The 57671-nt window shown below is 67.7% G+C and carries 47 protein-coding genes (1 of these 47 running past the window's edge); 31 read left to right on the top strand and 16 right to left on the bottom strand.

Features of this window, described 5'->3' with window-relative positions; genetic code table 11:
- From ACIA76_RS01020 to ACIA76_RS01010, 3 genes are all read right to left on the bottom strand, one after another.
- Window positions 1-303, bottom strand: partial view of a hypothetical protein gene (locus tag ACIA76_RS01020; RefSeq protein WP_397146978.1) — the 5' end (the start) only. Its footprint begins 660 nt before the window's first position; the window shows 303 of its 963 coding nt (coding positions 1-303); it begins with the start codon at window positions 301-303; its stop codon lies off the left edge, out of view.
- A 12-nt stretch (window positions 304-315) separates the two neighbouring features.
- Entirely contained in the window at window positions 316-780 is a 465-nt protein-coding gene (locus ACIA76_RS01015; protein WP_397146976.1) for a hypothetical protein, read from the bottom strand.
- A 142-nt stretch (window positions 781-922) separates the two neighbouring features.
- Window positions 923-1339, bottom strand: a complete 417-nt coding sequence (locus ACIA76_RS01010; protein ID WP_397146974.1) for an acyl-CoA thioesterase — start codon at window positions 1337-1339, stop codon at window positions 923-925.
- Between the two features lie 193 nt (window positions 1340-1532).
- On the opposite strand from ACIA76_RS01010, the gene ACIA76_RS01005 reads away from it, so the two are divergent.
- A complete protein-coding gene (locus ACIA76_RS01005) occupies window positions 1533-2324 on the top strand; it encodes a hypothetical protein (protein WP_397146972.1) in 792 nt (263 codons plus the stop codon).
- Here the strand turns inward: ACIA76_RS01005 and ACIA76_RS01000 are convergent, their stop codons facing one another.
- Entirely contained in the window at window positions 2325-2891 is a 567-nt protein-coding gene (locus ACIA76_RS01000; RefSeq protein ID WP_397146970.1) for a TetR/AcrR family transcriptional regulator, read from the bottom strand. It abuts the gene before it with no gap.
- A gap of 133 nt (window positions 2892-3024) precedes the next feature.
- A complete protein-coding gene (locus ACIA76_RS00995; protein ID WP_397146968.1) occupies window positions 3025-5823 on the bottom strand; it encodes an aconitate hydratase in 2799 nt (932 codons plus the stop codon).
- Window positions 5824-6156: 333 nt separating this feature from the next.
- On the opposite strand from ACIA76_RS00995, the gene ACIA76_RS00990 reads away from it, so the two are divergent.
- The 9 genes from ACIA76_RS00990 to ACIA76_RS00950 all read left to right on the top strand — a co-directional run bounded on the left by ACIA76_RS00990 (window position 6157) and on the right by ACIA76_RS00950 (window position 16277).
- Complete coding sequence (locus ACIA76_RS00990; RefSeq protein ID WP_397146966.1) at window positions 6157-6696, top strand: DUF6676 family protein; 540 nt, start codon at window positions 6157-6159, stop codon at window positions 6694-6696.
- A 327-nt stretch (window positions 6697-7023) separates the two neighbouring features.
- A complete protein-coding gene (locus ACIA76_RS00985) occupies window positions 7024-8445 on the top strand; it encodes an NlpC/P60 family protein (protein ID WP_397146964.1) in 1422 nt (473 codons plus the stop codon).
- A gap of 358 nt (window positions 8446-8803) precedes the next feature.
- The gene (locus ACIA76_RS00980) at window positions 8804-10051 is read left to right on the top strand and encodes a hypothetical protein (RefSeq protein WP_397146962.1); all 1248 of its coding nucleotides are present in this window, start codon (window positions 8804-8806) and stop codon (window positions 10049-10051) included.
- Window positions 10052-10302: 251 nt separating this feature from the next.
- Complete coding sequence (locus tag ACIA76_RS00975; RefSeq protein ID WP_397146960.1) at window positions 10303-11472, top strand: AAA family ATPase; 1170 nt, start codon at window positions 10303-10305, stop codon at window positions 11470-11472.
- A gap of 26 nt (window positions 11473-11498) precedes the next feature.
- Window positions 11499-12473, top strand: coding sequence for a DUF58 domain-containing protein (locus tag ACIA76_RS00970; RefSeq protein ID WP_397146958.1), 975 nt, complete (start codon window positions 11499-11501; stop codon window positions 12471-12473).
- The gene (locus ACIA76_RS00965) at window positions 12470-13471 is read left to right on the top strand and encodes a VWA domain-containing protein (protein WP_397146956.1); all 1002 of its coding nucleotides are present in this window, start codon (window positions 12470-12472) and stop codon (window positions 13469-13471) included. The genes ACIA76_RS00970 and ACIA76_RS00965 overlap by 4 nt, the downstream gene beginning before the upstream one ends.
- A 141-nt stretch (window positions 13472-13612) precedes the next feature.
- Complete coding sequence (gene fabG1 / locus ACIA76_RS00960) at window positions 13613-14329, top strand: 3-oxoacyl-ACP reductase FabG1 (protein WP_397146954.1); 717 nt, start codon at window positions 13613-13615, stop codon at window positions 14327-14329.
- A gap of 56 nt (window positions 14330-14385) precedes the next feature.
- Window positions 14386-15225, top strand: a complete 840-nt coding sequence (gene inhA, locus ACIA76_RS00955) for an NADH-dependent enoyl-ACP reductase InhA (RefSeq protein WP_397146952.1) — start codon at window positions 14386-14388, stop codon at window positions 15223-15225.
- On the top strand, window positions 15225-16277 hold the full coding sequence (locus tag ACIA76_RS00950; protein ID WP_397146950.1) for a ferrochelatase: 1053 nt from the start codon (window positions 15225-15227) through the stop codon (window positions 16275-16277). The genes inhA and ACIA76_RS00950 overlap by 1 nt, the downstream gene beginning before the upstream one ends.
- Before the next feature lie 5 nt (window positions 16278-16282).
- Here ACIA76_RS00950 and ACIA76_RS00945 read toward each other — a convergent pair whose 3' ends face one another.
- Window positions 16283-17287 (bottom strand): hypothetical protein, encoded by a 1005-nt coding sequence (locus tag ACIA76_RS00945; protein WP_397146948.1) that lies wholly within the window; start codon window positions 17285-17287, stop codon window positions 16283-16285.
- 156 nt (window positions 17288-17443) lie between these two features.
- On the opposite strand from ACIA76_RS00945, the gene ACIA76_RS00940 reads away from it, so the two are divergent.
- Both ACIA76_RS00940 and ACIA76_RS00935 read left to right on the top strand, forming a co-directional pair.
- Window positions 17444-18082 (top strand): DsbA family protein, encoded by a 639-nt coding sequence (locus ACIA76_RS00940; RefSeq protein ID WP_397146946.1) that lies wholly within the window; start codon window positions 17444-17446, stop codon window positions 18080-18082.
- Window positions 18083-18098: 16 nt separating this feature from the next.
- Window positions 18099-19694 (top strand): FMN-binding glutamate synthase family protein, encoded by a 1596-nt coding sequence (locus ACIA76_RS00935; RefSeq protein WP_397146944.1) that lies wholly within the window; start codon window positions 18099-18101, stop codon window positions 19692-19694.
- A 288-nt stretch (window positions 19695-19982) separates the two neighbouring features.
- On the opposite strand, the gene ACIA76_RS00930 is transcribed toward ACIA76_RS00935, so the two are convergent.
- From ACIA76_RS00930 to ACIA76_RS00910, 5 genes are all read right to left on the bottom strand, one after another.
- Window positions 19983-24161: a TIGR02680 family protein gene (locus ACIA76_RS00930; RefSeq protein WP_397146942.1), complete on the bottom strand. Its 4179-nt coding sequence runs from the start codon at window positions 24159-24161 to the stop codon at window positions 19983-19985.
- 3 nt (window positions 24162-24164) lie between these two features.
- Window positions 24165-25529, bottom strand: a complete 1365-nt coding sequence (locus ACIA76_RS00925; RefSeq protein ID WP_397146940.1) for a TIGR02678 family protein — start codon at window positions 25527-25529, stop codon at window positions 24165-24167.
- Window positions 25529-27031: a TIGR02677 family protein gene (locus ACIA76_RS00920; protein WP_397147927.1), complete on the bottom strand. Its 1503-nt coding sequence runs from the start codon at window positions 27029-27031 to the stop codon at window positions 25529-25531. The genes ACIA76_RS00925 and ACIA76_RS00920 overlap by 1 nt, the downstream gene beginning before the upstream one ends.
- 135 nt (window positions 27032-27166) lie before the next feature.
- A complete protein-coding gene (locus tag ACIA76_RS00915; protein WP_397146938.1) occupies window positions 27167-27931 on the bottom strand; it encodes a DUF2127 domain-containing protein in 765 nt (254 codons plus the stop codon).
- A 21-nt stretch (window positions 27932-27952) separates the two neighbouring features.
- Window positions 27953-29146, bottom strand: a complete 1194-nt coding sequence (locus ACIA76_RS00910; RefSeq protein WP_397146936.1) for an XRE family transcriptional regulator — start codon at window positions 29144-29146, stop codon at window positions 27953-27955.
- Between the two features lie 246 nt (window positions 29147-29392).
- On the opposite strand from ACIA76_RS00910, the gene ACIA76_RS00905 reads away from it, so the two are divergent.
- Window positions 29393-29722, top strand: a complete 330-nt coding sequence (locus ACIA76_RS00905) for a hypothetical protein (protein ID WP_397146934.1) — start codon at window positions 29393-29395, stop codon at window positions 29720-29722.
- A gap of 88 nt (window positions 29723-29810) precedes the next feature.
- On the opposite strand, the gene ACIA76_RS00900 is transcribed toward ACIA76_RS00905, so the two are convergent.
- The gene (locus ACIA76_RS00900; RefSeq protein ID WP_397146932.1) at window positions 29811-30698 is read right to left on the bottom strand and encodes a PAC2 family protein; all 888 of its coding nucleotides are present in this window, start codon (window positions 30696-30698) and stop codon (window positions 29811-29813) included.
- A 208-nt stretch (window positions 30699-30906) separates the two neighbouring features.
- Here ACIA76_RS00900 and metH point away from each other — a divergent pair, with 208 nt between their 5' ends.
- The 9 genes from metH to hisG all read left to right on the top strand — a co-directional run bounded on the left by metH (window position 30907) and on the right by hisG (window position 42824).
- Window positions 30907-34485 (top strand): methionine synthase, encoded by a 3579-nt coding sequence (gene metH / locus ACIA76_RS00895; RefSeq protein WP_397146930.1) that lies wholly within the window; start codon window positions 30907-30909, stop codon window positions 34483-34485.
- A 76-nt stretch (window positions 34486-34561) separates the two neighbouring features.
- Window positions 34562-36238 carry a serine/threonine-protein kinase gene (locus ACIA76_RS00890; RefSeq protein WP_397146928.1) on the top strand — a complete coding sequence of 559 codons (1677 nt, stop codon included), beginning with the start codon at window positions 34562-34564 and terminating at the stop codon, window positions 36236-36238.
- A gap of 64 nt (window positions 36239-36302) precedes the next feature.
- On the top strand, window positions 36303-36944 hold the full coding sequence (locus ACIA76_RS00885; RefSeq protein ID WP_397147925.1) for an HAD family hydrolase: 642 nt from the start codon (window positions 36303-36305) through the stop codon (window positions 36942-36944).
- Window positions 36945-37041: 97 nt separating this feature from the next.
- Window positions 37042-37857 carry a class I SAM-dependent methyltransferase gene (locus ACIA76_RS00880; RefSeq protein ID WP_397146926.1) on the top strand — a complete coding sequence of 272 codons (816 nt, stop codon included), beginning with the start codon at window positions 37042-37044 and terminating at the stop codon, window positions 37855-37857.
- A 207-nt stretch (window positions 37858-38064) separates the two neighbouring features.
- Entirely contained in the window at window positions 38065-38898 is an 834-nt protein-coding gene (locus ACIA76_RS00875; protein ID WP_397146924.1) for an arpA protein, read from the top strand.
- A gap of 13 nt (window positions 38899-38911) precedes the next feature.
- On the top strand, window positions 38912-39730 hold the full coding sequence (locus tag ACIA76_RS00870; protein ID WP_397146922.1) for a class I SAM-dependent methyltransferase: 819 nt from the start codon (window positions 38912-38914) through the stop codon (window positions 39728-39730).
- Complete coding sequence (locus tag ACIA76_RS00865) at window positions 39727-41544, top strand: choline/carnitine O-acyltransferase (RefSeq protein ID WP_397146920.1); 1818 nt, start codon at window positions 39727-39729, stop codon at window positions 41542-41544. The genes ACIA76_RS00870 and ACIA76_RS00865 overlap by 4 nt, the downstream gene beginning before the upstream one ends.
- A 107-nt stretch (window positions 41545-41651) precedes the next feature.
- Window positions 41652-41915: a phosphoribosyl-ATP diphosphatase gene (locus ACIA76_RS00860; RefSeq protein ID WP_397146918.1), complete on the top strand. Its 264-nt coding sequence runs from the start codon at window positions 41652-41654 to the stop codon at window positions 41913-41915.
- Window positions 41916-41972: 57 nt separating this feature from the next.
- Entirely contained in the window at window positions 41973-42824 is an 852-nt protein-coding gene (hisG, locus tag ACIA76_RS00855; RefSeq protein ID WP_397146916.1) for an ATP phosphoribosyltransferase, read from the top strand.
- A gap of 139 nt (window positions 42825-42963) precedes the next feature.
- Here hisG and ACIA76_RS00850 read toward each other — a convergent pair whose 3' ends face one another.
- Window positions 42964-43791 carry a RecB family exonuclease gene (locus ACIA76_RS00850; protein WP_397146914.1) on the bottom strand — a complete coding sequence of 276 codons (828 nt, stop codon included), beginning with the start codon at window positions 43789-43791 and terminating at the stop codon, window positions 42964-42966.
- A 261-nt stretch (window positions 43792-44052) separates the two neighbouring features.
- Between ACIA76_RS00850 and ACIA76_RS00845 the strand changes: the two genes are divergently transcribed.
- Complete coding sequence (locus ACIA76_RS00845) at window positions 44053-44883, top strand: tRNA (adenine-N1)-methyltransferase (protein WP_397146912.1); 831 nt, start codon at window positions 44053-44055, stop codon at window positions 44881-44883.
- 40 nt (window positions 44884-44923) lie between these two features.
- Here ACIA76_RS00845 and ACIA76_RS00840 read toward each other — a convergent pair whose 3' ends face one another.
- Window positions 44924-45310, bottom strand: a complete 387-nt coding sequence (locus ACIA76_RS00840; protein WP_397146910.1) for a hypothetical protein — start codon at window positions 45308-45310, stop codon at window positions 44924-44926.
- A 350-nt stretch (window positions 45311-45660) separates the two neighbouring features.
- Here ACIA76_RS00840 and arc point away from each other — a divergent pair, with 350 nt between their 5' ends.
- The 4 genes from arc to ACIA76_RS00820 all read left to right on the top strand — a co-directional run bounded on the left by arc (window position 45661) and on the right by ACIA76_RS00820 (window position 51059).
- The gene (gene arc / locus ACIA76_RS00835; RefSeq protein ID WP_397146908.1) at window positions 45661-47421 is read left to right on the top strand and encodes a proteasome ATPase; all 1761 of its coding nucleotides are present in this window, start codon (window positions 45661-45663) and stop codon (window positions 47419-47421) included.
- A gap of 206 nt (window positions 47422-47627) precedes the next feature.
- Window positions 47628-48779 carry a Fic family protein gene (locus ACIA76_RS00830; RefSeq protein ID WP_397147923.1) on the top strand — a complete coding sequence of 384 codons (1152 nt, stop codon included), beginning with the start codon at window positions 47628-47630 and terminating at the stop codon, window positions 48777-48779.
- Window positions 48780-48906: 127 nt separating this feature from the next.
- Complete coding sequence (locus tag ACIA76_RS00825; RefSeq protein WP_397146906.1) at window positions 48907-49539, top strand: TetR/AcrR family transcriptional regulator; 633 nt, start codon at window positions 48907-48909, stop codon at window positions 49537-49539.
- Window positions 49536-51059 (top strand): ArnT family glycosyltransferase, encoded by a 1524-nt coding sequence (locus tag ACIA76_RS00820; protein WP_397146904.1) that lies wholly within the window; start codon window positions 49536-49538, stop codon window positions 51057-51059. The genes ACIA76_RS00825 and ACIA76_RS00820 overlap by 4 nt, the downstream gene beginning before the upstream one ends.
- Before the next feature lie 266 nt (window positions 51060-51325).
- On the opposite strand, the gene ACIA76_RS00815 is transcribed toward ACIA76_RS00820, so the two are convergent.
- Window positions 51326-52051, bottom strand: a complete 726-nt coding sequence (locus tag ACIA76_RS00815) for a peptidylprolyl isomerase (protein ID WP_397146902.1) — start codon at window positions 52049-52051, stop codon at window positions 51326-51328.
- 241 nt (window positions 52052-52292) lie between these two features.
- Between ACIA76_RS00815 and ACIA76_RS00810 the strand changes: the two genes are divergently transcribed.
- Window positions 52293-52553: a hypothetical protein gene (locus ACIA76_RS00810; RefSeq protein ID WP_397146900.1), complete on the top strand. Its 261-nt coding sequence runs from the start codon at window positions 52293-52295 to the stop codon at window positions 52551-52553.
- A 30-nt stretch (window positions 52554-52583) separates the two neighbouring features.
- On the opposite strand, the gene ACIA76_RS00805 is transcribed toward ACIA76_RS00810, so the two are convergent.
- Window positions 52584-54017, bottom strand: a complete 1434-nt coding sequence (locus ACIA76_RS00805; RefSeq protein ID WP_397146898.1) for a PLP-dependent aminotransferase family protein — start codon at window positions 54015-54017, stop codon at window positions 52584-52586.
- Between the two features lie 194 nt (window positions 54018-54211).
- Between ACIA76_RS00805 and ACIA76_RS00800 the strand changes: the two genes are divergently transcribed.
- From ACIA76_RS00800 to ACIA76_RS00790, 3 genes are read left to right on the top strand one after another with little or no spacing between them, the layout of a single operon-like run.
- Complete coding sequence (locus ACIA76_RS00800; protein ID WP_397146896.1) at window positions 54212-55051, top strand: nitrilase-related carbon-nitrogen hydrolase; 840 nt, start codon at window positions 54212-54214, stop codon at window positions 55049-55051.
- Window positions 55048-56469 carry a dihydropyrimidinase gene (gene hydA / locus ACIA76_RS00795; RefSeq protein ID WP_397146894.1) on the top strand — a complete coding sequence of 474 codons (1422 nt, stop codon included), beginning with the start codon at window positions 55048-55050 and terminating at the stop codon, window positions 56467-56469. The genes ACIA76_RS00800 and hydA overlap by 4 nt, the downstream gene beginning before the upstream one ends.
- A gap of 25 nt (window positions 56470-56494) precedes the next feature.
- Window positions 56495-57532 carry a TIGR03842 family LLM class F420-dependent oxidoreductase gene (locus ACIA76_RS00790; RefSeq protein WP_397146892.1) on the top strand — a complete coding sequence of 346 codons (1038 nt, stop codon included), beginning with the start codon at window positions 56495-56497 and terminating at the stop codon, window positions 57530-57532.
- Window positions 57533-57671: the final 139 nt, after the last annotated feature.

Raw genomic sequence — 57671 nt, 5'->3', positions numbered from 1 at the left:
GCCATCGCATTCGGCCTGGCGGAAATCGTCGTCGGCGCTGGAGATTCCGTTCGCGACCAGGCTGCGGTGCGGGCGCCGCCACCAGACCGCGGTCACCGCGTCCAGGCCGGGGATATGCGAGAGCGTGCGCGCGGTGCCGATCCGGCCGAGGCGGAAACTGCCGCTCTCCCGCGGGAAGTCGCGCATATCGAGCCGAATCGGCGTGATGCCGTGCAGATTTCGCAGCGTCGCGGCCATCGCGTCGGCGTGTACGTCGTGGGTTTCGGTGACGATCAGCACCGAGCTCGCCGGGCTGCCCGCCATACCGTGCTGCCCTCAGTCCAGGCTGTCGCAGGCGGTGCCGTCGTCGCTGCGCGCGTCGGTCCTGGTCTGGCAGTAGGTGAAGGTCGCCCCGCCGACGCCGGGTGCGGCGGGCAGACGCAATTCGCGGGCCCAGTGCTCGGTGAGCCGGGCGAGCAACGCGTCGCCGCGGGCCGGAGAGGGCGCGTGGGTCAATGTCATCGGGCGTTCGGTCAGGTCGATGCGCAGCCGCCGGGTGAAATCGGCGGTCGCGCCCGGCCGGACACGCACCCGCACGCGGCGCTCGAAATGGCTTGGGCCGCCGCCGTATTCATCGACGGACAGGACATCGGCACGATCGAAGGTCCAGACGCCGTCGGTCACGCGCACACTGACCGACCGCTCCGATTGGGCCACCAGATCCCCGGAGATCGGTGGCATGACGGCGTGAAGGTCGGCATCGAACATGGGCTGGTCTCCGATCTGCTCGCGGTTTGCCACGGAGGCTGAGCGTGATCTGGATCATATCCCGCGCCGGGTGCTGATCGGTTCGCAACGAAAGATTTCAGGTGTGTGTGCGGACGGGGCGCGTGCGCGCGGAATCCGCTATCGCCGAAAGACGTTCGGTTGAGCGCTCAACCGTTCACAGGCCGAGCAGATCCGGTGCGTCGGTCAGTTCGCGGAACCGCTCGACCGGATTCGATACGAGTTTGCGCGTGGACAGGTCCATCAGTCCGGTCACCACCGTGATGTCGGCGGATACGGTGCCGTCGAGCTTGACGACCTGCTGGCGGAATCGGAAGATCTTGCCCGTACCCCACTCGAAGGCGCTGGTCACATTCACCTCATCGCCCAGATGCAGTTCCCGCAGGTACTTGATGGTGGATTCGAGGACCACCGGGCCCAGCCCGGTCACGCGCATCTTCTCCGCATCCACTCCGGCCGCCCGGAAGTGCTCCCAGCGCGCGTGCTCGGCGTACTGGTGATAGACGGCCTGATTCAGGTGGCCGTTGACGTCGATTTCGTATCCACGGACGGTGACGGGCACAGAGAAGGTCATACGTTCCAGAACCTCCAGTCGATCACCCGGTATTTCCGGATGGGCGGTGTCGTGTGTCACGACCTGCGATCACAAGGGTATTCATCGATTAGTGCACGCATTGCGCGCATACCTCCCCAATCCGGTGCTGCCCGGCGGCCCTCGGACCTACCGTGGCGAGACAAGGGTGTTTCATGCGGACGAGGAGTACACGATGATCGACGTCATCACGTTTCGTGGGACCAATGAGACGCGCAATCCGGATGGTTCCCCCGCGGGAATGCTGGCCGCCATCGCCGATCTGCTCGATCCCGGGAGTTTCCGCTGTTTCGAACCGGTGTGGCCGGCCTCGATCGGGCCCGACCCCGCCGTCTGGGGGCCGTCGCTGGACACGTCGGTCGCCGACGGCATCAGCGCCGGGGTGCAGGCGATGCAGGAATCGACGAATGTCTGTGGGGTGCTGAGCTATTCGCTGGGCGGTATCTGCGCGAGCCGGATCCTGGAGGGGGTGCAGTCCGGTCAGTACACCAATACCGACGGCAGTCCGCTGGAGATCGCCTTCGCGGTGCATATCGCCAATCCGCTTCGGCGGGCCGGTGATTCGGTCGACGATCTGTGCCCGCCGACGACGTTCGGACTGCACGGACAGCACGGCGACTGGCCCGCGCAGGTCGCCACCAGGGAGTACGCCAATCCGGACGACATCATCACCGCCTCCCTGGCGGATTCGCCGCTGCGGATCATCGATGTGGGCATCTCGCCGTTCTCGTTCGTCGAGGGTGCCCGCTTCGGGAATGTCAGCTACCTGATCTTCGGCGAACTGACGCGGTGGCTGGTGACCGATCCGGTGGCCAATCTCGAGCGCTATGTGCAGGCGGTCAACGGCGCTGTCGGCCTGCTCACGACCGGCGGCCCGCATGTGGCCTATGCGACGCAGACGATGCCCGGTACGAACGTCGTCTGGACCACCCACGCGGCCCAGTACATCAACAGCACCTTCGCGTAGTCAGGGCTTGCGGCGCACCGACGCCTCCACCAAATCCAGGATGGCTTCGAGGTTTTGGTTAGCGTGGCCGGAGGCGATGCGGGCGATGAGGCCGTCCAGGACGAGGTCCAGATAACCCAGCAGGACATCGGTGGGGACGTCGTCGCGCAGGGCGCCCGCGGCCTTGCGGCGTTCCAGTCGCGCCAGGGTGGCCGCGGTGAGTTCGGCGGAGCGCTGGGTCCAACCGGCGGCGAATTCGGGGTCGGTGCGCAGGCGTCTGGCGATCTCCAGGCGGGTGCCGAGCCAGTTGTACTGCGCCGGGTTGGCGAGCATTTCGCGCATCACCTGCACGATGCCCTGATTGGCCGCGACCTCGGCCATCCGCTCGGCATCCTCCTGCGCGAGCGAGAGGAACAGCGCGTCCTTATCGCGGAAGTGATGGAAGATCGCACCCCGGGACAGGCCGATGGCCTCCTCCAGACGACGTACCGTGGCACCCTCGTAGCCGTATTCGGCGAAGCAGCGTCGTGCCCCGTCCAGGATCTGGCTGCGCCGGGCGGCGAGATGGTCGTCACTGACCTTGGGCATGGGCTCCTCCAAACGGGGTGTGCGCGAAACCCCCGCTCCCTGCGCGGGGAGCGGGGGTCTTGCACGAGCGACGAGCGGAGATCCTGGTCCCCGACAGCGAATTCGGGGACCAGGACATGATGGCAACTTCCGATCAGCCCCGGATCATGTTGCGCAGGACGAACTGCAGGATGCCGCCGTTGCGGTAGTAGTCGGCCTCACCGGGGGTGTCGATGCGGACCACGGCGTCGAAGGTGATCTTGTCTCCGTTCTCCTTGGTGGCGGTCACCTTCAAGGTCTTCGGAGTCACCCCCTCGTTCAGCTTGGTGATGCCCTCGATGTCGAACACCTCGGTGCCGTTCAGCTTCAGCGACGCGGCCGATTCACCCGCCGGGAACTGCAGCGGGATCACGCCCATGCCGATCAGGTTGGAACGGTGGATGCGCTCGAACGATTCGGTGATCACCGCGCGCACGCCCAGCAGGCTGGTGCCCTTGGCCGCCCAGTCGCGCGAGGAACCCGAGCCGTACTCCTTGCCGCCCAGCACGACCAGCGGAGTGCCGGCCTTCTGGTAGTTCTGCGAGGCATCGTAGATGAACGCCTGCGGGGCGCCGTCCTGGGTGAAGTCGCGGGTGTAACCACCCGAGACGTCGTCGAGCAGCTGGTTGCGCAGCCGGATGTTGGCGAAGGTGCCGCGGATCATCACCTCGTGGTTACCGCGACGCGAGCCGTAGGAGTTGTAATCCTTGCGCTCCACGCCGTTGGCCTCGAGGTACTGCGCGGCCGGGGTGCCCGGCTTGATGTTGCCCGCGGGGGAGATGTGGTCGGTGGTGACCGAATCGCCCAGCAGCGCAAGCACTCGCGCGCCGGTGATGTCGGCCACCGGCTTCGGGCTCTGCGGCATGCCGTCGAAGTACGGAGGCTTGCGCACGTAGGTCGACTTCGGCGCCCATTCGAAGGTCTTACCCTCCGGGGTGGGCAGCGAGCGCCAGCGCTCGTCGCCCTTGAAGACGTCCTTGTAGTCCTCGAGGAACATATCGCGGGAGATGACCCGGTCGATGGTGTCCTGGATTTCCTGCGGCGCGGGCCAGATGTCGCGCAGGAACACGTCCTTGCCGTCGGTGTCGGTGCCCAGCGCGTCATGCTCGAAGTCGAAGTCCATCGTGCCCGCGAGCGCGTAGGCGATGACCAGCGGCGGGGAGGCCAGGTAGTTCATCTTCACGTCGGGGGAGATGCGGCCCTCGAAGTTACGGTTACCCGACAGCACCGCGGTGACGGTCAGGTCGTTGTCGTTGACCGCCTTGGAGATCTCCTCCGGCAGCGGGCCGGTATTACCGATACAGGTGGCACAGCCGAACGCGACCAGGTTGAAGCCCAGCTTGTCCAGATACGGCCACAGGCCGGCCTTTTCGTAATACCCGTTGACGACCTGCGAACCCGGCGCCATCGAGGTCTTGACCCACGGCTTGCGAGTCAGGCCCTTCTCCACGGCATTACGCGCCAGCAGCGCGGCGCCGATCATGACCGACGGGTTGGAGGTGTTGGTGCAGGAGGTGATCGAGGCGACCACCACGGCGCCGTGATCGAGGATGAAGTCGCCGTACTCCTCGGTCTGCACCTTGACCGGCTTGGACGGGCGGCCCACCGCGCCGTTGGCGGCGGTCGGCAGCACGGCGTCGTCGTCGGCGAAGGAGAGCGCGGCCGGATCGCTGGCCGGGAAGGACTCCTCGATCGCCTCGTCCAGATGCGAATGCGGCGCGGCCTCCGGATCGGAGGTGTAGTTGTGGATGTCCTTGCGGAAGGCGATCTTGCTCTCCGACAATAGGATCCGGTCCTGCGGGCGCTTCGGGCCGGCGATGGAGGGCACCACGGTGTTCAGGTCCAGCTCGAGGTACTCCGAGTAGGCGGCCTCGTTATCCGCGTCGTGCCACAGGCCCTGCTCCTTGGCGTAGGCCTCGACCAGCGCGACCTGCTCATCGGAGCGGCCGGTCAGCTTCAGGTAGTCGATCGTGACCGAGTCGATCGGGAAAATCGCGGCGGTGGAACCGAATTCGGGGCTCATATTGCCCAGGGTGGCGCGGTTGGCCAGCGGCACCTCGGCGACGCCCTTGCCGTAGAACTCGACGAACTTGCCGACCACACCGTGCTTGCGCAGCATATCGGTGACGGTGAGCACGACGTCGGTCGCGGTGACGCCCGGCTTGATCTCACCGGTCAGCTTGAAGCCGACCACGCGCGGGATCAGCATCGAGACCGGCTGGCCCAGCATGGCCGCCTCGGCCTCGATACCGCCGACGCCCCAACCCAATACGCCCAGGCCGTTGACCATGGTGGTGTGCGAGTCGGTGCCGACACAGGTGTCCGGATAGGCCTGGCCGTCGCGGATCATCACGACGCGGGCCAGATGCTCGATGTTGACCTGGTGCACGATGCCGGTGGACGGCGGGACGACCTTGAAGTCGTCGAAAGCCGTCTGGCCCCAACGCAGGAACTGGTAGCGCTCGCCGTTGCGCTGGTATTCGATGTCGACGTTGCGCTCGAAGGCGTCCGCGCGACCGAATACGTCGATGATGACCGAGTGGTCGATGACCATCTCGGCGGGGGCCAGCGGGTTCACCTTGTTCGGGTCGCCGCCCAGGGCCGCGACGGCCTCGCGCATGGTCGCCAGGTCCACGATGCAGGGCACGCCGGTGAAGTCCTGCATGATGACTCGCGCCGGGGTGAACTGGATCTCGGTGTCGGGCTGGGCGTTCGGATCCCAGCTCGCGATCGCGCGGATGTGATCGGCGGTGATGTTGACGCCGTCCTCGGTGCGAAGCAGATTCTCCGCGAGGACCTTCAGTGCGTAGGGCAGCTTCTCGGTGCCGGGCGCGGCAGACAGACGGAAGATCTCATACGACCGATCTCCGACCTGCAGGGTGCCCTTGGCGCCGAATGTATCGATGCTCGTCATACGTTCAGCTCCACTCGTCGTGTCTGATGGGGCCCGTACGGGGCCCTACGTGGTTTAAGCTCGCTGCCTCCCCCGGGCCCTGATGTCCAGGCCCCGAAGGAGGGGGTGGCTACCGGCGGGGCTGTGCCGGCGGCCGAGGTCGAGGGCGCAGTCTTGGGCTGTGCGCCTCGTACTTTCAACGGTAACAGTACGCTTGTCCTGTGAAACGCGGGGGGCACGTCCAGCGAGGCGTCCCGAATCCATCATGCCCCGGTCGCGTACTGTGCATTCGATCGCCTGAACTGTGTTGGATGCCCGTCGCCCTGGGAGGCGGCTCGACAGACCGGATGGAAGATGACCGTCTCGCACGCCTCGGTTTTCACCCCCATGGCCGCGGAGCTACCGCCGGACACCGATCTGAGCGCGATGCTGGTCGATCTGGCCGACAATCATGTCGCCGCGCCGAAGGGTGTCGATCAGGACGGCATGGCCGCGGTCGCGCAGGATGCCCTGGATCACGGAATCCCGTTGAGCATCATCGTCGTTCCCGGCAATCCGGCGCCGGATTCGAGCCTGCGCGACCTCGCGACCCAGGTCGGGCAGTCCGAGCACGGCACGGTGCTGGTGCTCAGTGACGACTGGGCGGGCACCTACAGCGATTCGATCAGCCGTCATCAGCTCGAGCGGGCCGAGGATGTCGCCAAGTACCGCGGGCACGGGCACGGCGCCGAGGCGGCGCAGGCCTTCGTCGCCCGGCTCGAGAAGCCGGACATGGTGTCCTGGACGGCCGTGACCGGTGTGCTGCTGGCGGGCATGGTGATCGTGATCGGCGGGCTGTATGTCCTCAAGTCCCGTCGCGCCGCACGGGAGCAGGCCGCCGCCACGGCGTCATAACTGATCGCTCGCCCAGTCCGTAGCGGACCCTGTTTACCTGACATCCGGTCCGTTCTGTCCGGCAGAACCCTATGGCGTATCAGGCTATCGCCAGGCTACTTCCGAAAAACCCGGCGACGATCCCGTCGACTCTGCGTCTTCCGGGGCTGAAGTGTCGTACCGTTTTCCGAAGACACTTTTGGGGAAGAAGTGTCGCATGGGTCACCAGAGGCCGGTGCTGCTGTGGGTTCGTATGTTGCTCGTGAGGCAGTGCCGGTGACCGATCGCTCCAGAAGTCCTGGCCGGACCTTGTTCCCCGGGAGCTGCGGCGGGATGCAGGGAGGTGTCATGCGAGTGTCGGCGAGGCGATTCGGCGGCCCGCTGCGGGTCGCCATGGGATTGCTGTTATGTGCGGCCGCGCTATCGGCGAATATCGCCGTCGCGGGTGGGGTGCCCACACCCCCGCCGAATCCCAGCGACGGCGATATCGCCGCGGCGGGAGGTCAGGTCGATGCCTCGCTGGGCCAGGTGGGGGGCCTGATCAACGAGGTCGCCGCGGTCGAACAGCAGCTACAGCAGCTCGATACCGAACTCGCGGGCAAGCGCGAGGCGGTGAACAAGGCACTGGTCGATCTACAGGTCTCCCGCGAGGCCGTCGACGCGGCCGCGGCAGTGGTCGCGGGCACCCAGCACGATCTGGCCGATGCTGGGGTCAAGGTCGGCAAGGCGCGGGCGGATTTCGACCAGTTCGCCATCGAGGCGTATACCCGGCCGGGCACCAATGCCATGGTCAACGTGCTCGCCGGGGCCGATCCCGACCTGGCCCTCGAGCGGGCCCAGTTGCTGTCGGTGGCCTCCAAGACCCAGCAGGACGCCCTGGACCGATTGCGCCGCGCGCAGGTCGAACAGGCCAACCGCGATTCGACCGCCCGGCAGGCCAAACAGGCCGCCGATGCCGCCGCGGCGGCCGCCGAGCGGAAGAAGGTCGAGGCGCAGAACGCGGTCGCGGCCGTGAAGGCCGCCCAGGATCGGCAGGTCGGCAATCGCATTGCCCTTGTCCAGCAGCGTGATTCGGCTCAGCAGCGACTCGATGCCGCGCGGCAGCGGGTCGCCGGTCTGCAGGGGCAGCGCGATGCGTATCTGTCCTGGGATCGCCAGCGCCGGGCCGAGGAGGCCGCCGCCACGGCCGCCGCGGCAGCGGCCGCGGCCCGGACCGCGGCGAATAAGGACGCCCGCGATCGGGCCGAGCAATTGGGTGCGGGCAAGCGCCCGCACACCCAGTTCGACAACTCCCCGCCGCCGCGGCGATCCCTGATCCATCCACCCCATCGCCCCACGGGAAATCGCGGTCAGCTGATCGAGACCGTCGTGGACCGTGCCATGTCACAGCTGGGGGTCACCTATTCCTGGGGTGGCGGCGACGAGGACGGTCCGACCAAGGGCATTCACGACGGCGGCGTCGCCGACAGTTACGGCGATTTCAACAAGGTCGGCTTCGACTGCTCCGGACTGATGATCTATGCCTTCGCGGGTGTCGGAATATCGCTGCCGCATTACAGCGGCTATCAGTACCAGATGGGCACCCGGGTGCCGGTGGCCGAACGCGAACGCGGCGACATGCTGTTCTGGGGAACCAATGGCAGCGAACATGTGGCGCTGTATCTGGGCGACGGCAGGATGATCGAGGCACCGGAATCTGGTGATGTGGTGAAGATCTCGCCGGTTCGCGAGGGTGGAATTATGCCTGACGCAGTCCGGCTCATAGCGTGATACCCGTTCCACATAAAGCGAGGAAATCGGACGGTTCTACCATTCGACAATCGGACAATCGCGTCAATGCGGAGGAAGAAATCGCCGCGTGAGCAGGCGATCGTCCCAGTTGCTGCCAGGTGGAAGCACTGTTAGCGTGCGATCGGTGATCACGATGAAACCTGTTGCACCGGAGTCGGTTCGGTCGCAGCTGTGATCACGACCGACCCGCCGCCCGCGTGAAACACAGTCACATTCCTACGACGCTCGTTCATCGAACGAGCGCCGGGAATGGCGCACGCCCGCGAACGTGACGGCGAAACGTGAATGCATTTCCCGCATTTACGCAAAGAATTCCGGAACATATGGGAGTCCCCGCATGACCACGCCCGAAATCACGCGTCCCCTGGCACCCAGCGAGGCGATGTTCGCCGGCAATCAGCTCTATGTCGGATATTCCGTCCGCACCTCGGGCGAGCTGGATCTGACCGCGCTCGCGACCGCCTACGAGGCCGTCTGCCGTACCTATCCGGTGCTCGCGGCCCGCCTGGACACCACCGCCGACGGCGAGGCGGTCCTCGTGACCTCCGATATCCGGCCCACGCTGGGTGTCGGCACCGGACCGCTGGATCGCCCGCTGTCCGGGGTCGATCTGGACCAGGCGCACGCATTGAGCGGGCTGAGCGTCACCTACGACGGCACCGAGGCGAGCGTCACCCTGGCGACGCATCACAGCGTCGCCGACGCCTACCACTCCTTCGGCGTGCTCACCGCGCTGTGGGATCGCTACATCGACACCGTCGAGGGCGTCTCGGCGACACTGCGTCGCCATCCGTATCCGAAATCGGTCGAGCAGTTGCTCGCCGAACGCGGCATCGATCAGCTCGCGCCCGCCCCGGCCGATCCGAGGACCGCGCCCGCCGACGCACCGGCCGCGCCGAATTCGCCCGCGACCGAACCGATCACGTTCGCGATGGCCCGCCACCGCCTGACCGCCGCGGAGACCACCGCCCTGGCCGACCTCGGCCATCGCGAGCGCCTCACGATCAACGGCCTGCTCTCCGCGGCACTCCTGCTGGCGGAGGCCGAGATTCGCCGGGTGTCGCTCGCGGAACTGATCTACGTGTACCCGGTGAATCTGCGCACCCGGCTCACCCCGCAGATCGGGCTCACCGAGGGCACCAATGTGCTCGGCTTCGCGCACTTCCAGCCCACCACCCCGAGCGCCGATCCGCTCACCCTCGCCCGCGAGATCAGCGCCGGACTGCGTGCCGGACTCGCCGAGGGACTCATTCAACGCAGCACGCTGGCGCTGAGCGATCCGCAGGCGATGGCCCAGGCCGCGGCGGCGATGTCCGCGGGGGCGGTCGTGATGACCAACTGGGGTCCGGTTCCGGCGCTGCGCGCACCGGCAGAACTGCGGCTCACCGACTTCCGCGGCACCTTCCACGCGAAGGTCGCGGCCGATCTGCCGGACGCATCGCTGTACGGCGGTTGCTATCTGGTGAGCACCTTCGACGGACGGCTCAGCATCGAGATCCCGAGCACCGACGCCGACCCCGAGGCCGGACACGCCCGCATCGACGCACTGCGCGATCGGCTGAATCACCTGCTGTCGCGGGCCTGATCCGAGCGCCGCCCAGCGGCCGCCGCCGATGATGTGCGTTACTGTGCAAAGTGTCGCGCAACACGCGGCGAGCCGCCGGGCACGCGGTCGCTGCCTGGGAAGACGGCAGGCCCCCGAACGGGAGCCGCGCGGAATCCCCCGGCCGCGTTGGGGGAGGATGCCAAACCTGGAATAGTTGTGGGAAACACACTTCGGTGCGAACCACGAATGCAGCGACGAGCCTCTCGGGGCCGGACTAGGCGAAAGCGGGGATGTTGGTGACTTCGACGGATGGTGTGAGCACGGTGAACTCGGTGCAGGACGCGCCGGCGCCCAACACCCTCGAGCGCGATGTCCAGATCCTGGAGAAGGCGATCTACGAAGTCAAACGGGTGATCGTGGGCCAGGACCGCCTCGTGGAGCGATTGCTGGTCGGCGTGCTCGCCCGCGGGCATGTGCTGCTGGAAGGCGTGCCGGGCATCGCGAAGACCCTGGCCGTGGAGACCTTCGCCCGGGTCGTGGGCGGTTCGTTCTCGCGCGTGCAGTTCACGCCGGACCTGGTGCCCACCGACCTCGTCGGCACGCGCATCTACCGGCAGGGCCGCGAGGAGTTCGACACCGAATTGGGCCCGGTCGTGGCGAATTTCGTGCTCGCGGACGAGATCAACCGCGCCCCGGCCAAGGTGCAGTCGGCGCTGCTCGAGGTGATGGCCGAGCGGCATGTGTCGATCGGCGGTAAGACCTACCCGATGCCCGATCCGTTCCTGGTCATGGCGACCCAGAACCCGATCGAGAGCGAGGGCGTGTACCCGCTGCCCGAGGCGCAGCGCGACCGCTTCCTGTTCAAGGTGGTCGTCGACTATCCCTCGGTCGAGGAGGAGCGCGAGATCATCTACCGGATGGGTGTCACCCCGCCGGAAGCCAAGCAGATCCTCGATCCCACCGAGCTGATCCGACTGCAGAAGTTGGCCGCCAGCACCTTCGTCCACCACGCGCTGGTGGATTACGTGGTCCGGGTGATCGCCGCGACCCGCAAACCCGCCGAATTCGGCATGACCGACGTCGCGGGCTGGATCGCCTACGGCGCCTCGCCGCGCGCGAGCCTGGGCATCATCGCCGCCGCGCGCGCGGTGGCCCTGATCCGCGGTCGCGATTACGTGGTCCCGCAGGATGTGGTCGAGGTCGTGCCCGATGTGCTGCGCCACCGCCTGGTGCTGTCCTACGACGCGCTGGCCGACGAGGTCAGCCCCGACGACGTGATCCGCCGCGTGCTGCAGACGGTCGGCCTGCCGCAGGTCGCCCCGCAGGCCAACGCACCGGGTCAGCCGGCGGGCCAGCAGCCGGGCGGACCCGCACCGATGCCCGCCGCACCGCAGCAGCCCGCGCCGCCGGCGCCCAACGGTCAGCAGGCCGCCGGGCAGCCACAACAGCAGCGTCAGTGAGCGAGGCATCGGATCCGGTTGCACCAGTGACGATTCCAGCGAACGTTCCCGCCCGGGGCGCGGCGCCGCCGTCGTTTCGTTCCGGTGGGCTCACCGACCCGCATCTGACCGCGGCGCTGAAGACCCTGGAACTGACCGTGCGCCGTCGCCTCGATGGCGTTCTGCACGGTGACCATTCCGGCTTGATCCCCGGCCCCGGTTCCGAACCCGGTGACGCGCGGCTGTATCAGCCGGGCGACGATGTGCGCCAGATGGATTGGTCGGTCACCGCCCGCACCACCCATCCGCATGTGCGGCAGATGATCGCCGACCGTGAGCTCGAGACATGGCTGGTGGTCGACCTGTCGGCCAGTCTCGACTTCGGCACCGCGCTGTGCGAGAAGCGCGATCTGGCGGTCGCCGCGGCGGCCGCGGTCACGCATCTGACCGGCGGCGGCGGTAACCGGATCGGCGCGGTCATCGCCAATGGCGAGCGCCTCTATCGAATTCCCGCCCGCAGCGGGCGAATTCACGCGCAGTCCATGCTGCGCGCCATCGCGACCACACCACACGCCGCCGACGGGGTGCGCGGGGATCTGCGCGGCGCCATCGAGGCGCTGCGCCGCCCGCAGCGCAAACGCGGTCTGGCCGTGGTCATTTCGGACTTCCTCGGCGATATCGACTGGCAGCGCCCGCTGCGCGCCATCTCCGGCCGCCACGATCTGCTCGCGGTGGAGGTGCTCGATCCGCTGGATCTGAACCTGCCCGATGTGGGCGATGTGGTGTTGCACGATCCGGAGACCGGGCGCACCCGCGAATTCACCGTGACCCCCGCGCTGCGAAGCGATTTCGCACACGCGGCGCAGCAGCATCGCGACCAGGTGGAGCAGACGCTGCGCAGCGCCGGCGCGCCGGTGATGACCCTGCGCACCGATCGGGATTGGATCGCCGACGTCGTCCGGTTCGTGTCCACCCGGCGCCACACCTTCGGCGCCCCGTCCGGACGGGCTCCTCGACAGTGAGCATTTCGCATTTCTCCGCGGCCATCTGGCTCGGCTTCCTCCTCGTCGTCGCGCTGCTGGCGTTGCTGTATGTGCTCAATCAGCGCCGCCGCCAACGACATCTGCTGCTGTTCTCCAATATGGAGACCCTGGAGCGGGTCGCGCCCAAGCGGCCCAGCGCCTGGCGGCATGTGCCGGTGGCGCTGCTGCTGGCGGGCCTGGTGCTGTTGACGATCGCCGCGGCCGGACCGCAGGCGGCCAAGAAGGTGCCGCGCAACCGCGCGACGGTGATGCTGGCCATCGACGTCTCGCTGTCGATGGAGGCCACCGACGTGCCGCCGTCGCGAATCCAGGTGGCCAAGAAGGCCGGTAAGGATTTCGTCGACGAACTGCCCCGCGGCATCAACCTCGGACTGGTGTCGTTCGCGGGCACGGCCTCGGTATTGGTCTCTCCCACAACCAATCACGAGGCCGTCAAGGCCGCCATCGACAACCTCAAGCTCGCCGAGCGCACCGCCACCGGTGAGGGCATCTTCTCCGCGCTGCAGGCCATCGACACCCTCGGTTCGGTGCTCGGCGGCGCACAGGATCCGCCGCCCGCGCGGATCGTGCTGATGTCCGACGGTAAACAGACCGTCCCGGCGTTCGAGGATTACGAGAATCCGCGCCACGAGTTCGTCGCGTCCCGGGTGGCCAAGAGCAAGAACATCCCGATCTCGACGATCTCGTTCGGCACTACCTGGGGCCGGGTGCAGATCCCGCTGCCCGACGGCGGCAGCCAGGACGCACCGGTTCCGGTCGACAACGACGCCATGCAGCAGATCGCGAAACTGTCCGGCGGCGATTTCTTCACCGCGTCCACGCTGCAGGAATTGACCAAGGTCTACGACACGCTGCAGAGCCAGATCGGGTACGAGATGACCATCGGCGATGCGAGTCGGCCGTGGTTGTTGCTGGGTCTGCTGCTGACGGCCGCGGGCGTGCTGACGAGTCTGGTATATCGGCAACGGCTGCCGTAGCGGGCTGTTGCCTCGGCCCCTGAACACGGATTTCAGAGGCGAATGCGACACTCTTGCAGGCCTTTGCGCGATGGCGACGGGCCTCGGGCCGAATCCGGCCCGGTCGCAGCGGATCGAGCGGACGAAGGTAGGTTGATGCCCATGTCGAACATCACATCTCGATCGGTACTGGTCACGGGCGGTAACCGGGGCATCGGCCTGGCCGTCGCCCAGCGCCTGGCCGCCGACGGGCATAAGGTGGCTGTCACCCATCGTGGATCGGGCGTGCCTGCGGGTTTGCTGGGTGTGAAATGCGATGTGACCGATACGGAGTCGGTGGATGCGGCCTTCGCGGAGGTCGCGGAGAAGCAGGGTCCGGTCGAGGTGCTCGTGGCCAACGCGGGCATTACGGACAACACGCTGCTGATGCGGATGAGCGAGGATCAGTTCACCCGGGTCATCGACGCGAACCTCACCGGTGCGTGGCGCTGTGCCAAGCGGGCTACCCGGGATATGCAGAAGGCCAAGTGGGGCCGCATGATCTTCCTGGGTTCGGTGGTCAGCATGTCCGGCGTCCCCGGACAGGTCAACTACGCCGCGTCGAAGGCGGGCCTGATCGGTATGGCGAGGTCGATCACGCGAGAAATCGGTTCGCGCAACATCACCGCCAACGTGGTGTCGCCCGGGTTCATCGATACCGATATGACCCAGGAGATGGAAGCCAGATTCATCGACGCGGCCATGCAGGCCATTCCGGCCAAGCGCATCGGTAAGCCTGAAGAGGTCGCCGCCGCGATCAGCTTCCTGACCTCCGATGACGCCGCTTACATCTCCGGTGCCGTCATTCCGATCGACGGTGGCATGGGCATGGGCCACTAGCTTTTCGCATTACGCACACATCAGACCTCGCACCGACACAGGAGATCCCAATACCCATGAGCGGATTGCTCGAAGGCAAGACCGTCCTCATCACGGGCATCATCACCGATTCCTCGATCGCCTTCCACGCCGCCAAGGTCGCGCAGGAGCAGGGCGCGAAGGTGCTCATCACCGGAATTCCGGAGCGGCTGCGGCTGATCGATCGGATCGCCAAGCGCCTGCCGCAGGAGGTTCCGGCGGCGATCGGCCTCGATGTCACCAGCGAGGAGGATCTGGCCGCGCTGCCCGACAAGGTGCGCGAGCTCGCGCCCGAGGGCGTCGACGGCGTGCTGCACTCCATCGCCTTCGCACCGCGCACCCTGATGGGTCCCGACGCCAAGCCGTTCCTCGACGGCCCGGGCCCCGACGCGTCCAAGGCGTTCGAGATCTCGGCCTGGAGCTACGCCTCGCTGGCGCGCGCCGTGCTGCCGATCATGAACGAGGGCGGCTCGATCGTCGGCATGGATTTCGATCCGCGCACCGCGATGCCGTACTACAACTGGATGGGCGTGGCCAAGGCCGCGCTGGAGTCGGTGAACCGGTACGTGGCGCGAGAGGTGGGCGAGGCCAAGCGAATTCGCTCCAACCTGATCGCCGCCGGCCCGATCAAGACCCTCGCCGCCAAGGCCATCGCGGGCACCGCCACCGATGACGCCAAGCAGCTGAGCATGCTCAACACCTACTGGGACGGCGCCTCGCCGATCGGCTGGGATGTCGACGATCCGACCGTGGTGGCCAAGTCCATCGTGACGATGCTGTCGGATTGGCTGCCGGGCACCACCGGCTCCATCATCTACGTGGACGGCGGCGCGAGCCACAACACCTGGTTCCCCGCGGACGGATTCCCCGCGAACTGATGACCACGTCCGTCGACGCGCTCCTGCTGCTCTCCTTCGGCGGACCCGAACGCCCCGAGGACGTACTGCCGTTCCTGGAGAACGTCACTCGGGGCCGGGGTGTGCCGCCGGAGCGGTTGGCCGAGGTGGCCGAGCACTACCTGCATTTCGGGGGAGTGTCGCCGATCAACGCGCTCAACCGGGACATCATCGCGGCGATCGAGGCCGAATTCGCCACGCGCGGAATAGATCTGCCCGTGTACTTCGGCAACCGCAATTGGCATCCGATGGTCGAGGAGACCGTGGCGCGGATGCGCGGCGACGATATCGGTGCGGCGCTGGTGTTTCCGACCTCGGCCTGGGGCGGCTACTCCGGCTGCCGCCAGTACGACGAGGATATCGTCCGGGCGCGCTCAGCGGTCGGCGAGGGTGCGCCGACGCTGGTCAAGCTGCGGCAGTACTTCGATCATCCGCTCCTGATCGAGGCCTTCGCCGACGCGATTCGCGCCGCGCGCGAACAGCTTCCGGCCGATTGCTGCGATCGGGCGCGGCTGGTGTTCACCGCGCATTCGATTCCGGAATCGGCGGACGAGGCGGCCGGTCCGCCCGCCGACGGCGGGCGCCTCTACAGCCGTCAGGTCGCCGAGGCGGCCCGATTATGCGCCGCGGCAGGCGGATTCGACGATCATGATGTGGTGTGGCAGTCGCGTTCGGGTCCGCCGCAGGTGCCGTGGCTGGAGCCGGATATCGTCGATCATCTGGATGCGTTGTCCGGCAAGGGAATCGACGCCGTGGTGGTCTGCCCGGTCGGCTTCGTCTCCGATCATCTCGAGGTCGTCTGGGATCTGGACAACGAGGCCGCGGTGAGGGCGGGCGAGCTGGGCATGGCGTTCGCGCGGGCCGCGACGCCGGGATCGGATCCACGCTTCGCCGCGCTGGTGGCCGAGCTGGTCGCGGAGCATCTGACGGGTGCGCCCGCGCGGCGGCTGGGCGAGGTGCCCGGATACGGATGCACCACCGACGGTGTGCCGTGCGCGGTCGGCTGCTGTGCACCGGCGCGGCGCGGGCGCTGATTCCGTCACGGAAAGTGCAAGAGCCCCGGATGGTTCAGGCGTCCTGCGCGGTAACGGCCCGGGGGCGCTTCGTCGCTCGGCGACTCCGCGTCCTCGCCCACCGACGGCTCGGTCTCGATCGATGCCGAAAGCTCCTGCTGCGCGGCGGCTTTCAGTAGAGCATCCGCTCTCGTCGGCGATATCGCCGCACTGGTGCCCGGGATCGCCGCCGTCCGCGTCGCGGTTGTCGTCCCGGTCGACGGCAGGAACAGCGACGCCGCCGCGATAGCGACCACCGCGGCTACGGCCGCGCCCGCCAGCGCGAGCGGCCGTCGCGAGCCGACTCCGGTGAGCGGTGTGGCCCGTCGCGCCGCGTAGCGGGCGGCGCCGATGGCGACGCAGTGGGCGGGATCGGCCGAGATGACCACCGGCCCGAGCTCGGCCAGCACGCCCGCCACCTCCGGTGCCCGAGCGGCGCTGCCCACCAGCAGAATTCGATCGATCTCGTCGAGCGATACCCCGGCCGACCGGATCCCCGCACGGATCACCGCGAACGACGCTCGGACATACGCGGCGCGCGGCCCGTCGTACTCGTCGAGAGCGGCGTCGTCCTCGCCGAGCGGGATCGGGCTGAAGCCGGGCGCCCGCACCGGCGTCCCGGCGATCACCGCCTCCCCGGAACCGACCCGGACCACCGCGATATCCAGACTCGTCGCCTCGAGGTCGTAGACCAGCACCAGCCGCGGTGGCCGCGGGCCGTACTCGTATTCGAGGTATTCGACGGCGGCGATCGGCGCCGCGATCGGCGCCACCCGCGCGGGCAGCGGCTCGCAGCCGTCCTGCGACCGTGCCACGACGACATTCACATCGGCGGGTACCGACGTGAGCAATTCCCGCACCAGGGACGATTCCGGGGTCCCGGCCGTGCGGCTACCCACCGTCACCCGGCCGCCCGCGGTCACCGTGGCGAATACGGTCGTGACCGGGCCGAAGCTCACCCCCACACCGGTGATGGCCGTCGTGCCGACCATGCGTCTCCCCTCGGGTCGAGTTATCGATCAGTGGACGCAGTTCGATCGCCAAATGTTAGCTAGGGGAACGATGTCCGGTCGAGGGTCCTGGCGAAGATGTTGTGCGAATCATGTTCTACCTTCAAGGAAGATCGTTCGAGGGAAATGAGGGGCCACATGTCCGACGCGGGCGTCCGCACGACGGTCGATTTCTGGTTCGATCCGCGCTGTCCCTGGGCGTGGCTCACCTCGCGCTGGATCCTCGAGGTGGAGAAGGTGCGGCCGATCGAGATCCGCTGGCACATCATGAGTTTGGCCGTGCTGAACGAGAATCGGCTCGACGAGCTGCCCGAGCAGTACCGCCGCTGGAATACGACGGGCTGGTATCCGGTGCGGGTCTGCGCCGCCGCCGAACAGGCATACGGCGGTGAGGTTCTCGGCCCGCTGTACACCGCGCTCGGCACCCGCATCCATAGTCGAGGCGAGAAGCAGACCCGGGAGACCTTCGCGGCCGCGCTGTCGGAGGCCGGCCTGCCCGGCGGCCTCGCCGATGCCGCGTATTCCACCGACTACGACACGCTCGTGCGCGCCTCCCATCACGAGGGAATCGGTCTGGTCGGGGAGGATGTGGGCACTCCCGTTCTGGCGGTGCCGGGTCCCGGCGGCGCGCGGATCGCCTTCTTCGGGCCGGTCGTCACGCCCGCCCCGACGGGCGAGGCGGCGGCGCGACTCTGGGACGGCGTTCTGCTGGTCGCTGGTACGCCGGGTTTCTACGAACTCAAACGGAGCAGGGACGCCGAACCGACGTTCGACTGAGAGAGATGGGTGGCTGATGTCGCGGTTCTTCGTGGTCGGGTTTCTCGCGATCGCCGTCGTGGTGGTCGGTGTGGTGGCGTCGATCGGGTCCTGGGCGTGGTGGATTCTGGTGGCCCTGGTCGCGGCGGCGCTGGGGGTCGGGGTGTACGACGTGGTGCAGACGAAACATGCGGTGCTGCGGAACTATCCGATCCTCGGCCATCTGCGGTATCTGCTGGAGGGTATTCGGCCGGAGTTGCAGCAGTACTTCATCGAGCGCAACGTCGACGGCCGCCCGTTCGACCGCGATGTGCGCACCATGATCTACGAGCGCGCCAAGGGCATTCACGGCGAGCTGTCCTTCGGCACCGAACGCGATGTCGAATCGGTGGGCTATGAAGCGCTGGTGCATTCCACCGCTCCGGTCGAGGAACCGGACGAGTCGCCGCGCGTGCTGATCGGCGGCCCGGACTGCCGCCACCCCTATTCGATGGCGCTGCTGAACATCTCGGCGATGAGCTTCGGCGCGCTGTCGGGAAATGCGTTGCGCGCCTTGAACCAGGGCGCGGCCGCCGGCGGTTTCGCGCACGACACCGGGGAGGGCGGGCTGACGCCCTATCACCTCGAGGCCGGGGCCGATGTGGTGTGGGAGATCGGTTCGGCGTATTTCGGCACCCGCACCCGCGACGGCCGATTCGATCCGCTCGAATTCACCGACAGGGCCGCCTACGACCAGGTGAAGGTCATCTCGATCAAACTGAGCCAGGGCGCGAAACCCGGTCTGGGCGGGGTGCTTCCGGCCCCGAAGGTGAGTGCGGAGATCGCCCGCTATCGCGGCGTGCCCGCGCACGAGAAGGTCGTGAGCCCGGCGGCGCATACGGAATTCCATACTCCGCGTGGGCTGATCCACTTCGTCGCCCGCCTGCGCGAACTGTCCGACGGTAAACCCGTCGGGTTCAAGCTGTGCGTCGGCTCCCGCATCGATATCCTCGCGATCTGCAAGGCCATCCTCGCCGAGGGCACCGCCCCCGATTTCATCATCGTCGATGGCTCCGAGGGCGGAACCGCCGCCGCCCCACTGGAATACGAGGACAACATCGGCCTGCCCCTGACCGATGGACTGATGACCGTCCACAACGCCCTGGTCGCGACGGGCCTGCGCGAGCGTATCCGCCTCGGCGCCAGCGGTAAGGTCGCCACCGGCACCGATATCGTCAAACGCCTCATCCAGGGCGCCGATTACACCAATTCGGCCCGCGCCATGATGATGGCCATCGGCTGCATCCAGTCCCAGCGCTGCCATACCAACAACTGCCCCGTGGGTGTGGCCACCCAGGACCCGCGCCGCGTCCGCGCCCTGGACGTCGCCGATAAGGCCCTGCGCGCCCAGCGTTTCCAGGAGGCCACGGTGCGACAGGCGGTGCAGATCATGGCCTCGCTCGGCGTCGACGACCCCACCCTGCTCACCCCGCATATGCTGCGCAAGAAGATCTCCCCGACGATCATGCGCTCCTATTCCGAACTCTACGAATGGCTCGCGCCGGGGCAGATGCTCGACGATCCGCCGCCCGGATGGCGCGCGGATTGGACTGCGGCGGATCCGGATTCGTTCCGGCCGGTCATGCGTTCGTGAGCCGGTAGACCGAGACGTGGGATGGGGACCGCGCCGTGAACGGGGTTCCCGTCCAATCCGCGTGCCGGGCTTCCAATGCGAAACCGGCCATATGGGCCATCAGATCCAATTCGGCGGGCCAGGCGTAGCGGTGCGGGCTGCGGTAGACGCGGGCGTGCGTGGTGTCGTCGAAGTAGAAGTGGTGGGAGATCAGACGTTGCTCGACGACATCGTAGGTGTCGATGCCCAGATAACCCGGTTCATTGTGGAAGACCGTTGCCTGTGTGCCGGGTTCCGGTCCAGTGGTTTTCAGGGTACGAGTTCCGACTCCTCGTCCAGGGGGATGCCGCCCTCGATCGTATGCGGGGTGCGGCGGCGGTTGGGGGAGCCGAGCGCGGTGATCAGATCGGTGCCGTCGTGCTCGGCGAGCAGAGCGGTGGAATCCCACACGAGCAGGGTTGCGCTGACGGTGTTCTCGGCCGCGGAATGCGCCAGATCGTAATGCGCGCAGGCGGGCACATGATCGTAGGTGATCCACAGGTCGTAGCCGGTCATGAACAGATCGAGATCGAAATCGACCGACAGGCCCAGCAATTCGCTCTTACCGTTGTCGTCGACACCCGCGAAGGCCTCGTCGAGGGCCAGCAGGCGGGGCGCCTGCGGATCGGCGGAGTCGAGCATGACATGCGCGGCCGCGAACAGCGGCAGATGCAGTGATACCGACTGCTCGCCGCCGGACAGCGCGCTGTGGCGGGCCACCGTGAGGCGGTCCTCGGCGCCGTCGGCGGTGATGAGCGTGAACGAGAACACCCGCCAGGTCCGGTAATCCAGTGTGGTGGCGAGGATTTCGGGATAGGAGCGCTCCGGATGCGCGGCCCGGGCGGTGCGGATCTCGGCGGCGAAATGCGCGCGGATGGTCGCCAGATCCTCCGGCGACAGATCGGCGGAGTCGTGGTCGAGCAGCTTGCACACCGCCCGCGCCGACTCGGCCAGATTATCGGCCAGCACCCAGTGCACGCCGATGGTGTTCCCCGAGGACATCCGCCGCTGCTTCATCTCCGCGCCCATCCGGGTGATGAGATCGCGTGCGTCGCTGGTGCGTTCGTGGATCTGCTGGGCCAGCCCGGTCAGCAGCGCATCCTCGAGAATGCGGCGTTCGGCGTCGGTGAGCAGCAGTTCCTGATCGCTGCGGGCGCGGCCGATCCGATCGGCGAAGTCGGCGAGCGCGGCCACGCCCTGATCGTCGTGCACCTGCACCACGGTCAAACCGTCGGCGGCATCCCACTGCAACCGGTAGTCCTGCCGGGCGGCGGCCAGGGCGGCATCGAATTCCTGCAGGGCCGCGGTCACCGCGCTGCGGGTCGACTTGCGCGCGACCTCCCCGGCGCGCACGGAAGCCGTCGCGGTGGACAGGCTTTCGAACAGCGCGTGCACCTCCTCGGGCAGCACCCGCAGCTCAGTTTCGGGCCCACCCGTCTCGATCCGGTACAGCAGCTGCTCCGGCGTGGACCATGCGGCCTCGCTCGCGGGCCAGCGGCCATCCTCCGGCGCGCCCAGCAGGCTCAGTAGATCCGGCCGGGCATACGGCGCGAGATGGCGGACGTCGGCGAGCAATTCGGTCAGCGCGGTGCCGAGCGCATCGTGCGCGGCGCGGTAGGAACCCTCGGCCGTGCCCACACCCTCGATGGCGTCGGCGGCGGCCTTGCGGGCCGACTTCTGTTCCGCGCGCGCGGCATCGATACGCATCCGGGCCTGTTCCAGCTCGCGATCGATATCGGCGGCGCCCGCGCCGAGTGCCTCGCGCAGCGTCTCCAGCTTGCGCAGCTGCTCCTCGTAGCCGGTGCGGGCGGCCTCGGCCTCCTCGGCGAACGCCTCGGCCAGATCGCGCGCCTCGGCGAGGCGGTCCTCGGCCTCCCGGGTGCGTTCGTGTTCGCGCAGCTGATCCCCGCGCAGCCGCAGCAGGGCCGTGCCGGTGTTCTCGAAATGCCGGATGGCCGCGGCCAGGGCGTCGAGTTCGGCGAGATCGCGGGGCGCGCGATGCGAGGCCGCGACGGCGCGCACCTTCTTGTCGGCGGCGCCGAATTCGGTGACGGCCTGATCGAGATCGCGTTCGGTCTGACCCGCCGCCTCCGACCGCGACCGCAGCATGCCCGCGGCCTCGGAGACCGCGCGCAATGCGGTGGTGACCGCGCTGGTGCGCGGTAATGCCTTGGTGGCGGCAGAGATTCGCGTCAGCTGGGCGGTCGCGGAGTGCTCCTCGGCGCGGGCGGCGGCCTCGGCCTCGGTGGCGGCCTCGACGGCCGCGGCGATCTCGGTCAGTCGCAGCTCCCGGCGGCGCGCACGGGCGGTGGCGCCGAGGAACTCGGCATGCGCCTTGGTGTGCCGCCCCAGCTGGACGCCCTGGCGATAGCGGCCGTCGGGGGTGACCGCCACGGTCGCGGCCTCGTCGACACCGTCGCGCAGGGCGATCGAGGCCAGCACCTCGGCCACGGCGGCGACGCCGCAATCGTCCTCGACGACAAGCACATCGGCGAGGGTGCGACCGGACGGGCGCTGCTTCGGCGGCAGCGGCACCAGGAACTGATCCGAATCATGGTCGGGCACATCGTCGCTCACCCAGCCGTCGAGCAGATCGGCGGCCTGCAGCGCGGCCTCGATACCCGCCGCCTGTTCGGGCGATACCGCGTCGGCGAAGCGCACCAGCCGCCACAGCGGCGCGCCCGCGCGGCCGTCGCGCGCATCGGTGCGGGCCGCGAAAGCCGGTGGCGCGTCATCCTTTTCGGCCGCGACCTGCTGCTGCTCGGCACGCAGTTCGCCCGCGCGGGCGACGGCCTGTTCGGCGGTGGCGCGGGCGGACTGGCGGCGGGTCCGGATCTCGTCGGTGAGCGATTCGGTGCGTTCGGTGAGCACCTCCGCGAGGGTGGGCGCATCGTCGGAGCCGGCGTCGGCGAGCGCGGCGTCGAGGGCCTCGAACAGTCCGGATCGCACGGGGGACAGGATCTCCCGCTGCGCCTCCCACCATTCCCGCAGGGCCGCCGCGGTATTCGAGCGCGCCAGGGTGACCGAGGCCTCGGCCTCGGCGAGGGCGGCCGCGGCCGCATCGCGCTGTTCGACGGCGCGCTGGGCGGCCCGCTCGGCCCGGGACCGATCGGCCGAGGCGGTATCGACCAGCGTCAGCGCCTGACGGACCGCCCGCACGTCGGCGTCGCGCTCCTCGGCATGGCTGCGCACGGTCGTGGTGAGCTGTTCGGCGCGGGCCTGCTCCGGCAGTGCGGCCCAGGCGATTCCGGCCTCGTCGGCGGCTGCGCGCAATTCGTCCTCGCCGCGCGAGAGCGCGCCCACCGCCGATTCCACGGTGGTCCGGGCCCGTTCCGCCTCGCCGGTGCGCTGCGCGACGGTCTGCTGCGCCTTGGTGGCCTTATCGCGGTGTACGGCCGCGGAGGTCTCCAATCGGCGCACGGCGTCGGCCAGATCGTCGAGTTGCTGTTTACCCTCGTAGGCCCCCGAACGCTGCAGGGTCTCGCGATCGGATTGGGCCTGCTCGTAGGCGCGGTCGGCCTCCTCGGCGCGGATCTCCGCGGCGGAGCGCTCGGATTCGCGGCGCTCGCGCAGCGCGGTCGCGGCGAACAGGGCGGTTCCGGCGTGGGTGACCGCGTCGAGCCGGGCGCGGACCTGATCGACATCCGATTTCGCCTGCACCCCAAGGTATTTGCGATACACATCGACGAAGGTGCGGGTGGCGGAGTCGGCCTGCACCAGACCCTCGAGGGTGCGCCCGACCTCCTCCATATCGCTGAACGAGCGCGCGGCGTCGAGGATCAGCTGCTCGTCGAGCGGGCGCAGGCCGTCGGTGAGCGCCTGCGACAGGCCGCGCGGATCGAGGTTCTTGGCCAGCTGCGGACGGCGCAGCGTCAGAATCAGATTGATCAACTGGTCGTAGCGCTGCAGGCCCAGCCCGAACATCCGCGCATCGATGGCGGCGCGATAGTCGACCGGCCGATCGGTGATGGCGTCGGTGCCGATCTGTTCGGCCAGCTGCTTGCGGGTCAGCGGCCGATCGTCGGCGCCGATCAATGAGAAGTCCACGCCCACCCGGCCGTCGGCGACGAAGTACCAGCGCGTCACCTTGTCGTTGGACCGCGTGGCCCGCATGCCGATGCCCACGGTGACGACCTCGGGCTCGGCCCAGCCCCCGCGCGCGAACTCCATCCACACGTAGGAGTACGCCGATTCCTGCTTGCGGTACAGCAGATTCGACTTCATCGTCCGTTCCTCACCGGCGAACGGATTGAGCCGGCGCGGTTCGATGCGGCCGTCGAAGACGAACGGGAACAGCACCTCGAGCGCCTTGGTCTTACCCGAGCCGTTGGGCCCGCGCAGCACGAGACGCCCGTCGGCGAAGCTGAACTCCTGATCCCGGTAGTCCCACAGGTTGACGATTCCGGCGCGGGTGGGGACGAACCGAACACCACCGTGAATGAGGTCCATCAGCTAGTCCCTTCCCACATGCGTTGCCGAGGCGAACAATTCGGTCTCGGCGCGGGTGCGCACCGTGACGACCGCGCCGCGATAGCGGGCCAGCGCCGGCAGGATCAACAGATGCTCGTCGAGTACCTCGACCAGCCGCAACCGCGCCAGCAGCGCCACCACCTCCCTGGTCAGACCCGGCACATCGGCCTGCCACTGCGCGGCGAAGGTGGCGCCGTAGCGGTGCGTCAGCGCCTGCACGGTCTCCTGAATCCACGACCGGGCGATGATCGGATGCGCGGTGACCTGCGCCTGTTCGTCCGGATCGGCGTCGTCGGCATCGATCGGCTCCGATACCACCATCGGTGCGAACACGGTGGACTGCGGAATCGCCTGATCCAGTTGATCTATCAGGGCCGTGCCGGGTTCCGGGCGTGGCCGCCGCTCGACCGGATTGTCGAGATCCAGGACCAGATCGGCGATCTCGCCGACCAGCAGCAGCGCCACCTGAGCGAGGGTGCCCGTGCCCGGAAAGCGCACATCCGACAGTCGCCCCGAGACGTCGATCAGCGCAACGCCTTCCGCGCGCCGCTCGGCCCGCAGACCCGTGATCAGCTCGACCTCGGCGACCAGCTTCTCGGTGCCCAGCAGGGTGCGCTCGTCGGCAGGCAGCTCCTCGCCGTAGACCACCGGCCGCTCGACCAGTGCCCGGCGCACCCGGCGCGCGGCGGCTCCCCGGTGCGCCGAACCCGCTGCGCCACCGTCGGATTCGTCGGCGAGCAGGCCGCGCACACTCTGCAGATGCTGCAGCACCCGAGGCGGGCGGAACAGGGCGAACACCACCGCGCGGTCGATATCGTAGAGCGCCTCGCCCGCCTCCGGATCGGTGGCCCAGCTGCCCGCATCGCCGTCGGCGAGGGTCAGCGCGCCGCGCGCGCCCAGCCAGGCGACGGCATCGACGAAGGCGTCGCGGTCGGCGGCCCGATCGGTGGACAGCTCGAGTCCGTCCACTCGCGTGGCATAGGCGGCGACCTGATCGGCCAACTCCGATAACGTGATCTGATCGCCCGCCCGTCCGAGCGCCGCCAGTGCGAGCGCCAGATACGCGTAGCGGCGGCGATCGAAGACCCGTTCGGCGGGCGTGCGCGCCGGGCGTCCGGCGTCGAGACGGTCGACGACCGGGAACAGTCGCGCGGTGGTCTCGGTGACCTCCAGCCGATAGCCGAACAGTTCGGCCAGATCCTCGCGCAGTTCGGTGGCCCACCGCCGAATCAGCGCCAGCGCGATGCGATCCGGATAGGTGCGTGTCACCAGATGGTTGGCCAGTAGCATGCGGGCGGCGCGCTGATAGCTGTCCAGGGCCAGCGAGTCGATCGTGCGGGCGTGCATCACGAACTTCCGGAAGATGTTGTGGCGCGCGAATTCTCGCGCACGGTCAAGCGCCGGTTGTTCAGATGCAACAGTCCCCGCGCGGTCCGGACCACCGTCGAGCCGGTGTGCTCGGCGACGGTGAGGGTGACGCCGCTATCGGAACCCGTTGTGCCGCTGACTTTTCCGCTGACCGGCACCCAGGCCGTGGACGCGGCGTCGAGCAGGCGCAGCAGCACCTCGGTCTCGCGGTCGTCGAGTACGCGCTCGTGCACATCGGCCGAGGCGAGCGAGCGCGCCGCCTCCGCGCGTTGCCGCTGCGTCTCGAGCTGCGCCTCGCGTAACCGCCGAACTCCCGCGTCGTTGCGCTGAATTCGCGACGGCGCGCCGGGGGAGGGCGGGCGGCCGGTTTCGGCGAGGGTGCGCGCGATCTCCAACGGCGGTGCGTCCCACCAGGATCGGATCGGGGGGATCACATCGGCGTCGGGATGTTCCATCGCCAGATGCCGGGGCCGGCCCAGTCCGAAGACCGCGTCGAACAGCGCGTGCGCGCATTCGGCGCTCGGCGCGGCGGTGAACCAGCCGGCCAGATGCCGCAGCGCCGATTCGCGGCTCACCCCGCCCTTGCGGGTCTCGGTGACCCGGCGCAGCAGCGACAGCACCGCGGCGATGGCGCTCATCGTCGCCTCGCGCAGCCGCTCCGCCTCGGTGCCCGGATTACCCTCGCCCGCACCGATATCCGCGGCCGTGGCGACGAACCAGCCGCGCAGGCCCTGCCAGCGCGCCCGCCAGTCGGCCTCGCGTTCGACCCGGGCGAGCAGCACCCGCTCATCGCAGGCGCCCGCGCGGGAGATCAGCTCCGCCACGCCGGTGTCCTCCACCTCGGCGATGGCCGCGGCCAGCCGCGGCGCGAATCGGGCCAGATCCATACTGAATTCGCGCATATGCGCCAGCAGCGCGTCCTTATGCGCGAGAAACGCCTCCGGCGTCGCCTCGGTGGTGCGCACGAGATCGCCGAGGGTCAGATAGAAATGGGCGGCGCGATCGGCCAATTCGGACAGCGCGGTATCGAGACGGTTGAGAATGCGGTAGACCCGCTCGGCGTCGCCGGTCCGATTCGCCTGCGCGAGCGCCTGCAGATCCGACAGCAGTTCGGGCAGCACCAGCCGCGACAGCGAGGCCTCGTCCAGCCGCGCGCCCAGCACCTCGGCGACCGCCCGATACGCCTGATATCCGGCCTGGGAGAACTGATAGACGAAGTGGCGGTTGCGATATTCGGCGAGCGTCGCCGCCCGGGTGCCGTCATAGCTTCGTTCCAGCACACCCCAGTGATGGAGCTGTTCGAGCAGCGGGCCCACCTCGGTCGCGGTCAGTCGCGGCGCCTCCGGGACACGGGTCAGGGTATCGGCGACGTCGCTGGCGTGCAGCAGCACGATATAGGCGGCGCGCGCGTGGTCGAATGCCCGTAGCACCCACAGGTATTCGCCGCGCTTCTCGGCGGTGGCGAAGGAGAACAGCCGCAGTCGATCCTCCACGGCCGCCGCGTCGAACCCGGTCGGCGCGAACACGACGCGGCCGCGCCCGACGGCGGAACCGTCGAACAATGCGTCGGGCAGCAATCCTGTAGCGGACTCGGTCACCGGGAAGAGGGTAGCCGATCAGGCGGCGTTGTCCGCGACGGCCGCGCGTTCGACGGTGAGCAGACTCTCCTCGCTGTGTTCGGCGTGGTAGGCGCGGCCGCCGCCGTTGAGACCGAACAGTCGCTTCGACCACAACAGCCACAGTACGGCCGCGATGTTGATCAGCAGCGCGCCCGCCCGCAGCACAGTGATCTTCTCGGTGAGCTCGTAGATCTCGAGCGGCAGGAAGATGCCGGTCGCGATGACCGCGAAGTATTCGCCCCAGCGCTTCACCAGCCAGAGGCCGACGGCCTCGACGAGTTCGATTGCGGCATAGGCGAGCAACCCGACGGCGATCCAGGTGAGGGTGGTCGGCGAGAGCGTCCAGCCCTTCTCGATGAAATGCACGATCTTCGAATTGTCCGGGTTCCAGCCGATCTGATCGGCCAGCGGCCGGATCAGCGGCATATCCGCGTCGAAGGCGGCCTTCAGCCGATGCTGGGAGTTGCGCACCTTGAACACCCCCACCGCGAGCGCGATGAACACCAGCCCGCGCAGCACCCGCTCGACGGCCAGGAAGCGCATGATGAACCGGTCCCGCAGCAGCCGCCCGCGTGGCACCTCGGGCGCCGCGTCGGCCGGACCGCGGCGGCGCGGCTCGCCGACGACGAAGTCGCCGCAGCGCAGGCAGCGCCAGGCCTCCCCGGCGGGCGTCGAAACATGCAGGCGCGCGGCGAGTTCCGCCTCATCGGGCGCATAGGTGGCATGTCCGTGCCACGAACAGCTCCGCAGACTGAAGTCCATTCGTGGGAGGGTAGCAACAACTCAACTCGCCGCCAGGGAACGCAACTGTTCGAGATAGTCGCGGGTGCGCGGATCGCCCGGGAAGCGTTCGATCATCTCGCGCGCGGCCTCCCCGGCGATCCACAGCAGCGAGGGCAGTGAGCGGCGCTTGCCGACGAAGGCGCGCATACCCTCGTCGACGGCCAGTTCCAGATCGCGGTCGCGCACCGCGACCACGGCCAGGGTCAGCTGTGCCTCCGCAACCCGCATCGGTTTGCGGATGCTGCCGTCCGGGCCGGTCGAGGTGCGGATGACTTGGCGGGCATAGCTTTCGGCGAGGCGGTCGTCGCCCGCGACGCGGCAGCAATCCATGGCGTAGAAGTCGAACTTCTGCGGATCGACGACGAAGTGATTGTCCAGATTGGTCGGATGGTCCAGACACTCCAGAATCGATCGGCCGTGCCGCAACGCGTTCTCCATGGCCTGCCGATCGCCGATGCGTGCCCAGGCCTTCGCCTGCTGTGCGGCCAGCTGCACGCCCACTCCATGTTGCCCGGTGGTCGCCAGAGCGTTCTTCGCCGCATCGATCGCACCGCGGTAGTTGCCCTGGGTGAGGGCGAACCAGGCCGCCATTTCCGCTCCCCAGCCCTGGATTTCGAGATGTTCGGCCTCCTGGCCCAGTGACAGCGCGGCGCGGCGGGTGGCCTCGGCGGTGGTCCGCCAGCCCAGGTCGTAATCGACGCAACCGACCAGCAGCGCAACCCATCCCGCCAGGACGAGTACCTCGCGATGCTGTGCCAACGTAAGCCGACCGTCCAGTAGGGACGTGATGCGGCGCAGCCACGCCGTGCCCTCGGCATGCAGTTCCATCGGGTCGGCACAGGGGTATTCGCAGCACATGCGCTCGGCGGTGATCCGGATGGCGTCCAGCGTCGCCGAGGAGACGTCCGACATCCGCAGTCGTCCGATGAATTCGAGGGTGTCCATGCCCGTTGACGAGAGCAGTTCGTCATCGCGATTGGGCCGGGACTTCGGGAAGAACGCGGCGGTCACGGTGTCGAAGGCGGCGGCGATGATCGGGGCGTAGAAGTCGTCCGGGCGCGACTCGCCGGACTCCCAGCGCCGCCAGTTGCGCAGCAGCGTGCTGTCGGTGGGTAGGTTGTGAGATGACTTGGCGCGCAGCGCGCGAACGGCGTCGGCTTGTGACCACCCCCGAGCATCTCGCTCCGAACGCATCCGAACAGCCCAGACGGGTCGATCGTCACCAGCGGTCACCTCAGTAGTATCCCACCAGTTAACGAAAGATGGCCCGGATAGGGCACAGAGATGTCCGCGTATTGACATCTGCAATTGCATCTGTGAGTACTGCACACTGATCACTGCACGAGATTCGTTACAGCAGGAGCCCGATTCGGCTATAGCCGCGATCGAGCGATCCAAACAAGAGACAGCGAATCAATCCACATCCAAACGGAGGTTCGGGTGGAAGCGTTGATCTATGGATACGTGCGTGACGACTTGGCCGACGGCCAGTCCGAGGAGCTCGAGGACGCCATGTGCAGCCTCGCGCGCTCGGCGGGGCTGTGCTTCGCCGCGACGTTCCATGAATCGACGCCGGGCGACGGCACCGCGTTCGCCGAGCTGACCGCGGAGCTCAAGCGCGCCGACGCCCACCACGTGGTGGTTCCGTCGCTCGATCACCTTGCCGGCCAGACCATTCCGCGCGACCTGCTGATCGCCAAGCTGGCGCATGAGGCCGAGGCGCGGGTGTGGACGGTCGAACGCCGCCCCGAGGTTCACCTCGCTCCGTAACTCGCGATATGCCACAAGCGGATTCGTCACGAACCGACCGGTGGGTCCCTAGGGAGAAATCGTCCGCTCCGGACGAGCGGACGAACCCTTACAGCCCGAATCCGCCCGGGCGCCCCCGTCGGCGCAGATACTTCTCGAACTCGGCCGCGATGGCATCGCCATCGATCTTGGCCATCGCCTCGTTCAGATCGATCGCCGCGTCGCCGCGCTCCTCGAGCGAGCGCACGTATTCGGTGACCTCCTCGTCGCCCGCGGTCATCTCGTCGACCGCCTCCTCCCAGTCCTCGGCCTGGGCGGGCAGCTCGCCGAGCGGAACCTCGATATCGAGCACATCCTCGACCCGGTGCAGCAGGGCGATGGTCGCCTTGGGATTCGGCGGCTGCGAAACATAGTGCGGCACCGCGGCCCAGAACGAGATGGCCGGAACGCCCGCACGTACGCAGGCGTCCTGCAGTACGCCGGTGATACCGGTCGGTCCCTCGTAGCGGGTCTGCTCGAGGTTGAACCGCTCGGCCGCCTCCTTGCTGTAGGCGGTGCCGGTGACCGGAACGGGCCGGGTGTGCGGGGTGTCGGCCAGCAGCGCGCCGAGGATGACAACCGTTGTGACACCGAGCTGTTCGACCAGTTCGAGGATGTCGTTGCAGAAGCTGCGCCAGCGCATATTCGGTTCGATGCCGTGTAGCAGGACCACATCGCGCTCGCTGCCCGGCGGCGAACAGACCGACAGCGTCGTCGAGGGCCAGCCGATCTCGCGGGTGACACCGTCGACCTGGCGGACCGTGGGCCTGTTCACCTGGTAGTCGTAGTAATCCTCGGAATCCAGTTCGGCGAGGGGTTCGGCATCCCAGATCAGTTCCAGATGTTCGATGGCACCACTGGCCGCATCGGCCGCGTCGTTCCAGCCTTCGAAGGCGGCGACGAGGACCGGATCACGCAGCGTCGGCAGTTCCGGATCGGGTGTTGCACTGGGGTTCACTCGCACAGCCTACGGGGTCTGGGCCTTGCAGTTCATGGCATAAGCTCCGAACCTGCGTGTCGCCCCTGCCCGCTCGGAGGGGGTCGCGAGGAGCGAATCCGGCAAACGGCCCGGCGTCGAGTGGGCGGATGTGGTGAGGGACACGTCGGGGCCCGTAGTGGCCGCTCTCCGGTCGGGTATGTCGGTCACTCCCCTTACTCTTGAGTACATGTCTGTGTCCTCCCGTGCCGCGTTCGATACCTCGCTGCTCGACACGTTGTCCCAGCGTGTCGTCATCGGTGACGGTGCGATGGGAACGATGTTGCAGGCAGCGGACCTGACGCTGGACGATTTCCGGGGTCTGGAGGGCTGCAACGAGATCCTCAACGACACCCGCCCCGACGTGCTGCGACATATCCATCGCGCGTACTTCGAGGCCGGTGCGGATGCGGTCGAGACGAATACGTTCGGTTGTAATCTGCCCAACCTCGCCGATTACGACATCGCCGATCGGATCCGGGATCTGTCCGAGCGCGGCACCCGGCTGGCCCGCGAGGTCGCCGACGAGATGGGCCCGACCGCGTACGGGACGCCGCGGTATGTGCTGGGGTCGATGGGGCCGGGCACCAAACTGCCCACGCTGGGGCACGCGCCCTATGCCGCGCTGCGCGACGCCTACGCCGAGGCGGCGCTGGGCATGCTCGACGGCGGTGCGGACGCGATCCTGATCGAGACCTGCCAGGATTTGTTGCAGGTCAAGGCCGCGGTGACCGGTAGCCGGCGCGCGATGGTGACGGCGGGGCGGCGGATTCCGATCATCGCCCACGTCACCGTGGAGACCACCGGCACGATGCTGGTCGGGTCCGAGATCGGTGCGGCGTTGACCGCGATCGAGCCGCTGGGTGTGGAGATGATCGGGCTCAACTGCGCCACTGGCCCGGCCGAGATGAGTGAGCATCTGCGGCATCTGTCCAAGCACGCCCGGATCCCGGTGTCGGTGATGCCGAATGCGGGGCTGCCGGTGCTGGGCGCGCATGGTGCGGAGTATCCGCTGACCCCGGAGGAATTGGCCGTGGCGCTGAGCGGATTCGTGAGCGAATTCGGGCTGTCGATGGTCGGTGGCTGCTGTGGCACCACGCCCGAACATATCCGCCAGGTGGCCGAGGCGGTCGCCGCCACCCGGCAGGCCATGCGCACGCCCGCGCACGAGCCCGCCGTGTCGAGCATGTACTCCGCGGTCCCGTTCGAGCAGGACGCCTCGATCCTGATGATCGGCGAGCGTACGAATGCCAACGGCTCCAAGGCATTCCGCGACGCGATGCTGGCGGCCGATTGGCAGAAGTGCCTGGATATCGCGAAGGATCAGACCCGCGACGGCGCGCATATGCTCGATCTGTGCGTGGACTACGTCGGCCGCGACGGCGCCGCCGACATGTCCGAGCTGGCCTCGCGGCTGGCGACTGCCTCGACGCTGCCGATCATGCTCGATTCCACCGAAACCCCGGTGCTGAAGGCGGGTTTGGAGCATCTGGGCGGCCGGTGCGCGATCAACTCGGTGAACTTCGAGGACGGTGACGGACCGGAGTCGCGATTCCAGCAGACCATGGCGCTGGTCGCCGAGCACGGCGCCGCGGTGGTCGCGCTGACCATCGACGAGGAGGGCCAGGCCCGCACCGCCGAGCATAAGGTCCGCATCGCCGAGCGGTTGATCGCCGATATCACCGGCAACTGGGGGCTCGCCGAATCCGACATCATCATCGACACCCTGACCTTCACCCTGGGCACCGGGCAGGAGGAGTCGCGCCGCGACGGCATCGAAACCATCGAGGCCATCCGCGAACTCAAGCGTCGGCATCCGGATGTGCAGACCACCCTCGGGTTGTCGAATATCTCCTTCGGCCTGAATCCGGCCGCCCGGCAGGTGCTGAACTCGGTATTCATGCACGAATGCGTCCAGGCCGGACTGGATTCGGCGATCGTGCACGCGTCGAAGATCGTGCCGATGAGCCGGATTCCCGACGAGCAGCGCGAGACAGCGCTGGATCTGGTCTACGACCGCCGCGGCGAGGACTACGACCCGCTGCAGAAGCTGATGGCGCTGTTCGAGGGCGTCTCGACCTCCTCGTCGAGGGCCTCGCGCGCGGAGGAGCTGGCGGCCCTGCCGCTGTTCGAACGCCTCGAACGCCGGATCGTCGACGGTGAGAAGGCCGGTATGGACGCCGATCTCGACGAGGCCATGACACAGGTGCCGCCGCTGCGGATCATCAACGAGACGCTGCTGTCGGGGATGAAGACCGTCGGCGAACTGTTCGGGTCGGGGCAGATGCAGCTGCCGTTCGTATTGCAGTCGGCCGAGGTGATGAAGTCTGCGGTGGCGTATCTGGAGCCGCATATGGAGGCCACCGACGATTCCGGTAAGGGTCGGATCGTGCTGGCCACCGTCAAGGGCGATGTGCACGACATCGGGAAGAACCTGGTCGACATCATCTTGTCCAACAACGGCTACGAGGTCGTGAATCTCGGGATCAAACAACCGATCTCGGCGATTCTGGATGCCGCGCTGGACAAGAAGGCCGATGTGATCGGCATGTCCGGACTGCTGGTCAAGTCCACGGTGGTGATGAAGGAGAACCTCGAGGAGCTCAACACCCGCGGGGTGGCCGATCAGTATCCGGTGCTGCTGGGCGGCGCGGCGCTGACCCGTTCCTATGTCGAGAACGATCTCACCGACGTGTACGAGGGCGATGTGCATTACGCCCGCGACGCGTTCGAGGGCCTGCGGTTGATGGACGACATCATGACCCGCAAGCGCGGCGGCGGCTCCGAACAGGGCTCGGGGCAGGCGCTCGCGGAGAAGGAGAAGGCGGCCGAACGCAAGGCCCGCCACGAACGCTCCCGGCGCATCGCGGCCGAGCGCAAAGCCGCCGAGGTACCGGTCGAGGTGCCCGAACGCTCGGATGTGGCTGCCGACGGGCCGGTCGCGGTGCCGCCGTTCTGGGGTACCCGGGTCATCAAGGGCCTTGCGGTGGGCGAGTATTCGGGACTGCTCGACGAGCGCGCCCTGTTCCTCGGCCAATGGGGCCTGCGCGGCCAGCGCGGCGGTGAGGGACCCAGCTACGAGGAACTGGTGGAGACCGAGGGCCGCCCGCGGCTGCGCTACTGGCTGGACCGGCTGACGGCCGAGGGTGTGCTGCAGCACGCCGCGCTCGTCTACGGGTATTTCCCGGCCGTATCCCAGGGCGACGATGTGATCGTGCTGACCGAGCCGAATCCCGAAGCGGCCGAGCGGTATCGGTTCACATTCCCGCGCCAGCAACGCGACCGTTTCCTGTGTATCGCCGATTTCGTGCGCTCGCGTGATCTCGCTGTTGCGCGGGGGCAGGTGGATGTGCTGCCGTTCCAACTGGTTACGATGGGTCAACCCATCGCCGATTTCGCGAACGAACTGTTCGCGGAGAACAATTATCGCGATTACCTCGAGGTGCACGGTATCGGCGTGCAGCTGACCGAGGCGCTGGCCGAATACTGGCATCGCCGCATCCGCGAAGAACTTGTGCTGGAAGGCCATTCGGTCGCCGAGCAGGACCCGTCCGACGTGGCGGATTACTTCAAACTCGGATATCGTGGCGCCCGTTACTCTTTCGGCTACGGCGCCTGCCCCGACCTGGAGGACCGCGCCAAGCTTGTGTCGCTATTGGAATCCGAGCGCATCGGTGTGACATTGTCGGAGGAGTTGCAACTGCATCCGGAGCAGTCGACGGATGCGTTCGTCCTACTGCATCCGGAAGCGAAATACTTCAACGCGTAAGGTTTTTCGAGATTTCCGGGCTTCACGCAGAGTGGCATGGCGGCTCGGCGTGTGAGCGCAGGAGGGTTACAACAACATGACGTCAGACCGGCTCATCGCGGGACGGTATCGACTGGGCGACCCCATCGGCACGGGTGCGATGGGCGTCGTCTGGCGCGCCAGCGACGTACGTCTGAGACGGACCGTCGCCGTCAAACAACTGTTACTCGCGCCCGGTCTGACCCGCTCGCAGGCGGTCGAGGCGAAGATGCGGGCCATGCGGGAGGGCCGCATCGCCGCGCGCCTGCACCATCAGAACGCCGTCACCGTCTTCGACGTCGCCGAGGAGGACGGCCAGCCCTGGCTGGTCATGGAGTTCGTCGACGCGCCGAGCCTGGCCGCGCTCATGCGGGAGAAGGGTCCGATGGACCCGCGCGAGGTGGCCCGCATCGGCGCGAAGGTGGCCGCCGCGCTGGCCGCCGCCCACGACGCGGGCATCGTGCATCGCGATGTGAAGCCCGCCAATATCCTTGTCGCCGATAACGGCACGGTGAAGATCACCGATTTCGGCATCTCGCGCGCGGTCGGCGATGTCACCGTGACCTCGACCGGATTCCTCGCCGGGACCCCGGCCTATCTGTCGCCCGAGATCGCCCGCGGTGAGAATCCGGAACCGCCCTCGGACGTGTTCGCACTCGGTTCGACGCTGTATGCCGCGGTGGAGGGTAAGCCTCCGTTCGGTGAGGGCGACAATCCGCTGGCCATACTGCATTCGGTCGCGGGGGCGCAGGTGCCCGAGCCGAAGCGGGCCGAGACGCTGGGCCCGGTGTTGATGGCGCTGCTGGCGGCCGAGGCGAGCGACCGGCCGAATATGGCCAAGGCGCAGGAAGAGCTCGAGGCCGTCGCCGAGGGCCGCGCCCCGGCGATCGTCCCGACGGCGACGAAGGTGCTTCCGGCCGCGGCGGTGGACGCGGCCGCGGCGACGACCGTGCTGTCCGTACATGCCGGCGCACCCGCGGGCAATGCCGACGATCCGACCGTGCACGTGCCGACCGTCGCGGCCGGTGGCGGAACCACACCCACTGTGCCGCAATCGAATTGGAGCGGCCCGGCGCAGCGCCGCCGCCTGCTGGTGTTCGGCGCCGCGGCCGCGGCCGTGCTGGTGGTCGTGATCGGCATCGTCGCGATCGTGCTGTCGGGCGATAAGAACAACGGCGGTACCGGCCCGCAGCCCGCCGCGGTCGGGCCCGCGATCAGCACGCCGAGCAGCGGCGGACCATCGGCCGCGGCGCCGCCATCGGCCGCGGTCACCGGCACTCCGTCGGCGGCCGCCCCGCCGAGCGGCAGCGCCGCGCCGTCGACCGGGCCGTCGGCCACATCCTCGGCCGCCCCGTCGGCGTCCGGCTCCGCGCCGAAGCCGAGCACGACGACGACCACGCCCGCTCCGCCGACGACCGCGTTCGGACCGGCTCAACCGGCCGATATCAGCGGGTTCATCTACAGTTACTACGCGAATCTGCCGGGCAATACGCAGGGCGCGTGGAACATGCTCGGGCCCGGGTATCAGGCCCAGACCGGTGGATATCAGGCGTACAGGAGCTGGTGGTCGACCATCGCCGCGGTGAGTGTGAACAGCGTCACGCTCTCCGGTCCGGGCAGCGCGAACGCGGCACTCACCTACCGCAAGACCGACGGGCAGGTCGTCACGGAAAACCGGTCGTTCACGGTCGACTCCTCGACCGGCCGGATGCTGATCACGGGCTCCAGCGCCTAGGGCGAGAAAGGGACGTGCGCGAGTGAGTGTGTTCGAGGCCGGTGTGGCGGCCGTGCTGTGGGATATGGACGGCACCCTGCTGGACTCGGAGAAGCTCTGGGATATCGCCATGCGGGAGTTGTCGGTCGAACTCGGCGGGGAGATGACCGATGCGACCCGGCACGCGCTGATCGGCGCGGCGGCCCCGGACGCACTGCGAATCACGTTCGCGGGCCTGGGTATCGAGCCCACCGCCACCCAGTTGGACGCGGCCGGTGACTGGATGGAACGCCGCGTCGTCGGCCTGATGTCCGGCCCGATCCCATGGCGGCCGGGCGCCCGCGAGGCGCTGGCGATGGTGCGTGCGGCCGGGCTCGCCTCGGGCCTGGTCACCAATACCAAGCGGTCGGTGACCGAACTATGCCTCGAGACCCTGGGCCGGGAGCATTTCGACATCACCGTCTGCGGGGACGAGGTCGACCGCGGCAAGCCCGCGCCCGATCCGTATCTGCGCGGCGCGCGGCTGCTCGGCCTGGCGCCGGAACGCTGTGTCGCCGTGGAGGATTCGCCCACCGGATCGCTCGCGGCCGCCGCGGCCGGATGCGCCGTATTGGTGGTGCCCTGTGAGATCGCGGTCCCCCCGCGCCCGGGGCTGATCTTCCGCGATTCGTTGATCGGCCTCACGGCCGCGGATCTGGCCGAGGTCCATCGGGGCGCGCGCCGCTGAGTTTGCGGAAGTGTTGCCTTGATCACAGAGATTCGGTAGCGATATGCGGCAGTATTGCTGGCGAATGGTCGTGACTTCGTCAGAAGGGCCGATTTCCATGACCGCTTTCCAGGCATTTCCGGGCGTGAGCACGGAATGGGCGCTCGGTGACTATCACCGGTTCGCTCGCGCTGCACTATGGGATCTCGGTCCCCAGCTGGTTGCCGCCTGCGAGATCGGGCCCGACACGCGAGTACTGGACGTGGCCACCGGCACCGGCAACGCGGCGATCGCGGCCGCGGCGGCGGGCGCGGAGGTCATCGCCGCCGACAGCACGGTCGAGAACTTCATCGACGGGCGGGTCGAGGCGGCGACGCGCGGCGTGGCCGTGGAATGGGTCGAGGCCGATGCGCAGGATCTGCCGTTCCCCGATTCCTCCTTCGACGTCGTCACCTCCTCGGTCGGGGCGATCTTCGCGCCGCGGCATCAGGACGTGGCCGACGAGCTGATCCGGGTCGCCCGCCCGGGCGGACGGCTCGGCCTGATCAGCTGGACCCGCCGCTCATGGATCTGCGAAATCCTGGCCGTGCTGAACTACTACGTCCCGCCCCCGCCGCAGGCGCTGCCCGCGCGCCTGTGGGCCAACTCCGAACATGTGCTGTGGCTGTTCGGCGATCGGATTTCGACCTTCGAGGCGACCACGCACAGCTTCCGTCTGTTCGCCCCCAGCCCGATTCGTTTCATCGAATTCTTCGAAACCTCTTTCGGCCCCATCCAGGCGACCTTCGCCGATCTGCTCGATCACCCCGAGCGTGCCGCCGCACTGCATACCGACCTGATCGACCTGGCCGAACGCCTCAATCTCGGCATGCCCGGCGGGCCCGCCGAGTATCTGTTCGAGTACGTGCTGATGAAGGCGACCACCGCGGGCTGATCCGTCGTCCGGGTTGTGGACGCGAATAGTTCCGACCGGCCTTGCTACTCATGGGTTTGTGAGCTGTCCAACGATCCGAGCAATCCGCCCGGGCATTCGGTGTGGCCGGGTCACAATGGTCGGATGGTGTCGGGTAGTGGGGGTAGGGCTGCTGCGGGTGGCACGGAAGGGGATGGGGCAGAAGGTAATTCGGCGTCGCTGGCGACGGTGATCGATACCGTTCGGTATCCGCTGACGGCGGACGGTGCGGGCCGCGGCGAGGTGGTGCGGCGGGCGCGGGCGGAGCTGGCGGCCGGTGGATGCACCGTACTGCCGGGATTCATCCGGTCCGACCTGCTCGAGACGCTACGGGCCGAGGGGGCGGCGCTGGCGCCGCGGGCGTATTACACCGTCGAACGGGTCAACGCCTACAACATTCCGATCGACACCGAGCTGCCGCCCGACCATCCCGGGCGTATCGTGCTCGAGCGCGGAAATGCCTTCGTGGCACGGGATCTCATTCCCGGCGATGCGCTGATCCAGGTGCTCTACAGCAGCCCGGTATTCCAGCGATTCGTCGCGGACTGCTTCGGACTGGCCGAATTGCATGAATTCGCCGACCCGTTGGCCGGTCTGTGCGTGAACGTGGTCGCGCCGGGGAACTCCCATCCGTGGCACTTCGACACCAATGCCTTCACGGTCTCCATGCTGACCCAGGAGCCCGAGGGCGGGGGAATCTTCCAGTACTGCCCCGATATTCGCACGCCGCGGGCGGAGAACCTCGCCGATGTGCGGGCGGTACTGACCGGCACGGGGCAACGATTCGTGCGCGGGCTGCGGCTGCGGCCGGGGGATCTGCAGCTGTTCCAGGGAAGGTACTCGTTGCATCGGGTCTCGCCGGTGACCGGGGATACCCAGCGGCATACGGCGATCTTCGCCTACAGCGAGCGGCCCGGAATCATCGGGACCGTCGAACGCACCCGGCAGTTGTTCGGGCGGGTGCTTGCGGATCACCACGCCGCGGCCGGTCAGTCCGTGCGCGGCGATCGACTACTCGACTGAGAAGGATGTGCCCGTGCCGGTTTCGTTGCACAGCACCGGAAAAGCCTCGTTCGACGATATCTACGACCGCCCCGACCCGAGCGTCTACTACAGCCGACTGTCCGAATTGGACTACTGCATCCCGGAATTGGCGAAACCGCATTTCCAGCGGTTCATCGCCGAGTCCGGAGCCGCACTCGACGGTCCGCTCACCGTCCTGGACCTCGGCTGCTCCTATGGCGTGAACGCGGCCCTGCTGCGCTTCGACGCGACCATCGGCGAACTCGTCGAGCACTACCGCGCCGGGGACACCGCCGCGCGCATCGCGCGCGACCGCGAACGGCTCGCCGCCGACGACCATCAGCCGGATGTCCGTTTCATCGGAATGGACGCCTCCGCACCGGCTTTGAGCTATGCCGTGGCCGCGGGTCTGCTGCACGAGGCGGTCCATGCCGACCTCGAGACCGGCGATCCGACCGAGCCGCAGCGGCGACTGCTCGCCTCGGCCGATCTGGTGATCTCCACCGGCTGCATCGGCTATGTCACCGAGCGAACCCTGCTGCGCGTGGCGCGGGCGCATGGCCGCCGCCTGCCGTGGATGATGCATTTCGTGATGCGTATGGTCGACTTCGAGCCGGCGGCCCGGCAACTGGCACGCCTGGGTTATCGCACCGAGTGCCGGCCCGGAACCTTCCGGCAGCGCCGATTCGCCTCTGCCGAGGAGCAGGCCCAAGTGCTGAAGACCCTGTCCGCCAAGGATATCGACCCGACCGGGCTCGAGGCCGACGGATGGCTGCACGCCCAGCTGTATGTCTGTACCCCCACCGACACTGACCCCGAGGATCGCCAGTGACCGACCGTACCTTCGCCTTCGACGATCAGCTGCCCCGTGTGCCGCTGCCCGGCCTGGCCGACAGCTGTGCGCGCTTCCTGGACTGGTGCGCGCCGCTGCTGACCGAGGACGAGTATGCCGAGACCGAGGCCGCACTCGCCGATCTGCAACGACCCGACGGGCCGGGCCGGATATTGCAGGCCGACCTCGAACGGTTCGACGCGACCCCGGGCGTGGGCAGCTGGCTCGACGAGTTCTGGCCCTCGCGCTATCTGGGCCGGCGCGATCGGATCGCGTTGAACGCCAACTTCTTCTTCCTGTTCCGCGACGACACCCCGTTGGCCCGGTCGACCTCCGCACAACAGGCCGATCGCGCGGCCGCCCTCATCGCCGCGGCGGTGGACTACAAACTGCTGCTCGACGCTGAGGCCGTCCCGCCGGTGACCCAGCGCGGACAGCATCTGTCGATGGCGCAGAACAAGTTCCTGTTCTCCGAGACCCGGATTCCGGGCGATCCGCAGGACACCGTGCGCGTGCCCTACACCGACGCATGGCCGGGACCGTCGCGGGCGCGGCATATCGTTGTCTTCTTCCGCGGCAACATGTTCCGGATGGAGGTGATCGGGCCCGACGGTGCCCCCTATGCGCCCGGCGATCTCGTCGACGGGCTGCGGGCGGTCATGAAGGCCGGTACCCGGCGCGCGCCCGTCGAGACCTCGGCGGGACATCTGACCACCCTCGCCCGCGCGCACTGGGCCGGGGTCCGGTCCGCGCTGCGTGCCGAGCCCGCGAACGTCGAGGCGTTCGACAGCATCGAAACCGCGCTGTTCTGTATATGTCTGGAGGATTTCGCGCCGCGCGATACGCTGCACGCCTGCGATCAGCTGTTGCACGGCGACAGCGGTAATCGGTGGTTCGACAAGGCGGTCTCGTTCGTTGTCTTCGCCGACGGGCAGGCCGGAATCAATGTCGAGCACTGCGGTCTGGACGGCACCACCATCCTGTCGTTCGTCGACGCGCTGCTCGAGACGCCGGTGACCGACCATGCCGAGCGGTCCGGGGCCCAGCCGCAGGGCCTGCCCGCGGTCGAACCGATCGAATTCGTCCTCGACCATCTGCGGCGGGCCGAGATCTCCTCGGCCGCCGCGGCATTCGCGCAGTTCGCCGCCGATAATGCCACCACCACGGTCTCGTTCGAGGAATTCGGCACCCAGCGGGCCAAGGCGCTGGGCATCTCGCCCGACGCGTTCGCGCAGCTGTCTTATCAGCTGGCCCATCGGCGCAGCAAGGGTCTCACCGGCGCGACCTACGAATCCATCGCCACCCGCCAGCTCCGCAACGGCCGCACCGAGGCCATGCGGGTGGTCACCCCGCAGATCGTGGAATTCGTTGCGGCCATGGACGATCCGGGCGCGGATCGGACGGCGCGAGTGGTCGCGGCGCGGGCCGCCGCCGAGGCGCATGTGGCCCGCGCCAAGGAATGTCAGCGCGGCGACGCGCCCGAACAGCATCTGTGGGAACTGCAACTCATCCAGCGTCGCCGCGGCGACCGGCTCGGCGCCACCGACCCCATGCCGTTCTACGACAGCCCCGGCTGGCGCATCACCCGCGACGACTACCTCAGCACCAGCTCCGCGCCCTCGGTCAACATCCGATACTTCGGCTTCGGCTGCACCAGCCGTAAGTGCATCGGCATCGCCTATGTGCTGCTGCCGGACCGATGGAATATCTACCTGGCCACCCCGACCGAGGTCGCGGCGCAGATGCACGAGTTCGCCGACCAGCTGCGCATTGCCGTGCGGGAGCTCGAGGAGCTGCTGACGAACGCCGAGTGACGACGGTCCCGTAGTTCACTACCCGATCGACCGGCCCGTATGGACCGGTCGATCGGCTGGATAACCGGTTGCGGGATGTACGCGCGCGTCTGAAACAATGGCTCTCCGTGAAGAACTTCGAATCCCTGTTCGCCGAGCTGCAGGATCGTGCGGTCAACCGCCCCGAAGGGTCCGGAACCGTCGCGGCATTGGACGCCGGCGTACATGCGCAGGGGAAGAAGGTGCTCGAGGAGGCCGGCGAGGTGTGGCTGGCCGCCGAGCACGAGAGCGACGACCACCTCGCCGAGGAGATCTCGCAGCTGCTCTACTGGGTGCAGGTGCTGATGGTGGGCCGCGGACTGCGGCTCGAGGACGTGTATCGACATCTGTGACGGGCACATATCGAGCTATTCGAATCCGTCCGTCATACGTCCCGAAAGGACATCCTCATGCTTCGCGTCGCCGTTCCCAATAAGGGCGCTCTGTCCGAATCGGCCGTCGAGATCCTGTCCGAGGCCGGCTACCGCCGGCGCACCGACTCGCGCGACCTGTCGGTCATCGACAATGCCAACAACGTCGAGTTCTTCTTCCTGCGGCCCAAAGACATTGCCATCTATGTAGGTTCGGGCGAGCTGGATCTGGGTATCACCGGACGAGACTTGGCTCTCGATTCGGGTGCGCCGGTCCAGGAGCGGCTGAGCCTCGGGTTCGGCCGCTCCACCTTCCGCTACGCCGCCCCGGCCGGGCGCGACTGGAAGGTCGAGGACCTCTACGACAAGCGCATCGCCACCGCCTATCCCAATCTGGTGCTGCGCGATCTGCAGCGGCGGGGGATCGAGGCCGAGGTGATCCGGCTCGACGGCGCGGTGGAGATCTCGATCCAGCTCGGCGTCGCCGACGCCATCGCCGATGTGGTCGGCTCGGGCCGAACCCTGCGGCAGCACAACCTGATCGCGTTCGGTGACTCGCTGTGCGATTCGGAGGCGGTGCTGATCGAGGCGGCCGGATCCGACCACCGCGACCGGGGGCGCAACCAACTGGTCGCCCGCGTGCAGGGCGTGGTGTTCGCGCAGCTGTACCTCATGCTCGACTACGACTGCCCGAGGGAGCTGCTCGACGCCGCGGTCGAGATCACTCCCGGCCTGGAGTCGCCCACGGTCTCGCCGCTGACCGATCCGGGGTGGGTCGCGGTGCGCGCACTGGTCCCGCGCAAGCAGGGCAACGATGTGATGGATCAGCTCGCCGAGCTCGGCGCCAAGGCCATCCTCGCCACCGACATCCGTTCCTGCCGCGCGTTCTGAATCCTGTCCGAGGCCTCACCGACTCCTTAGTCTCGTCCGGCAGACTGCCTGGCAGGTCGGGGCTCGAGGACAGGAGGACATGGATGATTCCCGTGATCGTGCCCGCCAAGGTGCCGGAGACACCGGTCGAGTGGCTGGTTCAGCTGGTCTGCCGGATCACCGGCGGGGTCTGCATCGCCTGAGATTCGGCGGTAGGCCAGCCCGGGTACGGCGGCGGTGTGCCGCCGTACGCCGGGCACAGCGGTTTGTAATCGCAGTATTCGCAGACCCAACTCGGATTGGGCGGGAAGTCGCCGGTGCGCCCGGCGGTGCTGATCGCCGCCCACAGCGCCGACAGGATGCGCTCGAAGCGCAGCAGCTCGTCCTCGTCGGGGGTGTAGGTGAGGATCTGGCCGTCGGCGAGGTAGATTAGGCGCAGCTGGCTCGGGACCACACCCCGCGAGCGCAGCATGATCAGCGCGTAGAACTTGAGCTGGAACAGCGCCCGCCCCTCACCACGCTCCATCGGAGACCGTCCGGTCTTGTAATCGACCACCCGCAGCTGGCCCGTCGGCGCGATATCGATCCGGTCGACATAGCCGCGCAGCGGCGAACCGTCCGGAAGTTCGACCTCGATCCGCGATTCGCATGATTCGGGATCGAACGCGGTGGGATCCTCCAGCCGGTAATAGCCGCGGACCAGCCCGTGCACCTCGTCGAGGAACTGCTCCGGCCCGTCGGGCACCAGCGACACCAGCTCGGGATGCTCGGCCAGCAAACGCTCCCAGGCCGGCGCCACCAGCGCCGCCGCCCGATCCGGAACGCGTTCACCGCTGGGTAACCCGTACAGCGATTCGAGCACCGCGTGCACGACCGTCCCGCGCACCGCGTACCGCGCGGGCTGCTCGGGAATCCGATCGATCGCCCGCAATCGGTATTTCAACGGACATTGTTTGAAATCGTTTGCCCGCGACGGCGACAGGGCCAAGCTGTGTCTGTCGGCGCCGCCTCCGGCGTCGCGGTTCGCGGCCCCCGGAGGCTCGTTTCTTCCCTCCTCCGCTCCTCCGCTTCGCTCCCCCGCTCCGTCAGTCCAGAAACGAGCCGGGCCGCGAACTCCACGGTCGGCGGGATCACCGAAGCCCGGGGTCGGCGTCGAGGGCGCTGTCATACCTGGCAGGCTATCCGGGGGCACCGACATATCCGGCGGCCTCACATCAACCCTGGAAAAGACGCAGCAGAACGGAGATCCATGACGGCCAGACGGACCGGTCCATTCACCACCGGTGACCGGGTGCAGCTGACCGATGCCAAGGGCCGCCAGCACACGGTGGTGCTGGCGGAAGGTAAGGACTTCCACACCCACAAGGGCCAGATCAACCACGATGATCTGATCGGCGCCGACGAGGGCAGTGTAGTCCAATCCGCCAACGGCACACCGTATCTCGCGCTGCGTCCGCTGCTGGTCGACTACGTGCTGTCCATGCCGCGCGGCGCCGCGGTGATCTACCCCAAGGACGCCGCGCAGATCGTGCACGAGGGCGATGTCTTCCCCGGCGCGCGGGTGCTCGAGGCCGGGGCGGGCTCCGGTGCGCTGACGTGTTCGCTGCTGCGCGCGGTCGGACCCGAGGGCCGGGTGGTCTCCTACGAGATCCGCGACGACCACGCCGAACATGCGGTCCGCAATGTCGAGCGGTTCTTCGGCGAACGACCCGCTAACTGGAGCCTGACCGTCGGCGACGTCGCCGACTACGACGGTCAGGTCGATCGCGCGGTGCTGGACATGCTCAAGCCCTGGGAGGCGCTGCCCGCGGTGGCCAAGGCACTGATCCCGGGCGGTGTGCTGCTGGTCTACGTGGCCACGGTGACCCAGCTGTCGGAGGTGGTGGAGGCGCTGCGTCAACAGCAGTGCTGGACCGAACCGCGGGCCTGGGAATCGCTGATTCGGCCGTGGCACGTCGTCGGCCTGGCCGTGCGCCCGGAACACCGCATGCAAGGGCATACGGCGTTCCTGGTCAGTGCGCGCCGGCTGGCCGACGGTGTGACGCCGCCGAAGCCGCAGCGCCGCCCGTCGAAGGGCTGAGGACGGGCCGCGGCGCGGAAGAGGCTGGGGGAGAAGGCCGTTACGCCTGGCAGGGGGCCATGCCCATGGCCAGGATCTGGCAGGTGCTGGCATCGGAGAGCTGCCAGCCGTCAGCGGCGTGCTGCCAGGTCATCGGCATGGCCGGGGCCGGGCCGTGCGGGGAGGTGATGACGACCTGCGCGGTCGCGGTATCGCCGGAGGTCTTGACATCGGACACGGTGAACCCGATCTTGCCGTAGTTGGCCAGGCCCTTGGTCATGGTGTCGATATTGGCCGCGCGCTTGTGGCCGTCGACGACCAGCTTCTCCTTGTCCGCGGTCGGCTTGGCCGGATCGACGAGTCCGTCCAGCGTGGCCTGCAGCGATTCCGGGCTGGGCGCGGCCGCGGACTGGGCGCTCGCGCCGGCCGATGCGGTGATGCTCGTCACAGCCGCGGAGGCGTTGGCGGTACTGCTCGCGGGCGCGCTATCGGACTTGTCGGACCCACAGGCCACAATGCCCGTAACGGCGAAGGCCGCGAATGCGGTAGCAACGGAAACACGAAGAGTCCGTGCGACGTTGCCACTACAGCGGGTACCACCGAGGAGAGGGAACATCGAATACACACCTTTCGGTCGGTCCGGTGAAGTTAACTCGCCGGAAACAGGTTAGGGCAGGCTAACATGGTTGCTCGGCCGCAGGCCGCAGCCGAGATGTGATCACGACGAAACCATGTCGGAAAGCGAGAACGGTTCGCGCCCGGTAGCGTTGATAGACCGGGACTGGGAGGAGCAGCATCATGAGCCCCATCGAGAATTCGGATTCGGCGGCCTGGAGGGAACTCGAGGCAGTACGCGCCGAGGCGGCTGCACTCCGAAGGCAACTCGCCGACTCTCCGGATCGCGCAAGAGAATTGGAAGCGCGCATCGATTCGCTGACGATTCGCAACACCAAACTCATGGACACCCTGAAGGAGGCCCGCCAGCAGCTGGTGGCCCTGCGCGAGGAGGTCGATCGCCTCGGCCAGCCGCCGAGCGGCTACGGCATCCTCATCGGCGTCTACGACGATCAGACGGTCGACGTGTTCACCTCCGGGCGCAAGATGCGGCTGACCTGCTCGCCGAATATCGACACCTCGGTCCTGCGCTACGGGCAGACCGTCCGCCTCAACGAGGCGCTCACGGTGGTCGAGGTGGGCAGCTACGACCAGACGGGTGAGATCGGCACGCTGCGCGAGATCCTCGACGACGGCCGCCGCGCGCTGGTGGTCGGGCATGCCGACGAGGAGCGGGTGGTCTGGCTGTCCGGTCCGCTGAGCCGGTTGGTCGACGTCGATGACGTCGACGATCCCGATCAGCCGATCCGCAAGCTGCGGCCGGGCGATTCGCTACTGGTCGATACCAAGGCGGGCTTCGCCTTCGAGCGCATCCCCAAGGCCGAGGTCGAGGACCTCGTGCTGGAGGAGGTGCCCGATGTCGGCTACGAGGACATCGGCGGCCTGTCCCGTCAGATCGAGCAGATCCGCGACGCGGTGGAACTGCCCTTCCTGCACAAGGATCTGTTCCGCGAGTACGCGCTGCGCCCGCCCAAGGGCGTGCTGCTCTACGGTCCGCCCGGATGCGGTAAGACGCTGATCGCCAAGGCCGTCGCCAATTCGCTGGCCAAGAAGATCGCCGAGGCCCGCGGTGAGGACGCCAAGGAGGCCAAGTCCTTCTTCCTCAACATCAAGGGTCCCGAGCTGCTGAACAAGTTCGTGGGTGAGACCGAGCGCCACATCCGCATCATCTTCCAGCGGGCTCGGGAGAAGGCCTCCGAGGGCACCCCGGTGATCGTGTTCTTCGACGAGATGGACTCGATCTTCCGCACCCGTGGCTCGGGCGTCTCCTCCGATGTGGAGACCACCGTCGTGCCGCAGCTGCTGAGCGAGATCGACGGCGTCGAGGGCCTCGAGAATGTCATCGTGATCGGTGCGTCCAACCGCGAGGACATGATCGACCCGGCCATCCTGCGGCCCGGCCGCCTGGACGTGAAGATCAAGATCGAGCGGCCCGATGCCGAAGCGGCACAGGACATCTTCTCGAAGTATCTCACCGACACGCTGCCGCTGCATGCCGACGATATCGCCGAATTCGACGGCGATCGGGTCAAGTGCGTGAAGACGATGATCGAGCGCGTCGTCGAGCGCATGTACGCCGAGAGCGAGGACAACCGCTTCCTGGAGGTCACCTACGCCAACGGTGACAAGGAGGTCCTGTACTTCAAGGACTTCAACTCCGGCGCCATGATCCAGAACATCGTGGACCGCTCCAAGAAGTACGCCATCAAATCGGTCCTCGAGACCGGCAACCCCGGCCTGCGCATCCAGCATCTCTACGATTCGATCGTGGACGAGTTCTCCGAGAACGAGGACCTGCCCAACACCACGAATCCCGATGACTGGGCCCGCATCTCGGGCAAGAAGGGCGAGCGGATCGTCTACATCCGAACCCTCGTCACCGGCAAGAACGCCTCGGCCAGCCGCGCGATCGACACCGAGTCGAACACCGGCCAGTACCTGTAGCCGGAGTCGTAAAGGCCGCGCCTGAGTTGAGGCGCGGCCTTTCGCGTGGCGCAAGCTTGGCCGTTTCGGTTACACCGGAATAAGGTTGGCTAGCGATCCGCCTTACCAAACCTTAGCCCGATAAGGTTTGGTAAGGTCCGGATGTGGCAAACGATCCGGTAGTGACCACATGGCCGGTGGTCGGGTACGAGCAGCGCTCCTGGGCGATGCCGGACACCCACGCCTCGCGGACGCAGCTGCGCAGGCATGCGGGCCCCTATTTGGCAGCGGTCGGTCCTGCGATCGCGGAGGTGCCGATCCGGCTGCCGGTGGCACTGCTCACCGAAGCGGAGGAAGCTGCGCACGAGCTGGCTCGGTTCGATGCTCATGTCTCCAGCGAACTCGGTTCCGAGTGTGAACTCGGGCCGATGAGTGCGGTGCTACTTCGGACGGAGAGCTCGGCCTCGTCGCAGATCGAGAATCTGACTGTCGGCGCCCGACAGCTGGCATTGGCCGAACTCGGGGAGCATTCGAACCGGAACGCACGCATTGTTACCGCCAATGTGCGCTCTATGGAGGCCGCCGTGGCACTGAGCCGCCATGTCGACGCGGAGACGATCCTGGCGATGCATCGGGAACTGCTCGCCGAATCCGATCCCGATCATGCGGGGCAGTGGCGCACCGAACAGGTATGGATCGGCGGCAGCAACATCGGCCCGCATGCCGCGGATTTCGTTCCACCACACCAGGACCTAGTGCCTGCCGCGATCGATGATCTGATCGCCTTCGTGCATCGGGACGATATCCCGGCGCTCGCTCATATCGCGCTCGCACACGCCCAGTTCGAGACCATTCATCCGTTCACCGACGGAAACGGTCGCACAGGTCGTGCGCTGGTCCATGCGATGCTGAGCGGAAGGGAGCTGACTCGGCATGTGACCGTGCCCATTTCGGCCGGGCTTTTGGTGAGCACGACCAGCTACTTCAATGCCCTGATGAGCTATCGTGCCGGAGATCCGGAGCCGATCGTCCGCCAGTTTGTCGACGCGACGTTCTTCGCCATCGGCGGCGGCACGCGGCTCGTCGAGCAGTTGTCGGCTGTGCGGCGGGACTACCGCGAGCGGGTCACTGCCAGAAGGGATTCCGCGGTGTGGCGCATTATCGATGCACTCGTCGCTCAACCAGTAGTGAACACTCCGTTCGTGGTACGCACATTCGGAGTCAGTGAGGTGGCGGCCCAGCGCGCCGTGGACCGGCTGGTTGAGGCCGGCGTCCTGCACCAAACATCGAAACAGGCTCGTAACCGAGTGTGGCAGGCCGACGAGATCCTCCATGCGCTCGACGATTTTGCGGCGAGTATTCGCCGCGTACGGGGATAGTGACGAGGGCCGGTACCTCCGAATCGGATATCCACGAGGCCGCGTCCCCATCAGGGGCGCGGCCTTTGTCGTTGCCCCAGGAAGCTGTGGGTTGAGCGATCTTGGCCGCCAGGACTAAAATCTGTCCATGCGGCCAGAAAATGAAACGGAGGGCCGGCGACGGTCGTTCATCGAGGAGGCGCGGCGGCGGCAGATCATCGCGGCGGCTGTCGAGGTGATCTCCGAGGTCGGGTACGCCAATGCCTCGTTGGCTCGGATCGCGAAGCGGGCGGGGATCTCCAAGGGCGTCATCTCCTATCACTTCGACGGCAAGGACGAGTTGATGGCCGAACTGGTCATTCAGCTCTACGTCTCCGGGGGAGAGTTCATGACTCCGTTGATCGGCGCGGCCGTGGGGCCCCATGACCAGCTGATGACCTACCTCGCATCGAATCTGCAGTTCATCGACGCGAATCGGATATATGTGGCCGTGCTGACGGATGTGGTGCTGAATCTGCGCAATGCCGACGGCACGCTGCGGTTCACCTCCGAGGGCGGCGAGGAGCCGATCATCCGGCCCCTCATCGACATCCTGCGCGCCGGACAGGACACCGGTGTCTTCGGCGATTTCGATCCGGTCGTGATGGCGAAGGTCATGCGCGACACCATCGACGGGGCGGCCGGGCGCGCCATTCGCGAACCCGACTGGGATGCGGGCACATACGCCGACGAGGTGTGCCGGTTGTTCGATCTGGCCACCCGGAAGGGGAAGGGCGAATGAGCACTGGGTTGGAAACCGATGTGCGGCACCCGGATACGAGTGTCGAGCGGCCGCCGTTCGCCACGGCGGGGGTCGCGGCGGTGGTCGTCGTCGCGGCGGCCGCGTTGCTGGCCTCGATCGGGCGCTACGGATTCTTCGGCGATGAGCTGTACTTCATCGCCGCCGGGCGCCGGCTGGCGGAGAGCTATGCCGATCAGGGGCCGCTGCTGCCCGCGATCTCCCGTCTCATGGATATGATCGCCCCGAATTCGATGGTGGCGCAGCGTATTCCGGCGGTGCTGGTGACCCTGGCGGCGATCGTGGTCAGCGCGCAGACCGCCCGCGAACTCGGCGGATCGCGCGCGGCGCAGGTGCTGACCGCGGTCGCCTACGCCAGCTCGATATTCCTGCTGGTTCAGGGAGATCAGTTGTCCACCAACGCGATCGATACCGCGCTGTGGGTGACGCTCGGCTGGCTGCTGGTGCGCTGGGTGCGCACTCGCCGGGATGATCTGCTGCTATGGGCGGGAGTCGTCACCGCGATCGATATGCAGGTGAAGTGGCTGGTCCCGTTCTTCTGGCTGGCGGCGGCGATCGGCGTGCTGAGCTGCGGGCCGCGCGAGCTGCTGCGGCGACCGGCGCTGTGGTGGGGTGCGGCGCTGACGGCATTGACCATGCTGCCCAGTCTGTTCTGGCAGGCCCGGCACGGCTGGCCGCAGCTGGGGATGGGCGCTCAGGTCGCGGCCGAAGCGGACACGAGCGGCGGGCGGGTGACCTTCGTTCCGCTGGCCTTGCTGGCCGCCGGTGTGCTGGGACTCACGCTGGTGGTCTGCGGGATGGTGGCGCTGTTCCGCTTCGAGGCGCTGCGCCCGTACCGGTTCCTCGGCGTCGTGCCATTGGTGTTGTTCGCGGCGTTCATGATCACCGATGGCCGTCCCTACTACGTCGTGGGGAGCTATCCGGTGGTGATGGCGGCGGGGGCGGTGCTGTGGACGCGGCGCGCGGCGCGCTGGCGCACGATCGTGGCGGCACTGCTGGCGGTGGTCTCGGCGGTGACCGTGGTGGCCGCGTTGCCGTTCAAGCCGGAGCGGGATCTGCGACCCGCCGCCGACGCCGATGCGGCGGCCGCGCAGCTGACGGTCTACGGCAAACTGGGCTGGCCGGAATTGGCCACATCCGTCGCCGCGGCCTACCGCGCGCTCCCCGAGCCGCAGCGCGCACATGCCGTGATCGTCACCGACTCCTACTGGCAGGCAAGCGCATTGGACTTCTATCGCACCGACGACGGCCTGCCCGCCGTCTACAGCCCCAACCGCGGTTTCGGCTACTTCGGCACGCCACCGGATTCGGCGACCACCGTGCTCTGGGTCAACGGTGACGAAGCCGATCTGCGCTCCCACTTCGCCACGGTGACGCCGATCGGCCACGTGCACACCCGCCTCGGCTTCCCGACCGTCAACAGCGACCTCACGATCTGGCGCTGCGACAACCCGAAAACCCCGTGGTCCCAGGCATGGCCGGGGATGCTGCGCCTGGGCTGAGGACGGGACCGCCGTAGTGGAGCGGGCCGATCCACGCTGCGGACCGGTCCACCCATTCGAGTCGGTCGACCTATGCGAGTCGGTCCATCCATGCGGGCCGGTCCACTCATGCGGGCCGGTCCACCCATGCGCGCCCGGTTCGTCCCGTTGCGGCAGATGGGAAACCGGGCCCGCCCGACGGGCACCTCCCCTGGAGCTCTGCGGGTTCGATTCCACGGTCCCGCACGGAACTTCCGCGGGATTCGCGGGTGCGTCGGTCCCGGGTGTTACTCGGTGGTCTTCACCTGCTGCAGGACGATATCTGTGGCGGGTGCGCCGTCGGGTGCGCCGTCACGGGTGCCGCCTGCCGCGATGTTCTGCAGGACGTCCATGCCCTCGGTGATGCGGCCGAAGGGGGTGTAGCTCGGGGGCAGGGCGGAGTTGGCGTAGACCAGGAAGAACTGGCTGCCGTTGGTGTTCGGACCGGAGTTGGCCATGGCGACCGTGCCCGCGGGATACGTTGCGCCGGCCAGGTTCTCGTCGTCGAATCGGTAGCCCGGCGTGCCGGTGCCGGTGGCCGTCGGATCGCCGCACTGCAGGACGAAGATGCCCGCGGTGGTCAGGCGGTGGCAGCGGGTGTTGTCGAAGTACTGCTGGTCGGACAGGAACTTGAAGGAGTTGACCGTGCGCGGGGCGTGCTCGGCGTCCATCGACAGGGCGATCGTGCCGCAGTTGGTCTGCAGGCTCGCCTTGTAGGGGGCGTCCTGATTGATCGACATGCCGGGCTCGGCGGGCCACGACTCCTGCTTGGGCTGCGCGTCGGCCGCGGTCATGCAGCCGGGCGTCGCGGTGTGGGCCGGGGCGGGCACGGCGAAGGCACGACCCGTGACCAGGATCGCGATACCGACACCCGCGGCCACCATGCCGAGGCGTCGAAGCGTCGTGCGGCGGCGGCGAATTCGCCGGGCCGGGGTGGTGGGGTCGAGCTCGGAAATCTGCGGAACGCTCTGCACCGGGGGGAGCCTCCTTGATCCGGTCGCACAGGGAAGATGTCGTCGGGATCATTCCATGTCCGACGCCGCGCCGGTCGAGGGAGTCCGTGAATCGATGCGGAAAAGATGGCAGCCGGTCGGTGTGTCTTCGTTCGGGCATGGCGAGCCGAGGACACCGTCGCGACGCTCTACAGTGTGCCGAAGCAGTTGCTCGTTGATAACCATTGGCCCGGCGGTGGCCGGGGGCGAGAACGGAGCACGGATGAAACGCATCGCTGTGGGTGTGACGGGAATCGGTATCGCGGTGGCCGCGGCGGGTCCGGCGACGGCGGCCATTCCCGACGGGGTGTACTGCGCGGCCTCGATCTGCGTGAACAGCACCGCCGAAGAGCAGACGGTCACGGGCATCGCCATGTGCCCGACCGCGCAGCTGCCGGTGACCTGGCTGATTCAGCCGATGAGCGCGGCGTCGATGGGCATGACCTGCCCGACCGGTGTTGCGCCGCAATCGGTTCGGTTCTGAGGATCGTCGTGGCTGATCGCCTGCGGGCGGTCAGCCCCGACGGATGCGGCGGTAGGTCGGCAGCGCGGCCGCGGCGGCCGCCAGATGTGCTGCCACCGAGGTGATCTCGCCGTCGGGAATGGCCGCGACCGTGATCCGCAGATGGTCGCTCGCGCGCCGATCGGTCACCTCGAACGGGCCGCCGGGCGCGGCCTTGATACCCGCGGCGGCCAGCGAGATCATCGCGGCGTTCTCGTCGGCGACCGGCAGCCACAGGTTGATCCCATCCGGTCGCGGTAGCGAAATGCCCTGACGTGCAAGAGCTTTGCGGAGCGCGTCGGTGCGCGCCCGATAGGCGTCGCGCGCGCTCGCGACGGCCGTGCGGGCCGCCTCGTCGGTCAGCATATGCAGCAGCACGCGCTGCAGCAGCCGGCTGGTCCAGCCCGGGCCGAGCATGCGGCGTTCGACGACCGGATCCAGCACCTCGGCGGGTCCCCCGGCCACGGCCAGGCGCAGATCGGCGCCATGGGATTTGGAATAGGACCGGATGTGCACCGTGCGATCGGGGAGCTTTGCGCCCAGCGAGCGCGGTGGTGCGTGGGCGATACCCGCGGCGTGATCGTCCTCTACGACGAGTACGTCTGTGCCCGAGAGCGTTTCGGCGAGCTCGCGCATCCGTCGCGCCGTCGCCGACACTCCGGTCGGGTTCTGTGCGCGTGGCTGCAGCAGCAGTGCGGTCGGATCGTTCGCGGCCACCGCGGCGGCGAGTTCGCCGGGCAGCAAGCCGGATTCGTCCATGGCGACCGGTACGGCCCGCGCTCCGAGCCGGGCCAGCAGATCGAGAAACGGTGGGAAGCACGGGTTTTCGACCAGCACCGCATCGCCGAATCGCACATGCGCGGTGAGCACCCGGTCGATCGCGTCGAGCGCACCGTCGAGGACCGTGAAACGCTCAGCGCGACAGGGCCATTCGTCGCGGACCCGCGTCTGGAGCTCGGGCAGCATGGCATCGCCCAGATAGGTCGCCGACAGATGATCGATCGCGCCGTCGCGGGCGAGCACCCGCATGGCGGCGGTGAGATCCGGAAGCAGCTCGGGATCCGGCACGCCCCGGGACAGATCGATCCGAAAGGCGTTGTCCGAGCGGGGATGGAGGCGTTGATAGCGCCCGATCGGGATCGCGGCCGGTCCGGGCGCCGGCGTTCCGACGAAGGTGCCCGCCCGACCCCGGGCCACGATCGCCCCCGTGGCCGCCAGCGCCCGCCAGGCCTGATTCACCGTCGCGGGGGAGACCTTGAGTTCCCGGGCCATCTCCCGCACGGTCGGCAGCCGAGCGCCCGATTCGAGCGTGCCCGACCGAATGGCCCGGCTCACCGCCGCCGCGATCCCCGCCGCCGTCCGATCGCCGAGATCGGCCACGACCGCGATCGGCTCGGCCGGGGCGTCGCCGCGGGCGAGCGCCGGTTCGGAGGCGGCGGGCGCCATCAGAAGCCGCCCGGGCGGGCCGCGGCGAAGCGTGGGGCCGCCGGGGGTAGCGGGTAGGGGTCGGTGGTCACAAGCGTCATTCTCCGGGGGAGCGCGGGCACGGACCATCATCGGGACCAGGATTTACGATCTCGAAACTGTTTCCTCGCCGTTGTAACACAACGGAACTGCTTCAGGGTGCACAATCACAAAGCATGGCAATCGTTCGAGCCGCTCTCGTCCAAACCGACTGGACCGGCGATAAGGAGTCCATGATCAAGGCGCACGAGGACTATGCGCGCCACGCCGCCGCGGCGGGTGCTCGGGTGATCTGTTTCCAGGAGTTGTTCTACGGGCCCTACTTCTGTCAGCTACAGGACGCGAAGTTCTACGACTACGCCGAATCGGTGCCCGGACCCACGACCGAGCGTTTCGCCGCGCTGGCGAAGGAACTGGGCCTGGTGATGGTGCTGCCAGTGTACGAGCAGGAGCAGCCGGGCCTGCTGTACAACACCGCGGCGGTGATCGACGCCGACGGCAGCTACCTCGGTAAGTATCGAAAACACCACATTCCGCACGTGAGCGGGTTCTGGGAGAAGTTCTACTTCCGGCCCGGCAATCTGGGCTGGCCGATATTCGACACCGCGGTCGGCCGGATCGGGGTGTACATCTGCTACGACCGGCACTTCCCGGAGGGCTGGCGCGCGCTGGGCCTGGCGGGTGCGGAGATCGTATTCAACCCCTCGGCGACCTCGCGCGGCCTGTCGGCCTATCTGTGGAAGCTCGAGCAGCCCGCCGCGGCGGTCGCCAACGAGTACTACATCGGGGCGATCAACCGGGTCGGCGTCGAAAGCGATTACGGCGACGACGACTTCTACGGCACGAGCTACTTCGTCGATCCCGAGGGCAAGTTCGTGGGCGAGGTCGCCTCCGACACCGCGCCCGAGATCGTCGTCCGCGATCTGGATATGGACCTGATCAAGGTCGTGCGCGACCGCTGGGCCTTCTACCGCGACCGCCGCCCCGATGCCTACGGACCGCTGGTGACGCCGTGACTCGAACTCTCATCCGTGGTGGAATCGTGGTGTCCGCCACCGGATCTCAGGCGCTCGATGTCCTGATCGACGGTGAGACCATCGCCGCGGTCGTGCGGCCGGGCGCGTCGATCTTCGGCGCGGATCCGGCGGCCGCGGCCGAGACGATCATCGACGCGACCGGGAAGTACGTGATTCCCGGCGGCGTGGACGCCCATACCCATATGCAGATGCCCTTCGGCGGTACCGAGGCCTCCGATACCTTCGAAACCGGCACGCGTGCCGCGGCGTTCGGCGGCACGACGACCATCGTCGACTTCGTGGTGCAGACGCCGGGCGTGCGGGTGCAGGATGCGCTCGGGGCCTGGCACGGCAAGGCCGACGGGCAGTGCGCCATCGACTATGGCTTTCATCAGATCATCGGTGACGTCAACGACGAATCCCTTAAGGGTATGGCCGAATTGGTGGCCGAGGGCGTGACCAGTTTCAAGCTGTTCATGGCCTATCCGGGCGTGTTCTACTCCGACGACGGCAAGATCCTGCGGGCCATGCAGACCAGTGCCGACCTCGGCGCGCTGCTGATGATGCACGCCGAGAACGGTATCGCGATCGATGTGCTTGTCGCGCAATCGATTCAGCGTGGTAACACCGCACCCTACTTCCACGGCACGACGCGGCCCTGGCAGATGGAGGAGGAGGCCACGCATCGGGCGATCATGTTGGCGCAGTTGACCGGCGCGCCGCTGTACGTGGTGCACGTCTCGGCCAAACAGGCCCTCGAACAGATCGCGGACGCGCGGGGCAAGGGGCAGAACGTCTTCGGCGAGACCTGTCCGCAGTATCTGTACCTGTCGCTCGAAGAGCAGTTGGGCGCACCGGGTTTCGAGGGCGCGAAGTGGGTGTGCTCGACGCCGCTGCGTGCCCGCGCCGAGGGTCATCAGGACGAGCTGTGGCGCTATATCCGCACCGGCGATGTCACCTCGGTCGCCACCGATCACTGCCCGTTCTGCATGAAGGATCAGAAGGAGCTGGGCATCGGCGATTTCAGTAAGATCCCCAACGGTATCGGCGGTGTCGAGCATCGGATGGATCTGATGTTCCAGGGCGTCAAGGACGGCCGGATCTCGCTGGAGCGCTGGGTCGACGTGTGCGCCACGACACCGGCGCGCATGTTCGGGATGTATCCGCGCAAGGGCGTGATCAGTCCGGGTGCGGACGCCGACGTCGTGATCTACGACCCGAACGGGCACACCAGCATCGGGCTCGGCAAGACCCATCACATGAATATGGACTACTCGGCCTATGAGGGGTTCGAGATCGACGGTCACGTCGACGCGGTGCTTTCGCGCGGGAGGATGATCGTCGAGGACGACCGCTATCTGGGCCGCGCCGGTCACGGCCGGTTCGTCTCGCGCGGACTGTCGCAGAACCTGATCTGACAAGACCGGAAACGGAGTGTGCCCCATGGATATCGGTGTGGTCCTGCAGTGCACGCCGCCCGCCTCGCGGGTGGTGGAGCTGGCGAGAATCGCTGAGACACACGGCTTTTCGCATGTGTGGACGTTCGATTCCCATCTGCTGTGGGAGGATCCCTATGTCATCTACAGCCAAATCCTGGCGGTGACTCGCAAGGTCATGGTGGGTCCGATGGTGACCAATCCGTCCACCCGGGATTGGACGGTCACCGCGTCGACCTTCGCCACCCTCAATGAGATGTTCGGCAATCGGACGGTCTGCGGTATCGGCCGGGGCGATTCGGCGCTGCGCACCATCGGCCACCCACCGGCGACATTGGCTCGGCTGCGCGAATCCATCGGCGTGATCAGGGAATTGGGTAACGGCCGCAGCGCCCGGGTGGGCGATACCGAGGTCCGGTTCCCCTGGGCGCGGGACTCCCGGCTCGGGGTGTGGGTGGCCGGATACGGCCCCAAGGCGCTGGATCTGACCGGTGAGGTGGCCGACGGATTCATCCTGCAGCTGGCCGATCCGGATATCACGGCGTGGACCGTCGCGCGGGTGCGGGCGGCCGCCGAGCGGGCGGGCCGCGATCCGGACGAGGTCACGATCTGCGTGGCCGCCCCGGCCTATATCACCGACGGATCCAAGGAGGCGCTCGCGCACGCCCGCGAACAGTGCCGGTGGTTCGGCGGCATGGTCGGCAACCACGTCGCCGATATCGTCGCGAAATACGGTGCCGACAGCGAGGTTCCGGCCGCGCTGACCGACTACATCGCCGGTCGCACCGGCTACGACTACAACCAGCACGGCCGCGCGGGCAACACCCACGCGGACTTCGTCCCCGACGCCATCGTGGACCGCTTCTGCCTCCTGGGCACCCCCGACGAACACGTCCACCGCCTCCACGAACTGGAGGCCCTGGGCGTCGACCAATTCGCCGTCTACCTCCAACACGACGCGAAGACCGCCACCCTCGACGCCTACGGCGAATCGGTCCTCCCCCACCTGACCCACCCCCTCCCCGCCACCCAGAGCGCCGGATGACATCCCAACGTCGCACCCCCTCCCGCACTTCGCACCCCCTCCAGCCGCCCGCAACGGGTGCGAAGCGCGGGAAAGGGTGCGACGTTGGGTGGTTGGGGTGGCGGCTGGGTGGATCGGGTGGCAGAACATCGATGGCAGA

This window comes from Nocardia sp. NPDC051570, from assembly GCF_044454005.1.
GTDB lineage: Bacteria > Actinomycetota > Actinomycetes > Mycobacteriales > Mycobacteriaceae > Nocardia.
The sequence above is the reverse complement of the archived record's forward strand: the minus strand, read 5'-3'. Positions and strand labels throughout refer to the sequence as shown.

Bases quoted from the DNA above. Each gene is read 5' to 3' on its own strand.
- ACIA76_RS01010 (WP_397146974.1), bottom strand. From the start codon at position 1,339: ATGACCTTCTCTGTGCCCGTCACCGTCCGTGGATACGAAATCGACGTC.
- ACIA76_RS01005 (WP_397146972.1), top strand. From the start codon at position 1,533: ATGATCGACGTCATCACGTTTCGTGGGACCAATGAGACGCGCAATCCG.
- ACIA76_RS01000 (WP_397146970.1), bottom strand. From the start codon at position 2,891: ATGCCCAAGGTCAGTGACGACCATCTCGCCGCCCGGCGCAGCCAGATC.
- ACIA76_RS00995 (WP_397146968.1), bottom strand. From the start codon at position 5,823: ATGACGAGCATCGATACATTCGGCGCCAAGGGCACCCTGCAGGTCGGA.
- ACIA76_RS00990 (WP_397146966.1), top strand. From the start codon at position 6,157: ATGACCGTCTCGCACGCCTCGGTTTTCACCCCCATGGCCGCGGAGCTA.
- ACIA76_RS00985 (WP_397146964.1), top strand. From the start codon at position 7,024: ATGCGAGTGTCGGCGAGGCGATTCGGCGGCCCGCTGCGGGTCGCCATG.
- ACIA76_RS00980 (WP_397146962.1), top strand. From the start codon at position 8,804: ATGACCACGCCCGAAATCACGCGTCCCCTGGCACCCAGCGAGGCGATG.
- ACIA76_RS00975 (WP_397146960.1), top strand. From the start codon at position 10,303: ATGTTGGTGACTTCGACGGATGGTGTGAGCACGGTGAACTCGGTGCAG.
- fabG1 (WP_397146954.1), top strand. From the start codon at position 13,613: ATGTCGAACATCACATCTCGATCGGTACTGGTCACGGGCGGTAACCGG.
- inhA (WP_397146952.1), top strand. From the start codon at position 14,386: ATGAGCGGATTGCTCGAAGGCAAGACCGTCCTCATCACGGGCATCATC.
- ACIA76_RS00950 (WP_397146950.1), top strand. From the start codon at position 15,225: ATGACCACGTCCGTCGACGCGCTCCTGCTGCTCTCCTTCGGCGGACCC.
- ACIA76_RS00945 (WP_397146948.1), bottom strand. From the start codon at position 17,287: ATGGTCGGCACGACGGCCATCACCGGTGTGGGGGTGAGCTTCGGCCCG.
- ACIA76_RS00940 (WP_397146946.1), top strand. From the start codon at position 17,444: ATGTCCGACGCGGGCGTCCGCACGACGGTCGATTTCTGGTTCGATCCG.
- ACIA76_RS00935 (WP_397146944.1), top strand. From the start codon at position 18,099: ATGTCGCGGTTCTTCGTGGTCGGGTTTCTCGCGATCGCCGTCGTGGTG.
- ACIA76_RS00930 (WP_397146942.1), bottom strand. From the start codon at position 24,161: ATGGACCTCATTCACGGTGGTGTTCGGTTCGTCCCCACCCGCGCCGGA.
- ACIA76_RS00925 (WP_397146940.1), bottom strand. From the start codon at position 25,529: ATGCACGCCCGCACGATCGACTCGCTGGCCCTGGACAGCTATCAGCGC.
- ACIA76_RS00915 (WP_397146938.1), bottom strand. From the start codon at position 27,931: ATGGACTTCAGTCTGCGGAGCTGTTCGTGGCACGGACATGCCACCTAT.
- ACIA76_RS00910 (WP_397146936.1), bottom strand. From the start codon at position 29,146: ATGCGTTCGGAGCGAGATGCTCGGGGGTGGTCACAAGCCGACGCCGTT.
- metH (WP_397146930.1), top strand. From the start codon at position 30,907: ATGTCTGTGTCCTCCCGTGCCGCGTTCGATACCTCGCTGCTCGACACG.
- ACIA76_RS00890 (WP_397146928.1), top strand. From the start codon at position 34,562: ATGACGTCAGACCGGCTCATCGCGGGACGGTATCGACTGGGCGACCCC.
- ACIA76_RS00885 (WP_397147925.1), top strand. From the start codon at position 36,303: ATGGACGGCACCCTGCTGGACTCGGAGAAGCTCTGGGATATCGCCATG.
- ACIA76_RS00880 (WP_397146926.1), top strand. From the start codon at position 37,042: ATGACCGCTTTCCAGGCATTTCCGGGCGTGAGCACGGAATGGGCGCTC.
- hisG (WP_397146916.1), top strand. From the start codon at position 41,973: ATGCTTCGCGTCGCCGTTCCCAATAAGGGCGCTCTGTCCGAATCGGCC.
- ACIA76_RS00845 (WP_397146912.1), top strand. From the start codon at position 44,053: ATGACGGCCAGACGGACCGGTCCATTCACCACCGGTGACCGGGTGCAG.
- arc (WP_397146908.1), top strand. From the start codon at position 45,661: ATGAGCCCCATCGAGAATTCGGATTCGGCGGCCTGGAGGGAACTCGAG.
- ACIA76_RS00830 (WP_397147923.1), top strand. From the start codon at position 47,628: ATGCCGGACACCCACGCCTCGCGGACGCAGCTGCGCAGGCATGCGGGC.
- ACIA76_RS00825 (WP_397146906.1), top strand. From the start codon at position 48,907: ATGCGGCCAGAAAATGAAACGGAGGGCCGGCGACGGTCGTTCATCGAG.
- ACIA76_RS00820 (WP_397146904.1), top strand. From the start codon at position 49,536: ATGAGCACTGGGTTGGAAACCGATGTGCGGCACCCGGATACGAGTGTC.
- ACIA76_RS00810 (WP_397146900.1), top strand. From the start codon at position 52,293: ATGAAACGCATCGCTGTGGGTGTGACGGGAATCGGTATCGCGGTGGCC.
- ACIA76_RS00805 (WP_397146898.1), bottom strand. From the start codon at position 54,017: ATGGCGCCCGCCGCCTCCGAACCGGCGCTCGCCCGCGGCGACGCCCCG.
- ACIA76_RS00800 (WP_397146896.1), top strand. From the start codon at position 54,212: ATGGCAATCGTTCGAGCCGCTCTCGTCCAAACCGACTGGACCGGCGAT.
- ACIA76_RS00790 (WP_397146892.1), top strand. From the start codon at position 56,495: ATGGATATCGGTGTGGTCCTGCAGTGCACGCCGCCCGCCTCGCGGGTG.